General features: G+C 62.3%; 57 protein-coding genes, 1 tRNA gene and 1 pseudogene. 35 read left to right on the top strand and 24 right to left on the bottom strand.

All coding sequences use genetic code 11. The annotated features are described in order from the left end of the window. The coding region (locus tag AC097O_RS23485) for a response regulator (protein WP_479595351.1) at window positions 1–1,339 on the top strand (1,339 nt) is incomplete at its 5' end. Window positions 1,340–1,421: 82 nt separating this feature from the next. On the opposite strand, the gene AC097O_RS23480 is transcribed toward AC097O_RS23485, so the two are convergent. From AC097O_RS23480 to AC097O_RS23465, 4 genes are read right to left on the bottom strand one after another with little or no spacing between them, the layout of a single operon-like run. Further along, window positions 1,422–2,075: a DsbA family protein gene (locus AC097O_RS23480; protein ID WP_479595350.1), complete on the bottom strand. Its 654-nt coding sequence runs from the start codon at window positions 2,073–2,075 to the stop codon at window positions 1,422–1,424. Further along, a complete protein-coding gene (locus tag AC097O_RS23475; protein WP_479595349.1) occupies window positions 2,072–2,512 on the bottom strand; it encodes a disulfide bond formation protein B in 441 nt (146 codons plus the stop codon). Before AC097O_RS23475 ends, AC097O_RS23480 begins: the two co-directional genes overlap by 4 nt. After that, complete coding sequence (gene lspA / locus AC097O_RS23470; protein ID WP_479595348.1) at window positions 2,502–3,017, bottom strand: signal peptidase II; 516 nt, start codon at window positions 3,015–3,017, stop codon at window positions 2,502–2,504. The genes AC097O_RS23475 and lspA overlap by 11 nt, the downstream gene beginning before the upstream one ends. A gap of 9 nt (window positions 3,018–3,026) precedes the next feature. Beyond that, window positions 3,027–5,279, bottom strand: coding sequence for a heavy metal translocating P-type ATPase (locus AC097O_RS23465; RefSeq protein WP_479595347.1), 2,253 nt, complete (start codon window positions 5,277–5,279; stop codon window positions 3,027–3,029). A 79-nt stretch (window positions 5,280–5,358) separates the two neighbouring features. Between AC097O_RS23465 and cadR the strand changes: the two genes are divergently transcribed. Together cadR and AC097O_RS23455 are read left to right on the top strand one after the other, a co-directional pair. Further along, window positions 5,359–5,790 carry a Cd(II)/Pb(II)-responsive transcriptional regulator gene (cadR, locus tag AC097O_RS23460; protein WP_479595346.1) on the top strand — a complete coding sequence of 144 codons (432 nt, stop codon included), beginning with the start codon at window positions 5,359–5,361 and terminating at the stop codon, window positions 5,788–5,790. A 2-nt stretch (window positions 5,791–5,792) separates the two neighbouring features. Next, window positions 5,793–6,845, top strand: a complete 1,053-nt coding sequence (locus AC097O_RS23455; protein WP_479595345.1) for a DMT family transporter — start codon at window positions 5,793–5,795, stop codon at window positions 6,843–6,845. A gap of 125 nt (window positions 6,846–6,970) precedes the next feature. Here the strand turns inward: AC097O_RS23455 and AC097O_RS23450 are convergent, their stop codons facing one another. From AC097O_RS23450 to AC097O_RS23440, 3 genes are all read right to left on the bottom strand, one after another. Continuing rightward, the gene (locus AC097O_RS23450; RefSeq protein WP_479595344.1) at window positions 6,971–7,234 is read right to left on the bottom strand and encodes a hypothetical protein; all 264 of its coding nucleotides are present in this window, start codon (window positions 7,232–7,234) and stop codon (window positions 6,971–6,973) included. Window positions 7,235–7,344: 110 nt separating this feature from the next. Further along, window positions 7,345–8,838 (bottom strand): glycerol kinase GlpK, encoded by a 1,494-nt coding sequence (glpK, locus tag AC097O_RS23445; RefSeq protein WP_479595343.1) that lies wholly within the window; start codon window positions 8,836–8,838, stop codon window positions 7,345–7,347. 11 nt (window positions 8,839–8,849) lie between these two features. Further along, window positions 8,850–9,617 carry a DeoR family transcriptional regulator gene (locus AC097O_RS23440; RefSeq protein ID WP_315192366.1) on the bottom strand — a complete coding sequence of 256 codons (768 nt, stop codon included), beginning with the start codon at window positions 9,615–9,617 and terminating at the stop codon, window positions 8,850–8,852. A 146-nt stretch (window positions 9,618–9,763) separates the two neighbouring features. On the opposite strand from AC097O_RS23440, the gene AC097O_RS23435 reads away from it, so the two are divergent. The 26 genes from AC097O_RS23435 to AC097O_RS23310 all read left to right on the top strand — a co-directional run bounded on the left by AC097O_RS23435 (window position 9,764) and on the right by AC097O_RS23310 (window position 27,393). After that, complete coding sequence (locus AC097O_RS23435) at window positions 9,764–10,837, top strand: ABC transporter ATP-binding protein (RefSeq protein ID WP_479595342.1); 1,074 nt, start codon at window positions 9,764–9,766, stop codon at window positions 10,835–10,837. After that, window positions 10,837–11,907 (top strand): ABC transporter ATP-binding protein, encoded by a 1,071-nt coding sequence (locus AC097O_RS23430; protein ID WP_479595341.1) that lies wholly within the window; start codon window positions 10,837–10,839, stop codon window positions 11,905–11,907. The genes AC097O_RS23435 and AC097O_RS23430 overlap by 1 nt, the downstream gene beginning before the upstream one ends. Beyond that, window positions 11,904–12,797 (top strand): carbohydrate ABC transporter permease, encoded by an 894-nt coding sequence (locus AC097O_RS23425; protein ID WP_092757606.1) that lies wholly within the window; start codon window positions 11,904–11,906, stop codon window positions 12,795–12,797. Before AC097O_RS23430 ends, AC097O_RS23425 begins: the two co-directional genes overlap by 4 nt. Further along, entirely contained in the window at window positions 12,790–13,602 is an 813-nt protein-coding gene (locus AC097O_RS23420; protein ID WP_479595340.1) for a carbohydrate ABC transporter permease, read from the top strand. Before AC097O_RS23425 ends, AC097O_RS23420 begins: the two co-directional genes overlap by 8 nt. A 15-nt stretch (window positions 13,603–13,617) precedes the next feature. Next, window positions 13,618–13,926, top strand: a complete 309-nt coding sequence (locus AC097O_RS23415; protein ID WP_315192375.1) for a DUF2160 family membrane protein — start codon at window positions 13,618–13,620, stop codon at window positions 13,924–13,926. 99 nt (window positions 13,927–14,025) lie between these two features. Then, a complete protein-coding gene (locus tag AC097O_RS23410) occupies window positions 14,026–15,756 on the top strand; it encodes an ABC transporter substrate-binding protein (RefSeq protein ID WP_479595339.1) in 1,731 nt (576 codons plus the stop codon). A 132-nt stretch (window positions 15,757–15,888) separates the two neighbouring features. Next, complete coding sequence (locus AC097O_RS23405) at window positions 15,889–17,487, top strand: glycerol-3-phosphate dehydrogenase/oxidase (RefSeq protein WP_479595338.1); 1,599 nt, start codon at window positions 15,889–15,891, stop codon at window positions 17,485–17,487. Next, complete coding sequence (locus tag AC097O_RS23400) at window positions 17,484–18,305, top strand: HAD-IIB family hydrolase (RefSeq protein WP_479595337.1); 822 nt, start codon at window positions 17,484–17,486, stop codon at window positions 18,303–18,305. Before AC097O_RS23405 ends, AC097O_RS23400 begins: the two co-directional genes overlap by 4 nt. Before the next feature lie 204 nt (window positions 18,306–18,509). Then, entirely contained in the window at window positions 18,510–18,878 is a 369-nt protein-coding gene (rplN, locus tag AC097O_RS23395; protein ID WP_315192381.1) for a 50S ribosomal protein L14, read from the top strand. A 9-nt stretch (window positions 18,879–18,887) separates the two neighbouring features. Then, on the top strand, window positions 18,888–19,208 hold the full coding sequence (rplX, locus tag AC097O_RS23390; RefSeq protein ID WP_295959393.1) for a 50S ribosomal protein L24: 321 nt from the start codon (window positions 18,888–18,890) through the stop codon (window positions 19,206–19,208). Between the two features lie 2 nt (window positions 19,209–19,210). Then, the gene (gene rplE / locus AC097O_RS23385) at window positions 19,211–19,750 is read left to right on the top strand and encodes a 50S ribosomal protein L5 (protein ID WP_479595336.1); all 540 of its coding nucleotides are present in this window, start codon (window positions 19,211–19,213) and stop codon (window positions 19,748–19,750) included. An 8-nt stretch (window positions 19,751–19,758) separates the two neighbouring features. Next, the gene (gene rpsN, locus AC097O_RS23380; protein ID WP_295959399.1) at window positions 19,759–20,064 is read left to right on the top strand and encodes a 30S ribosomal protein S14; all 306 of its coding nucleotides are present in this window, start codon (window positions 19,759–19,761) and stop codon (window positions 20,062–20,064) included. A gap of 21 nt (window positions 20,065–20,085) precedes the next feature. Continuing rightward, complete coding sequence (gene rpsH / locus AC097O_RS23375; RefSeq protein WP_295959402.1) at window positions 20,086–20,481, top strand: 30S ribosomal protein S8; 396 nt, start codon at window positions 20,086–20,088, stop codon at window positions 20,479–20,481. A gap of 16 nt (window positions 20,482–20,497) precedes the next feature. Beyond that, window positions 20,498–21,031: a 50S ribosomal protein L6 gene (rplF, locus tag AC097O_RS23370; protein ID WP_315191933.1), complete on the top strand. Its 534-nt coding sequence runs from the start codon at window positions 20,498–20,500 to the stop codon at window positions 21,029–21,031. Between the two features lie 11 nt (window positions 21,032–21,042). Continuing rightward, window positions 21,043–21,408 carry a 50S ribosomal protein L18 gene (gene rplR, locus AC097O_RS23365; RefSeq protein ID WP_479595335.1) on the top strand — a complete coding sequence of 122 codons (366 nt, stop codon included), beginning with the start codon at window positions 21,043–21,045 and terminating at the stop codon, window positions 21,406–21,408. A 17-nt stretch (window positions 21,409–21,425) separates the two neighbouring features. Beyond that, entirely contained in the window at window positions 21,426–21,950 is a 525-nt protein-coding gene (rpsE, locus tag AC097O_RS23360; RefSeq protein WP_092757617.1) for a 30S ribosomal protein S5, read from the top strand. Between the two features lie 14 nt (window positions 21,951–21,964). Continuing rightward, window positions 21,965–22,147 (top strand): 50S ribosomal protein L30, encoded by a 183-nt coding sequence (gene rpmD / locus AC097O_RS23355; protein WP_092757618.1) that lies wholly within the window; start codon window positions 21,965–21,967, stop codon window positions 22,145–22,147. Window positions 22,148–22,156: 9 nt separating this feature from the next. Continuing rightward, window positions 22,157–22,588: a 50S ribosomal protein L15 gene (gene rplO, locus AC097O_RS23350; protein ID WP_315191937.1), complete on the top strand. Its 432-nt coding sequence runs from the start codon at window positions 22,157–22,159 to the stop codon at window positions 22,586–22,588. A 23-nt stretch (window positions 22,589–22,611) separates the two neighbouring features. Continuing rightward, the gene (secY, locus tag AC097O_RS23345; protein WP_315208895.1) at window positions 22,612–23,928 is read left to right on the top strand and encodes a preprotein translocase subunit SecY; all 1,317 of its coding nucleotides are present in this window, start codon (window positions 22,612–22,614) and stop codon (window positions 23,926–23,928) included. 86 nt (window positions 23,929–24,014) lie between these two features. Further along, window positions 24,015–24,128, top strand: a complete 114-nt coding sequence (rpmJ, locus tag AC097O_RS23340) for a 50S ribosomal protein L36 (RefSeq protein WP_028820150.1) — start codon at window positions 24,015–24,017, stop codon at window positions 24,126–24,128. A 23-nt stretch (window positions 24,129–24,151) separates the two neighbouring features. Further along, window positions 24,152–24,517 (top strand): 30S ribosomal protein S13, encoded by a 366-nt coding sequence (gene rpsM, locus AC097O_RS23335; protein WP_295959417.1) that lies wholly within the window; start codon window positions 24,152–24,154, stop codon window positions 24,515–24,517. An 18-nt stretch (window positions 24,518–24,535) separates the two neighbouring features. After that, window positions 24,536–24,940: a 30S ribosomal protein S11 gene (gene rpsK / locus AC097O_RS23330; RefSeq protein WP_092757621.1), complete on the top strand. Its 405-nt coding sequence runs from the start codon at window positions 24,536–24,538 to the stop codon at window positions 24,938–24,940. Between the two features lie 107 nt (window positions 24,941–25,047). Next, window positions 25,048–25,671 carry a 30S ribosomal protein S4 gene (gene rpsD / locus AC097O_RS23325; RefSeq protein ID WP_295959421.1) on the top strand — a complete coding sequence of 208 codons (624 nt, stop codon included), beginning with the start codon at window positions 25,048–25,050 and terminating at the stop codon, window positions 25,669–25,671. A gap of 108 nt (window positions 25,672–25,779) precedes the next feature. Further along, complete coding sequence (locus tag AC097O_RS23320; RefSeq protein ID WP_295959425.1) at window positions 25,780–26,772, top strand: DNA-directed RNA polymerase subunit alpha; 993 nt, start codon at window positions 25,780–25,782, stop codon at window positions 26,770–26,772. A 124-nt stretch (window positions 26,773–26,896) separates the two neighbouring features. Beyond that, entirely contained in the window at window positions 26,897–27,295 is a 399-nt protein-coding gene (gene rplQ / locus AC097O_RS23315) for a 50S ribosomal protein L17 (protein ID WP_315191949.1), read from the top strand. Window positions 27,296–27,316: 21 nt separating this feature from the next. Continuing rightward, a tRNA-Met gene (locus tag AC097O_RS23310) sits at window positions 27,317–27,393 on the top strand. Window positions 27,394–27,574: 181 nt separating this feature from the next. On the opposite strand, the gene AC097O_RS23305 is transcribed toward AC097O_RS23310, so the two are convergent. Further along, entirely contained in the window at window positions 27,575–28,252 is a 678-nt protein-coding gene (locus AC097O_RS23305) for a ProQ/FINO family protein (RefSeq protein ID WP_479595334.1), read from the bottom strand. 223 nt (window positions 28,253–28,475) lie between these two features. Here AC097O_RS23305 and AC097O_RS23300 point away from each other — a divergent pair, with 223 nt between their 5' ends. Then, the gene (locus tag AC097O_RS23300; protein ID WP_479595333.1) at window positions 28,476–28,637 is read left to right on the top strand and encodes a hypothetical protein; all 162 of its coding nucleotides are present in this window, start codon (window positions 28,476–28,478) and stop codon (window positions 28,635–28,637) included. Between the two features lie 7 nt (window positions 28,638–28,644). On the opposite strand, the gene AC097O_RS23295 is transcribed toward AC097O_RS23300, so the two are convergent. Continuing rightward, window positions 28,645–30,705: a molybdopterin-containing oxidoreductase family protein gene (locus AC097O_RS23295; RefSeq protein WP_479595332.1), complete on the bottom strand. Its 2,061-nt coding sequence runs from the start codon at window positions 30,703–30,705 to the stop codon at window positions 28,645–28,647. A 53-nt stretch (window positions 30,706–30,758) separates the two neighbouring features. Here AC097O_RS23295 and AC097O_RS23290 point away from each other — a divergent pair, with 53 nt between their 5' ends. Continuing rightward, window positions 30,759–31,949, top strand: coding sequence for a M20 aminoacylase family protein (locus tag AC097O_RS23290; RefSeq protein ID WP_479595331.1), 1,191 nt, complete (start codon window positions 30,759–30,761; stop codon window positions 31,947–31,949). A gap of 71 nt (window positions 31,950–32,020) precedes the next feature. On the opposite strand, the gene AC097O_RS23285 is transcribed toward AC097O_RS23290, so the two are convergent. The 6 genes and pseudogenes from AC097O_RS23285 to AC097O_RS23260 all read right to left on the bottom strand — a co-directional run bounded on the left by AC097O_RS23285 (window position 32,021) and on the right by AC097O_RS23260 (window position 37,246). Next, window positions 32,021–32,788, bottom strand: coding sequence for a type III pantothenate kinase (locus tag AC097O_RS23285; protein WP_479595330.1), 768 nt, complete (start codon window positions 32,786–32,788; stop codon window positions 32,021–32,023). Window positions 32,789–32,849: 61 nt separating this feature from the next. Beyond that, window positions 32,850–33,296 carry a rhodanese-like domain-containing protein gene (locus AC097O_RS23280; protein WP_479595352.1) on the bottom strand — a complete coding sequence of 149 codons (447 nt, stop codon included), beginning with the start codon at window positions 33,294–33,296 and terminating at the stop codon, window positions 32,850–32,852. Window positions 33,297–33,434: 138 nt separating this feature from the next. Further along, window positions 33,435–33,944: pseudogene (locus AC097O_RS23275) on the bottom strand (MBL fold metallo-hydrolase); the annotation flags it as partial. Between the two features lie 155 nt (window positions 33,945–34,099). After that, window positions 34,100–34,573: a DUF3237 domain-containing protein gene (locus AC097O_RS23270; protein ID WP_479595329.1), complete on the bottom strand. Its 474-nt coding sequence runs from the start codon at window positions 34,571–34,573 to the stop codon at window positions 34,100–34,102. Next, on the bottom strand, window positions 34,570–36,240 hold the full coding sequence (locus tag AC097O_RS23265) for a DUF6351 family protein (RefSeq protein WP_479595328.1): 1,671 nt from the start codon (window positions 36,238–36,240) through the stop codon (window positions 34,570–34,572). Before AC097O_RS23265 ends, AC097O_RS23270 begins: the two co-directional genes overlap by 4 nt. A 28-nt stretch (window positions 36,241–36,268) precedes the next feature. Then, entirely contained in the window at window positions 36,269–37,246 is a 978-nt protein-coding gene (locus tag AC097O_RS23260) for a Bug family tripartite tricarboxylate transporter substrate binding protein (RefSeq protein ID WP_479595327.1), read from the bottom strand. A gap of 103 nt (window positions 37,247–37,349) precedes the next feature. On the opposite strand from AC097O_RS23260, the gene AC097O_RS23255 reads away from it, so the two are divergent. Next, complete coding sequence (locus tag AC097O_RS23255) at window positions 37,350–38,162, top strand: helix-turn-helix transcriptional regulator (RefSeq protein ID WP_479595326.1); 813 nt, start codon at window positions 37,350–37,352, stop codon at window positions 38,160–38,162. 6 nt (window positions 38,163–38,168) lie between these two features. Here AC097O_RS23255 and AC097O_RS23250 read toward each other — a convergent pair whose 3' ends face one another. Together AC097O_RS23250 and AC097O_RS23245 are read right to left on the bottom strand one after the other, a co-directional pair. Then, complete coding sequence (locus tag AC097O_RS23250) at window positions 38,169–39,851, bottom strand: hypothetical protein (RefSeq protein ID WP_479595325.1); 1,683 nt, start codon at window positions 39,849–39,851, stop codon at window positions 38,169–38,171. Window positions 39,852–39,977: 126 nt separating this feature from the next. Next, on the bottom strand, window positions 39,978–40,583 hold the full coding sequence (locus AC097O_RS23245) for a TetR/AcrR family transcriptional regulator (RefSeq protein ID WP_479595324.1): 606 nt from the start codon (window positions 40,581–40,583) through the stop codon (window positions 39,978–39,980). Window positions 40,584–40,734: 151 nt separating this feature from the next. Between AC097O_RS23245 and AC097O_RS23240 the strand changes: the two genes are divergently transcribed. From AC097O_RS23240 to adeC, 3 genes are read left to right on the top strand one after another with little or no spacing between them, the layout of a single operon-like run. Further along, window positions 40,735–41,931 (top strand): efflux RND transporter periplasmic adaptor subunit, encoded by a 1,197-nt coding sequence (locus AC097O_RS23240; protein ID WP_479595323.1) that lies wholly within the window; start codon window positions 40,735–40,737, stop codon window positions 41,929–41,931. Between the two features lie 15 nt (window positions 41,932–41,946). Next, window positions 41,947–45,084 carry an efflux RND transporter permease subunit gene (locus AC097O_RS23235; protein WP_479595322.1) on the top strand — a complete coding sequence of 1,046 codons (3,138 nt, stop codon included), beginning with the start codon at window positions 41,947–41,949 and terminating at the stop codon, window positions 45,082–45,084. Between the two features lies 1 nt (window position 45,085). Continuing rightward, entirely contained in the window at window positions 45,086–46,498 is a 1,413-nt protein-coding gene (gene adeC / locus AC097O_RS23230) for an AdeC/AdeK/OprM family multidrug efflux complex outer membrane factor (RefSeq protein WP_479595321.1), read from the top strand. Between the two features lie 75 nt (window positions 46,499–46,573). Here adeC and AC097O_RS23225 read toward each other — a convergent pair whose 3' ends face one another. The 7 genes from AC097O_RS23225 to AC097O_RS23195 all read right to left on the bottom strand — a co-directional run. Further along, on the bottom strand, window positions 46,574–47,404 hold the full coding sequence (locus tag AC097O_RS23225; protein WP_479595320.1) for a M90 family metallopeptidase: 831 nt from the start codon (window positions 47,402–47,404) through the stop codon (window positions 46,574–46,576). A gap of 114 nt (window positions 47,405–47,518) precedes the next feature. Next, window positions 47,519–48,007 (bottom strand): N-acetyltransferase family protein, encoded by a 489-nt coding sequence (locus AC097O_RS23220; RefSeq protein WP_479595319.1) that lies wholly within the window; start codon window positions 48,005–48,007, stop codon window positions 47,519–47,521. 351 nt (window positions 48,008–48,358) lie between these two features. After that, complete coding sequence (locus AC097O_RS23215) at window positions 48,359–48,778, bottom strand: hypothetical protein (protein WP_479595318.1); 420 nt, start codon at window positions 48,776–48,778, stop codon at window positions 48,359–48,361. A gap of 102 nt (window positions 48,779–48,880) precedes the next feature. Then, window positions 48,881–49,354, bottom strand: coding sequence for a hypothetical protein (locus AC097O_RS23210; RefSeq protein WP_479595317.1), 474 nt, complete (start codon window positions 49,352–49,354; stop codon window positions 48,881–48,883). 445 nt (window positions 49,355–49,799) lie between these two features. Next, entirely contained in the window at window positions 49,800–50,600 is an 801-nt protein-coding gene (hutG, locus tag AC097O_RS23205) for an N-formylglutamate deformylase (RefSeq protein ID WP_479595316.1), read from the bottom strand. 2 nt (window positions 50,601–50,602) lie between these two features. After that, the gene (locus tag AC097O_RS23200; RefSeq protein ID WP_479595315.1) at window positions 50,603–51,979 is read right to left on the bottom strand and encodes a formimidoylglutamate deiminase; all 1,377 of its coding nucleotides are present in this window, start codon (window positions 51,977–51,979) and stop codon (window positions 50,603–50,605) included. Continuing rightward, window positions 51,976–52,226 (bottom strand): hypothetical protein (locus AC097O_RS23195; protein WP_479595314.1); only part of this gene is annotated, 251 nt, incomplete at its 5' end. The genes AC097O_RS23195 and AC097O_RS23200, both read right to left, overlap by 4 nt.

The raw sequence follows: 52,226 nt of genomic DNA, 5'->3' as shown, positions 1-52,226 counted from the left end.
CATGCTGGACTGGCAGATGCCGGGCATGGACGGACTGCAAACCGCGCACGCCATCACCGCGCTGGGGCTGCCATCCAGCCCCAAGCCGATATTGGTGACCGCGTATGGGCGTGAAGAGGTGGTGCAGGGCGCGCAGGCGGCGGGCATTGAAGACCTGCTGGTCAAGCCGGTGAATGCCTCGCTGCTGTTCAATGCCATGATTTCGGCCATGGGGCGCAAGCGCGGCGCGCGTGCCGACGATGCCCCCGACACCCAGGCCACCGCCCTCACCATGCGCACCTTGGCGCAGCGCAGCGGGGCCCGCATCCTGCTGGTGGAAGACAACGAATTCAACCAGCAAGTGGCCAGCGAGCTGCTGTATGAGGCCGACTTTGTGGTCGAGATTGCCGACAACGGCCAGCGTGCCGTCGACAGGGTGGCCCACAGCCACCAAACCGGGCAGCCCTACGACCTGGTGTTGATGGACATGCAGATGCCGGTGATGGACGGCGTGACGGCCACCCGCCTGCTGCGCCAGGACAGCCGCAACGCCACCCTGCCCATCGTCGCCATGACCGCCAACGCCATGGCCGCCGACCGCCAGCGCTGCCTGGACGCGGGCATGAACGACTTCGTCAGCAAGCCCATCGAGCCCGAAGAGCTGTGGCAGGCCCTGGCCCAGTGGATACAGCCGCGCAGCGGCCTGGGTGCGGTGCGGGTGCCACCGGTGGGGTCCGCGCCGGTGGTGCCGGTGATGGCCGGAGGCATGGCGGGCCTGCGCAGCATCCCCGGGCTGGATGTGGAACTGGGGCTGCACCGCATCCTCGGCAAGCAGGCGCTGTACCAGGAGTTTCTGGGAAAATTTGCCGCCGGACAGGCCGGTGCGGTGGCCGAAATTTTGGTCAGCCTGGACCAGGACGACTACGCCGCCGCCGAGCGCATGGCCCACACGCTCAAGGGCACAGCGGGCAACATCGGTGCTACGGCCTTGCAGGCCAGCGCCGACCAATTGGAGCGCGCCATCTACCGGCAAGAGCCGCTGCCCGCCATCCAGGCCCTGGCTGCCGGGACCACCCAGCTGCTGGACCCGCTGGTCGCGGCCATCACCCAGTTGCTGCCCGCGCCCGCCATGGATGCCATCGCCCACAGTGCCGAGCCGGTAGATCCCCAGCGTGCCAAGGCGCTGTGCGAGCAGCTTATCCGCCTGCTGGGCGAAGACGATGCCGACTCCATCGAGCTGCTGTACCAGCACGCCACCACCTTCCGGCAGGTGTTGCCCGAAGCCTTCGATGCCATCCAGGCCGCCGTCGCCGCCTATGACTTTGAATCCGCACTCGACCTGCTGCAACAGGTGCGCTAGCCAAATTTATATAAAAAGTGCCTCCAGCGCTTATTCAATAAGCGTGAGAAGCTACTTAAATAATAGCAACTAGATGCGGTTTTCAGCGGTAAGCAGCTTGGACTTCCTGGGCCACCAGGTCGCGCAGACCTTTTTCACCCATCACCAGCAAGGGCTTGCCGTTCACATAGAAGGTGGGGGTGCGTTCCACTTTCAGGGCGGCTACGTCGGCCATGTCTTGCGCCAGGATGGCGGCAATGGCGGGGTTTTGCATGTCGCGTTGGGCCTTTTCAACGTCCAGCCCAATGGGTTTCAAAAACTCCCAGACGCGCTCTATCTGCGGGTTGCCGTGTGCGGCCCATACCGGCTGGGAATTGAAAACCGCCTCCAGGCTTTGCCAGTAAAGGCCTTGAACTTTTGCCGCTTCCAGGATCTTGACCACCGTGTCTGAGCCCTGGTGGAACGCGGCATAGCGCAGCACCAGCCGCACTTTGCCCGGGTGCTCGGCCATCACGGATTTGACCAGCGGGTAGTAGGCCCGGCAGGCCTCGCAAGACGGGTCCAAAAACTCGACGATGGTGACTTTGGCATCGGCCGGGCCGATGCTGGGGGAGTGGAACTTCACCAGTGCGGCGGCATTCTGGGCGGCCACATCGGCCAGTGCTGCGCCCTGCTGTTTTTGGTAGAACCACATGCCCGCTACAAACAGCAGCGCCACCGCAATGGCGGCGCCGATCAAGGTACTGGTTTTCGTCATAAAGGTTTCTTTTTCTCACTTAAAAACAAGCCCATCCACAGGGCGGAAAATGCCAACAGCGACATCAAGGGAATCGTCACAAAGCCCCACAGCGCCAGCTTCACCTCGCCGCAGGACGGGCCTTTGCCGCAGGGCTGGATGCTTTTGGGGATCACACCCAGGTACAGCAGGCAGTGGTAGGCCGCCAGTGCCACGCCGACCAGGGCCAGGGGCTTGGCGTAGCGCACTACGCCCGGGTCTTGGGCGTGCAGGCCCACTGCCAGCACCACCACCAGGGCGTACATAGGGATGCGCTGGTACCAGCACAGCACGCAGGGCACGTAGTCCATCACCTCGCTTAAAAACAGGCTGCCTGCGCTGGACACCAGGGCCAGCAGCCAGCAGGCGAAAAGCCACTGCCATTGGCGTGGGGTGGTGGTGGCGGTGCTATGTGGCATGGTTTTTCTCTGTGCTGACGGGTGCGCGTGTCCCTTGTTGCCAGCCTGCGCGCAGCAGAAGCAGTGCCGCTACGCACACGCAGATGTCTGCCAGGTTGAACGCAGGCCAGTGCCAGTTGCGCCAATACAGATCCAGATAGTCCACCACCGCGCCGATGCGCACGCGGTCGGTGCCGTTGCCCAGCGCGCCCGCGAGAAGCAGGGCGTAGGCCAAGGCCTCCGCTTGCTGGGCCACGCCGCGCCACAGCACCACGGCCAGTACCGCGCTCACGGTGAAGGCAATGATGGTGAAGAAGTAGCGCTGCCAGCCGCCTGCGTCGGCCAGAAAGGAAAACGCCGCACCGGGGTTGAGCACGTACACCCAATTGAAACCCGCAAAGATCGGGATGCTTTCAAACAACTGCATGCTCTGGGTTACGCCGTATTTGATGGCTTGGTCGAGGACCCAAAAAAGCAGGGCCAAGGCTAGCCAGCGCCAGCGGTGGGGGGGCGATGTGCTTGTCATAGATGTCACTCAGCCGCGAAACCGCACCAGGCGCAGGCCGTTGGCCACCACCAGCAAACTGGCCCCCACATCGGCAAACACCGCCATCCACATGGTGCCCTGGCCCGTGAGCGTGAGCACCAAAAAGACGGCCTTGATGCCCAACGCCAACACGATGTTCTGTACCAGCAGGGTGTGGGTTTTGCGGGACAGGCGGATGAAGCGGGGCAACTTGCGCAGGTCGTCGTCCATCAGGGCTACGTCTGCCGTTTCAATAGCCGTGCCGGTGCCCGCCGCACCCATGGCGAAACCGATGTCGGAGCGGGCCAGGGCGGGGGCATCGTTGATGCCGTCGCCCACCATGCCGACCGCACCGTCTTTGCCTAGCTTGGCTTCAATCGCTTTGAGCTTGTCCTCTGGCAGCAAGTCACCACGGGCTTCGTCGATGCCGACTTGATCGGCAATGGCTTTGGCCGTATGGGCGTTGTCACCCGTCAGCATGATGGTTTTGATGCCGAGCGCATGGAGTTCGGTGATGGCTTGGCGGCTGGTGTCTTTTACGGTATCGGCTACGGCGAACAAGCCCATTACCTCGTCCGTGCCCTCTGCCTTTGCCAGCAGGATGACTGTTTTTCCCTGTTTCTCCAGCGTGGATAGCTGCGCTTCCAGCGCGTCCGAGCACAGGCCCAGCTCGTGTACCAGGCGGTGGTTACCCAGGTAGTAGAGCTTGCCGTCAACCATGCCTTTGGTGCCACGTCCGGGCAGGGCCTCGAAGCCTTCCACATTGCGCACAGGTACGGCATCCTTTTTGGCCGCTTCGGTGACCGCTTTGGACACCGGGTGGTCTGAGCGCGCGGCTAGGCTGGCGGCCAGGCTGCGGATGTTTGCGCTGTTGTCCGCGCTGTTGATGCCATTCAACACCAGGAAGTCGGTTTGCGCAGGCTTGCCGTGGGTAATGGTGCCGGTCTTGTCGAGCGCAATCCATAAGAGTTTGCGGCCCTCTTCCAGGTACACGCCGCCTTTGACCAGAATGCCTTGGCGCGCTGCTGCCGCCAGCCCGCTAACGATGGTGACCGGGGTGGAGATCACCAGGGCACAGGGGCAAGCGATCACCAGCAACACCAGTGCTTTGTAGATCCAGTCAAACCAGGTGCCGCCCATCAACAGGGGAGGCAATACGGCGATGCCGACGGCGATGGCGAACACCACCGGGGTGTAGATCTTGGCAAACTGGTCCACAAAGCGCTGCGTGGGAGCGCGTGCGCCCTGGGCTTCTTCCACCGCGTGGATGATGCGGGCCAGCGTGCTGTTGCCCGCTGTGGCCGTGACGGTGTATTCAAAAGAGCCTGATTCGTTGATGGTGGCAGCAAATACGGGGTCGCCTTCGGATTTTTCTACCGGCAGGCTTTCGCCGGTGATGGGGGCCTGGTTGATGGCCGATCGTCCGCTGGTGATGGTGCCGTCCAGCGCAATGCGCTCACCGGGTTTGATGCGCACCTTGGCACCGAGTGCGACCGTCTTGGCTGCAACGTCGCTCCAGGTGCCATCGGCTTGCTGCACGGTGGCGCGTTCCGGGGTGAGCTGCAACAGGCCCTGGATGGCGTTGCGGGCGCGGTCCAGGGATTTTGCTTCGATCAGCTCGGCCACGGTGAACAGCACCATCACCATGGCGGCCTCGGGCCATTGGCCAATCAGCAGTGCGCCGGTGACGGCAATGCTCATCAGCGCGTTGATGTTGAGCTGGCCATTGCGGATGGCGACCCAGCCCTTTTTGTAGGTGGTGAGCCCGCAGGCCAGCACGGCCACGATGGCCAGTACCGCTGCCAGCCACGTAGGCAAGCCCGCCCAATGCACCGCCTCGGATGCGACCGCCGCCGCACCCGCCAGCGCCAGCGGCCACCAGGGCTTGGCGGGCTCGGGTGCGGGCTGTGCTGCATCGGTCGAAGCGTCGGCGATCTCTGGCGTAAATCCCAAAGAGCGCACGGCTTCCAAAATGGGTTCCATCGCCTGTGGCGCGTGGGTCACGGTGAGCACGCGTTGCATCAGGTTGAATTCCATTCCCGCCACACCGGGCATATTGCCCAGCTTTTTGCGCAGCAGCCCTTCTTCGGTGGGGCAGTCCATCTGCAGGATGCGGATAGGGGTTTGCACGCTGCCATCACGGGCCTCGGTTTTACCTAGAGGGATTAACACGGGCTTTGTATGGTTGTCGCAACAGGCGGACTCTCCATGGTCGTGCCCATGGGTGTGCGAGTGTTCGTGGTGGTGGGCGTGGTCGGACATGGGGCTTTCTGGGTACGTGTTAGGCCCATTAAGCAACCTGAAGCTACTATAGAGTCAACCGTTACGTGGGAAAGACCTTATGAAAATCGGCGAATTGGCGCAGGTGGCCCAGTGCACCGTGGAGACGGTGCGCTACTACGAGAAGGAAGGGCTGCTGCCCGCACCCGCGCGCACGGCGGGTAACTTCCGGGTGTACGGCGCGGCGCACCTGGAGCGGCTGCGCCTGATCCGCAACTGCCGGGCGCTGGACATGAGCCATGCGGAAATCCACGCGCTGCTGGCGCTGGCCGATGGACCGGCGGACGACTGCAGCGCAGTCAACGCGGTGTTTGACCAGCACATCGCCCACGTGGACGAGCGCATCCGCGAGCTGGCGCAGCTGAAGCTGCAGTTGACCGCCCTGCGCGGGCGCTGCGGGTCGGAGCAGGCCGTGGATGCCTGCGGCATTTTGCAAGGCCTGGCGGCGATGGAAGTAGAGGCCTCGCCCGCACGCCACACCCATTTGGGCTGACCATGAACCCTCTACACCGTGCAGCCTTGCCCGCCCTGGGCGCCGCCATCTTGTTTGGGGCCAGCACGCCGCTGGCCAAGCAGTTGATCGGCGGCGGTCTGGACTCGCCGTTTTTGCTGGCGGGCTTGTTGTACCTGGGCAGTGGTGGCGGCTTGCTGGTGCTGCGGCTGCTGCGCGACCGGGGCTGGCAGCCCGCCAACCTGCCGCGCGCGGAATGGCCGTGGATGGCCGGAGCCATCGTGTTCGGCGGGGTGCTGGGGCCGCTGCTGTTGATGCTGGGGCTGGCGCACACCACGGCGGCCAGCGCCTCGCTGCTGTTGAACTTCGAGTCGGTGCTGACGGCGGTGCTGGCCTGGGTGGTGTTTCGCGAAAACGCCGACCGCCGCATTGTGCTGGGCATGCTGCTGATCGTAGCGGGCGGGGCCGTGCTGGCCTGGTCGGGCGGCAGCGCAGGAACGCTGGGCTGGGGGCCGTTGGCATTGCTGGGGGCCTGCCTGGCCTGGGCCATCGACAACAACCTGACCCGCAAGGTGTCTGCCTCGGACGCAGTGTGGGTGGCTGCCTGCAAGGGGCTGGTGGCCGGAGCCGTCAACACCGGGCTGGGTTGGGCGCTGGGTGCCGCCTGGCCCGGCGGCGCGGTGCTGGCCTCGGCCCTGGGGATTGGCTTTGTCGGCTACGGGCTGAGCTTGGTGCTGTTTGTGCTGGCCCTGCGCGGGCTGGGCGCGGCACGCACCGGGGCGTATTTTTCGGTGGCACCGTTTGTGGGGGCCGCCGTGGCGGTGCTGGTGTTGGGCGAGCCTACGACCGGGGCGTTCTGGGGGGCAGCGGCTTTGATGGCAGCGGGTGTGTGGCTGCATCTGACCGAGCACCACGCGCATGCGCACACCCATGTGGCTTTGTCGCACGCCCACCGTCACCGGCACGACGCGCACCACCAGCATGCACACGACTTTGCGTGGGACGGCGTGGAGCCGCATACCCATCCGCATCCGCATGCACCGCTACAGCACAGCCATGCGCACTTTCCCGACATCCACCACCGGCATGGGCACTGACTGCCCACCCTGGGCGGATTTATAAGAAAAGTGCCTCTACCGCTTATTCCATAAGCGCGAGAAGCTATAAATACAGTAGCAAAACAAAAAAGGAGGCGAACCTCCTTTTTTGCGGGGTGAACCCCTTACTTGCTGTTGGCCAGTTCGTGGCGGTCGGCGGCGGCGAACAGGTCGGCGGCAAAGCCACGGTCGGTGTCGGCGTAGGCTTCGGCCATTTTGCGGACTTGTTCGGCTTCTTCAAACACCGTCAGGGCGCGGGGCTCGGCGGTCTTGAACAGTGTGGCGGATACGGCGGCGACCAGCTTGGCGGCGGCGGTGAAAAGTTCTTGCAGGGCAGAACTGACGGGGGCATGGTTGGCGCGGGTCAGTTGCAGGGTATTGGTGGACATGGTGTTTACTCCTAGACATCGGGTTGACGTTGGAGTGAATTATAGGGTTAACCCTAGCTCTTGTCCTAGGGTTAACCCTCTAGTGCCTTTTGCCCTTCAGAACTAGCGGGTTATTCCAGCACCGTTTGCCGCACCGCGTGCTCCCAGCGGGCCATCAATTCTGTAGCACGTTGTGTGCCCAGCGTGGGCAGAAAACGCCGTTCGGCCCGCCACAGCGCCGCCAGCTCATCCGTGTTGCGGTACACGCCCACCGCCAGCCCGGCCAGGTAGGCGGCCCCCAGGGCGGTGGTTTCGGTGACCGCCGGGCGGATCACCGGAATGCCCAGCAGATCGGCCTGGAACTGCATCAGCAGGTCGTTCACGCAGGCCCCGCCGTCCACCCGCAGCTCGGCCACGGGCGTGCCCCCGGCCTGCACTGCGTCGCGGCCCATGGCCAGCAGCAGGGCGGCGCTTTGGAAGGCGATGCTTTCCAGCGCAGCGCGGGCAATGTGGGCCAGGGTGGTGCCGCGGCTCAAGCCGGTGATGCTGCCGCGCGCCTCGGGCTTCCAATAGGGGGCGCCCAGGCCGGTGAAGGCGGGCACAAACATCACGCCGCCGGAGTCGGGCACGCTTTGGGCCAGGCTTTGCACCTCGCCGCTGCTGGGGATGGCCTTGAGCCCGTCGCGCAGCCACTGCACCACCGCGCCGCCCACGAACACGCTGCCTTCGATGGCGAATTCGGGCTGCGACGACGGCTGGGCCGCGCTGGTGGTGAGCAGGCCGTTGTGCGAGGTCTGGAAGGTGCTGCCGGTGTGCATCAGCATGAAGCAGCCGGTGCCGTAGGTGTTCTTGGCCATGCCCGCCTTGAAGCAGGCCTGGCCGAACAGCGCGCTTTGCTGGTCGCCCGCCACGCCGCCAATGGGGATGGCGTGGCCCAGCAGGGCGGGGCTGACTTCGCCGTAAATGGCGCTGCTGGGTTTGACGGCGGGCATCAGGCTGGCGGGGATGTCCAGCGCGGCCAGCAGCTCGGCATCCCACTGGTTGGTGTGCACGTTGAACAGCATGGTGCGCGAGGCGTTGCTGACATCGGTGGCGTGCACCCGGCCCTCGGTGAGCTGCCACATCAGCCAGCTGTCGATGGTGCCAAACGCCAGCTCGCCGCGCTCGGCCTGGGCGCGGGCCTGGGGCACGTGGTCCAGCAGCCATTTGAGCTTGGTGCCCGAGAAGTAGGCATCCACCAGCAACCCGGTTTTGCGCTGGATCACATCGGCCATGCCGTCGGCGCGCAGTTGTACACAGGTGGGCTCGGCGCGCCGGTCTTGCCAGACGATGGCGTGGTGGATGGGTACACCGGTGGCGCGGTTCCACACCACCGTGGTTTCGCGCTGGTTGGTGATGCCGATGGCGCGGATGTCCTTGGCCGCCAGCCCGGCCTGGGCCAGCGCGGCGCGGGCGGTGGCGAGCTGGGTGCGCCAGATCTCGAAGGGGTCGTGCTCCACCCAGCCGGGCTGCGGAAAGATTTGCGGCAGTTCAAGCTGCGACTGGCTGACGATGTGGCCGTCGGCATGGAAGACGATGCTGCGCGAGCTGGAGGTGCCTTGGTCGAGGGCGAGGAGGTAGGTCATGGTGGATCGGTCTAGTCAAGAGCAATGTGGTTGCGCACCTGGGCATCGCGCAGCAGGGCGGGGAAGGGGTCGGGCACCGGGCCGTCGGTGAACAGGCGGTCGATCTGCGACAGCCGGGCCACTTCAACCATCGCCGGGCGGTTGAACTTGCTGCTGTCGGCCGCCAGCCAGACCTCGCGGGCATGGCTGATGATGGCCTGCGACACCTTGACTTCGCGGTAGTCGAAGTCGCGCAGCGTGCCGTCCATTTCTATGGCCGAAATGCCGATCAGCGCTATGTCCACCTTGAACTGGCGTATGAAATCGATAGCAGCCTCGCCCACCACGCCCCGGTCGCGGCCCCGCACCACGCCACCGGCAATGATCACTTCGCACTGCGGGTTGGCGCAGAGGATGGTGGCTACGTTGAGGTTGTTGGTGATGACGCGCAGGCCCTTGTGCTGCATCAGCGCCTTGGCGATGGCCTCGGTGGTGGTGCCGATATTGAGGATCAGCGAGCAGTCGTTGGGCACTTCGGCGGCCACCGCGCGGGCGATACGGGCCTTGCCTTCGGCGTGCAGGTTTTCGCGCTGCGGGTGGGCGATGTTCTCGATGGTGGAGCTGGGCACGCGCACGCCGCCGTGGAAGCGGGTGAGCAGCCCGTCGTCGGCCATGCGCTGCACGTCGCGGCGCACGGTTTGTAGCGTCACGCCCAGCTTGTCGGCGAGTTGGTCCACCGTGAGGGAGCCTTGGGCTTGCACGGCCTGCAGCAGCAGCAGTTGTCGGGGGTTGGGGTTCACAAGTTTCGTTTTGGATAGATGTCGTGGTGGCGACTTTAAAACGAAAGACAAAGAAGCTAGCAAGGGTTGTTACTGAGAAAAAACAAACGTAAACGAACAATAATTATCAAATTCGAAGATTTTGTAAATTTCAATAAGGGAACATGATGCAGTTGAGCTTAGAAGGCATCAGCAAAAAGGTGGGGGCGCAGACGTGGCTGTACGAGATGGGTATCGCGCCTCAGCCCGGCGCGGTCACTGTGCTGCTGGGGGCCACCCAGGCGGGCAAGACCAGCTTGATGCGCATCATGGCCGGCCTGGACGTGCCCACCCACGGCAAAGTCAAGGTGGATGGCGTGGACGTGACGGGCCAGCCGGTGCGCGAGCGCAATGTAGCCATGGTCTACCAGCAGTTCATCAATTACCCCTCGCTCAAGGTGCGCGACAACATCGCCTCGCCGCTCAAGCTGCGTGGCGAAAAAAATATGGACCAAAAGGTCACTGCGCTGGCCGAGAAGCTGCATATCGAGATGTTCCTGGACCGCTTTCCCGCAGAGCTGTCGGGCGGCCAGCAGCAGCGCGTGGCCCTGGCCCGCGCCCTGGCTAAGGCCGCACCGCTGATGTTGCTGGACGAGCCGCTGGTCAACCTGGATTACAAGCTGCGCGAAGAACTGAGGGATGAGCTGAGCTCGCTGTTTGCCGCCGGGGAATCCACCGTGGTGTATGCCACCACCGAGCCGGGCGAGGCCTTGCTGCTGGGGGGCTACACGGCGGTGATGGATGCGGGCGAACTGCTGCAGTACGGCCCGACCGCCGAGGTGTTCCACCAGCCCAAATCATTGCGTGTGGCGCGTGCTTTCAGCGACCCGCCGATGAACCTGGCGGCGGGCCACACGGCAGCGGGTGGCGTGCAGCTGCAGGCCGGGCCGCTGCTGGCGCTGGACTTACCGCCTACCGTGGCCGGGGGCTTGACGGTGGGCCTGCGTGCCAGTGCGCTGCGGGTGCAACAGCGCCCCGGCGACGTGGCCCTGGCTGGGCATGTGGAGCTGGCCGAAATATCCGGGTCCGACACTTTTGTCCACGTCTCCACGCCCATCGGTGAGCTGGTCGCCCAGCTCACGGGGGTGCATTATTTTGAACTGGGCACGGCCTTGAACCTGTACTTCCACGCCACGCAGGCCTATGTGTTTGATGCCCAGGGCGCTTTGCTGCTGGCCCCGGCACGCAAGGGAACCGTCTAATGGCCCGCATCGAACTCGATCTGGCGCACGCCTACCGCGCCAACCCCACGCAAGACAGCGACTATGCGTTGCTGCCGCTGAAGATGACCTTCAACGACGGCGGTGCGTACGCGCTGCTGGGCCCGTCGGGCTGCGGCAAGACCACCATGCTGAACATCATGTCGGGCCTGGTGGCACCCTCAACGGGCACGGTGCTTTTTGACGGCAAGGATGTGACCCGCGCCTCGCCGCAAGAGCGCAACATCGCCCAGGTCTTTCAGTTCCCGGTGATCTACGACACCATGACGGTGGCCGAGAACCTGGCTTTTCCGCTGCGCAACCGCAAGGTGCCGCAGGCGCAGATCGACAAACGCGTGGGCGAGATTGCCGAGATGCTGGAGATGAGCGGCCAGCTCAACCAGCGCGCAGCCAACCTGGCGGCCGATGCCAAGCAGAAGATTTCGCTGGGCCGCGGCCTGGTGCGGCCCGATGTATCGGCCGTGCTGTTTGACGAGCCGCTCACCGTGATCGACCCGCACCTGAAATGGCAGTTGCGCCGCAAGCTCAAGCAGATCCACCGCGAGCTCAAGCTCACCCTGATCTACGTGACCCACGACCAGGTGGAAGCGCTGACCTTTGCCGAACAGGTGGTGGTGATGACCCGGGGCCGTGCGGTGCAGGTGGGCTCGGCCGATGCGCTGTTCGAGCGGCCCAGCCATACCTTTGTGGGTAATTTCATCGGTTCGCCGGGCATGAACTTTTTGCCTGCACAGGCCACCGGCAGCCAATTGCAGGTGGCGGGTGCGCAATGGGCCTTGCCCCGTGCGTTGCCTACGGGTGCGCTGAAGCTGGGCGTGCGACCCGAATACGTGGCGTTGGCATCGCCCGCTACACCCGGTGCGCTGCTGTGCACGGTGGGCAAGATCCAGGACGTGGGCACCCATGTGATGCTGACCGCCATGGTGGATGGCCAGACCCTCAAAGCCCGGCTGAGCCCCGAAGTGCAACTGCCTGCCGTGGGTGAAAGCCTGTGGCTGCAGGTGCTGGGCGAGCACACCTGCTTTTACCAAAACGAGGAAATTGTGGCATGAGCACGACTACCAAACCAGTGAACCAGAAGGCCTGGTTCTTGATACTGCCAGTGCTGATTTGCGTGGCGTTTTCGGCCATCATTCCGCTGATGACGGTGGTGAACTACTCGGTGCAAGACATCATCTCGCCCGAGCGCCGCGTGTTTGTGGGCACCGAGTGGTTTGTGGCGGTGATGCGCGACGAAGAGCTGCATGCCGCGCTGCTGCGGCAAATCACCTTTTCGCTGGCCGTCCTGGCGGTGGAGCTGCCGCTGGGCATCTTGCTGGCCTTGTCCATGCCGGCCGATGGCTGGAAGGCTTCGGTGGTGCTGGTGATCGTGTCGCTGTCGCTGCTGATCCCCTGGAACGTGGTGGGCACCATCTGGCAGATTTTTGGCCGCTCGGATATTGGCTTGCTCGGGGCTGCGCTGCAAGGCATGGGTATCGAGTACAGCTACACCGGCAACGCCACCCACGCCTGGCTCACCGTGCTGCTGATGGACGTGTGGCACTGGACGCCGCTGGTGGCTTTGCTGGGTTATGCCGGTTTGCGCTCGATTCCCGATGCGTATTACCAGGCAGCGCGTATCGACGGTGCCAGCAAGCTGGCGGTGTTCCGCTACATCCAGCTGCCCAAGATGCGCGGCGTGCTGATGATTGGCGTGCTGTTGCGCTTCATGGACAGCTTCATGATCTACACCGAGCCGTTTGTGCTGACGGGTGGCGGGCCGGGCAATGCGACCACTTTCCTGTCGCAATTCTTGACGCAGAAAGCCGTGGGCCAGTTTGACCTGGGACCGGCGGCGGCCTTCTCGCTGATCTACTTTCTGATCATCTTGTTGCTCTGCTTTATTTTGTACAACTGGATGCAGCGCGTCGGCACCCAAGAAAAAGAAGGCGGTCATGAATAAGCCCAAATTCCAGAAGCGGACGATCTTTCTGTTCGCCTACATCATCTTCGCCTTGCTGCCCATCTACTGGATGGTCAATATGTCGTTCAAGACAAACAGCGAAATTTTGGCCAGCTTCTCGCTGATCCCACAGAACTTTACCTGGGACAACTACCGCACCATCCTGACCGATCCATCGTGGTACTCGGGCTACATCAACAGCCTGATTTACGTGAGCATCAACATGGTGATCACGCTCACCGTGGCGCTGCCTGCGGCGTATGCGTTTTCGCGCTACAGCTTCCTGGGCGACAAGCATGTGTTCTTCTGGCTACTGACCAACCGCATGACCCCGCCTGCGGTGTTTTTGCTGCCGTTCTTTCAGCTCTACACCACGGTGGGCTTGATGGACACGCACTTGGCGGTGGCGCTGGCGCATTTGCTCTTCAGCGTGCCGCTGGCGGTGTGGATTCTGGAAGGCTTCATGAGCGGAATCCCGCGCGAGATTGACGAGACGGCGTATATCGACGGCTATACCTTCCCGCGCTTTTTCATCACCATCTTCCTGCCGCTGATCAAGGCCGGTGTGGGCGTGGCGGCGTTCTTCTGCTTCATGTTTAGCTGGGTCGAACTGCTGCTGGCCCGTACGCTGACCAGCGTGAACGCCAAGCCCATCGTGGCCACCATGACGCGCACCGTGTCGGCATCCGGCATGGACTGGGCCACCCTGGCGGCAGCCGGTGTGCTGACCATCGTGCCAGGTGCCATCGTGATCTGGTTTGTGCGCAACTACATCGCAAAAGGTTTTGCGATGGGCCGAGTTTGAAGCGAAGGAATGTCTATGTTTGAGTGGATGGCGTGGACCTTGCCGGTCGCAGTTTTCTTTATTTGCATCGTGCTGATGCTGGCGGGCATGACCGTGTGGGAGATCAAGTCGCCCACGACGCTGCGGCGTGGCTTTTTGCCGATGGAAACCACCCGGGGTGACCGGCTCTTCATGGGCTTGCTCAGTGCGGCCTATGTGAATCTGATTTTTGTCGGCTTGAGCGGCAAATTTGCCGAGTGGTTCGGCCTGGATGGCGACCCCTCGATCTGGATCAGCTTTGTGCTGTCCATGGTGCTGCTGGCCGTGATCATGCGCAAGGGATAGACAGGTTTTATGCGTGTTCAAGGATTCGGCTTCCATTGCCCCCAGAGCCGAGCAAGCCTTTGTGATCTATGGGGGTGCATACCAATCAGGAGACGAGACATGAAGATGCGTTATTCCCACCTGGCCATCGCCGCCGTGTGCGCGCTGACCGGCCACGCTTTCGCCGACGAGGCGGCAGCCAAGAAATGGATCGACAGCGAGTTCCAGCCTTCGACCCTGAGCAAGGACCAGCAGGCCGCCGAACTGAAGTGGTTCATCGACGCGGCCAAGAAGCTGCAGGCCAAGGGCGTGAAGGAAATTTCGGTGGTGTCCGAGACCATCACCACCCACGAATACGAAAGCAAGACGCTGGCCAAGGCGTTTGAAGAGATCACTGGCATCAAGGTCAAGCACGACCTGATCCAGGAAGGCGATGTGGTCGAGAAGCTGCAGACCTCGATGCAATCGGGCAAGTCGATCTATGACGGCTGGATTACCGACTCGGACCTGATCGGTACCCACTACCGCTACGGCAAGATCATGAACCTGACCGACTACATGGCCGGCAAGGGCAAGGAGTGGACCAACCCCGGCCTGGACCTGAAAGACTTCATCGGCACCAGCTTCACCACCGGCCCCGATAAAAAGCTCTACCAGTTGCCCGACCAGCAGTTTGCCAATCTGTACTGGTTCCGTGCCGACCTGTTTGCCCGCCAGGACCTGAAAGACAAGTTCAAGGCCAAGTACGGCTACGAGCTGGGCGTGCCGCAGAACTGGAGCGCCTACGAAGACATCGCCGCCTTCTTCAGCGAAGACGTGAAAACCATCGACGGCAAGCCGGTCTATGGCCATATGGATTACGGCAAAAAAGACCCGTCGCTGGGCTGGCGCTTTACCGATGCCTGGCTGTCCATGGCCGGTACCGCCGACATTGGCAACCCCAACGGCTTGCCGGTGGACGAGTGGGGTATCCGCGTGGGTGCCGACAAGTGCACGCCGGTGGGCGCTTCGGTGTCGCGCGGTGGTGCCACCAATTCGCCTGCTGCCGTGTACGCCTTGACCAAGTACGTGGACTGGATGAAGAAGTACGCGCCCAAAGAGGCCAGCGGCATGACCTTTGGCGAATCCGGCCCCGTGCCTGCCCAGGGCCAGATCGCCCAGCAAATCTTCTGGTACACCGCGTTCACGGCCGACATGATCAAGCCCGGTCTGCCGGTGGTGAATGCCGATGGCACGCCCAAATGGCGCATGGCCCCCGGCCCGAACGGCCCGTACTGGAAGCAAGGCATGCAAAACGGCTACCAGGACGTGGGTTCCTGGACCTTCTTTGCCAACCACGATGCCGACAAGACCGCCGCTGCCTGGCTGTATGCGCAGTTTGTGACGGCCAAGACCACCTCGCTGAAAAAGACCGTGGTGGGCCTGACCCCCATCCGCGAGTCCGACATCCAGAGCAAGGCCATGACCGATATGGCCCCCAAGCTGGGTGGTCTGGTGGAGTTCTACCGCAGCCCCGCCCGCGTGGCCTGGTCGCCTACCGGCACCAACGTTCCCGACTACCCCAAGCTGGCCCAGCTGTGGTGGAAGAACGTAGCCCAGGCCGTCACGGGTGAAAAAACGCCACAGGGGGCGATGGACAACCTGGCCGAAGAGATGGACCAGGTCATGTCCCGGCTGGAGCGTGCAGGCATGGCGCATTGCGCTCCCAAGCTCAACCCCAAGGGTGACCCCAACAAGTACCTGAGCGACAAGGGTGCCCCCTGGAAGAAGCTGGCCAACGAGAAGCCCAAGGGCGAAACCATTGCTTACGAAACGCTGTTGAACGCGTGGAAAAATGGCAAGGTCCGTTAACGTGAGAGCGTTGACACAGATGCCATCTTCTTGATGCGTCTCGCCGCGTGGACTTTGTGTGCACGCGGCCTTTTTTTTGAGCCCGGCATGCTTCGCGCTTGGTGGGTTTGTTTGATTGGTGAAATTTAGGTTATGACACTCGCATCCCCACCCCTGGCTACCCTGCGTTCTGCGTTGATGGCGCAACTGACGGCCCCCGCCCGCTTCGATGTCGTGGTGATTGGCGGTGGTGCCACCGGCCTGGGCGTGGCACTGGATGCCGCAACACGCGGGTTCAGCGTGGCCCTGGTCGAGTCGCACGACTTTGCCAAGGGCACTTCGTCGCGCGCGACCAAACTGGTGCATGGCGGCGTGCGTTACCTGGCACAGGGCAATATCGCCCTGGTGCGCGAGGCCTTGCACGAGCGCACCACGCTGCTCAACAACGCGCCGCACCTGGCCCAGCCGCTGGCCTTTGTGATGCCGTCTTACAAACTGCTGGATACGCCGTTTTACGGCATCGGTTTGAAGATGTACGACGCGCTGGCGGGCAAGGCGGGCCTGGGCCCCACAGAATTTTTAGGCCGCAACAAAACCCTGCAGTACCTGCCCACCGTCCAGGCCCACGGCCTCAAGGGTGGGGTGAAGTACTGGGACGGCCAGTTTGACGATGCCCGGCTGGCCCTGGCGCTGGCCCGCACGGCAGCCGCCCATGGTGCGGTGGTGGCCAACTATTGCGCCGCCACTGGCTTGCTGCACGAAGACGGCAAAGTCGCGGGCGTGCACTGCGAAGACCGCGAAACCGGTGCCAAGATCACCTTGCGGGCGGGCTGTGTGGTGAATGCCACCGGCGTGTGGGTCGATGCCTTCCGCCAGCAGGACGGCGAAGCCACGGGCCGCGTCGCCAAGCCTATGGTGGCCCCTAGCCAGGGCGTGCACATCGTGGTGGACCGCGAATTTCTGCCCGGCGACCACGCCATGCTGGTACCCAAAACCGCCGATGGCCGCGTGCTGTTTGCCGTGCCCTGGCTGGGCAAGGTCATTCTGGGCACCACCGACACCCCGCGCGACGACCTGGCCCGCGAGCCGCGGCCCTTCAAAGAAGAGGTGGAGTTCATTCTGAGTGAATCCGCCCGCTACCTCAGCCGCGCACCCACACGTGCCGATGTGAAAAGCGTCTGGGTGGGTCTGCGTCCGCTGGTCAAGCCGCAAGACGACGATGGTGGCAACACCAAGGGCATCAGCCGCGAACACACGGTGCTGGTCAGCAAAAGCGGCCTGGTCACCGTGACCGGCGGCAAGTGGACCACCTACCGCGCCATGGCCGAGGACGTGCTGGACAAATGCTTTGCTGCAAACCTGCTACAGCCGCGCAAGCCCGGCACCACGTCCACCTTGCGCCTGATGGGGGCGGGTGGTGCGGTGGATGCGCCGCGCCCTAAGATCAGTGACGCGCCCGGCCTGCATGCCTACGGCACCGAGCAGCCCGTCGTCCAGTCCCTGCCCGGCGGCGACCGTTGGCTCGGTGGCGGAGTGTCGGAAGCCATGGTGCGTTTTGCGGCGCGCTTTGAGTACGCCCGTACCGTGGAAGATGTGTTGGCCCGCCGCAGCCGTTTGCTGTTCCTGGATGCACGGTTGGCCGCCTCTTTGGCTCCGGCTGTGGCTGACATCCTGTGGGAAGAAACCGGTGCCGATCCCCAAACCGATGACTTCCTTGCTTTGGCGCAACTCTATCTGACCCTGCCCGCGTGAAGCCCCTGGCGCAATGGCCGCTGGCAGCGCGGCGCGGACTGGTGGGCGTGCTCACCGACATCGACGACACCCTGACCACTGACGGAGCCATCACCGTTGATGCGCTGCAGGCCCTGGCAGATTTGAAGGCCGCAGGCTTGGTGGTGATTGCCATCACGGGTCGCCCCGTGGGATGGAGCGAACCGTTTGCGCTTACCTGGCCGGTGGACGCCATCGTGGCAGAGAACGGCGCGGTGGCGCTGCAAAAAAAAACAAGCCAAATTGGCCTTCCGCGCTTATTTGATAAGCACGAGCAGCTATTAAAACTGTATATCCAGGATGCCGGTACACGCCGCACAAACTTTGATCGCATGCAGCATATTGCGCAGCGGGTGCTGGCTGAAGTACCTGGCGCCATGTTGGCGCAAGACTCGGCCGGGCGCGAGACCGATATCGCCTTCGACCACAGCGAATTCATCCATCTGCCGCCCCACAATATCGCCCAGGTCGTGGCTATTCTGCAATCCGAGGGCATGCACGCCACAGTCAGCTCCATCCATATCAATGGCTGGTTTGGCGGGCATGATAAATGGGTGGGGGCGTGCTGGATCGTCCAGACCTTGCTGGGGCGCGACCTGGCCGCAGAACGCGAACACTGGGCCTACGTGGGTGACTCCACCAATGACCAGCGCATGTTCGAAGCCTTGCCGCACAGCATTGGTGTGGCAAATGTGCGACGTTTTGAGGCCCAAATGTCCTGCAAACCCACCTACATCACGCCCAAAGAGCGTGGCGCAGGCTTTGCCGAGGTGGTTGCAGCCGCATTGGCCGCCCGCTGACAGTGCCAGTGTGTGTTTTTTAAGGCAGGGTGTTGACGTGCCGTCAAATACTCTGCATAATCGTGGGCTTCGCTCCTAAAAAGCGATGCTTCTGCCCAAAGGAAGCGCTATGAGTGGTTTGTAGCGTGGACGACGGGCCCAAGACTGATCAGGCGAGTTAGCTTTCAAGCTGGTTCAACTGATGCAAGTTGGGAAAACATAGACATGATCCAAACTGAATCCCGGTTAGATGTTGCCGACAATACTGGCGCGAAATCCGTTCTCTGCATCAAGGTGCTGGGCGGGTCCAAGCGTCGCTATGCTAGCGTTGGCGACATCATCAAAGTGAGCATCAAAGAAGCCGCTCCACGTGGTCGCGTCAAAAAAGGCGAGATCTACAGTGCAGTGGTGGTGCGCACGGCCAAAGGCATCCGTCGTGCAGACGGTTCGCTGGTCAAATTCGACGGCAACGCAGCAGTGTTGCTCAACGCAAAGCTGGAGCCCATCGGCACCCGCATCTTTGGACCCGTGACGCGCGAATTGCGTACCGAAAAGTTCATGAAGATCGTGTCCCTGGCTCCTGAAGTTCTGTAAGGACGCACCATGAACAAAATTCGCAAAGGCGACCAAGTCGTTGTGCTCACCGGGCGCGACAAGGGTAAGCGCGGCACCGTGGCGCTGCGCAAAGATGACTCTTACCTGTTGGTCGATGGCATCAACATGGTGAAGAAGCACGCTAAACCCAACCCCATGAAGGGCGAGGCAGGCGGCATCATCGAAAAGAATATGCCCATTCACCAGTCCAACGTAGCCATCTTCAATGCGGCTACCGGCAAGGCTGATCGTGTTGGAATCAAGTTGCTGGCAGATGGCAAGCGCACCCGCGTTTACAAGTCTAGCGGCGAAGAAATCAAGGTTGCATGAGCATGGCACGTCTACAACAACTCTATCGCGACAAAGTTGCTCCCGAGCTGATGGCCAAGTTTGGCTACACCTCGCCGATGCAGGTTCCTCGTTTCACCAAGATCACCTTGAACATGGGTGTGAGCGAAGCGGTATCCGACAAAAAGGTCATGGATAACGCAGTTGCCGATCTGACCAAGATTGCCGGTCAGCGTCCCGTCGTGACCAAGGTCAAGAAGGCTATCGCCGGTTTCAAGATCCGCGAAGGCCAGGCCATTGGTTGCATGGTGACTTTGCGCGGCGTGCAGATGTTTGAGTTCCTGGACCGATTCGTTACCGTGGCTCTGCCCCGTGTACGTGACTTCCGCGGTATCTCTGGTCGCGCTTTCGATGGCCGTGGTAACTACAACATCGGCGTGAAAGAGCAGATCATTTTCCCTGAAATCGAGTACGACAAGGTCGATGCCTTGCGCGGTCTCAATATCAGCATCACGACAACGGCCAAGAATGACGAAGAGTGCAAGGCACTGCTCGCCGGGTTCCGTTTTCCGTTCAAGAACTGAGGTGACGTGTGGCTAAACAAGCTCTGATTCAGCGTGAACTCAAGCGTGACCAATTGGTTGCCAAGTACGCAGCAAAACACGCAGAGTTGAAAGCAATTTCGACCGATGCCAAGAAGACCGACGACGAGCGTGCTGCGGCCCGCTTGGCTTTGCAAAAGCTTCCACGCAATGCAAACCCGACGCGCCAACGTAACCGTTGCGCCATCACGGGTCGTCCTCGTGGAACATTCCGTCAGTTTGGCTTGGCTCGCGCAAAAATTCGCGAACTGGCTTTTGCTGGCGACATCCCCGGTATGGTCAAGGCCAGCTGGTAAGTAAGGCAGGAGAACCTAAACATGAGTATGAGTGATCCCATCGCCGACTTGCTGACACGCATCCGCAACGCGCAAATGGTGGCCAAAACGACTGTATCGATTCCTTCATCCAAAGTGAAGGTCGCGATTGCCCAAGTCTTGAAAGACGAAGGCTACATTGACGGCTTCCAGGTGAAAACCGAAGCTGGCAAAAGCGAACTCGAAATTACCTTGAAATACTACGCCGGTCGCCCTGTGATCGAACGTATTGAACGCGTTAGCCGTCCCGGCCTGCGTGTTTACAAAGGCCACGGCGCCATTCCACAAGTCATGAACGGCTTGGGTGTGGCAATTGTTACCACTCCGCAAGGCGTGATGACGGACCGCAAAGCCCGCGCAACCGGTATCGGTGGCGAAGTCTTGTGCTACGTCGCTTAAGCAGGAGAACTAGCAAATGTCTCGCGTAGGAAAAATGCCTGTTGCTATCCCCGCTGGTGTGGATGTGGCAATCAAGGACGACCAAATCAATGTCAAGGGCACCGGCGGTTCGCTGTCGCTGACCCAAAATGCGCTGGTTACCGTGACCAATGACGCTGGCAAACTCACGTTTGTCCCCGCCAACGAGTCCCGTGAAGCCAATGCCATGTCAGGCACCATGCGTCAGCTGGTGAACAACATGGTTGTCGGTGTGACCAAGGGTTTCGAGAAGAAGCTGAGCCTGGTTGGCGTGGGCTACAAAGCCGCCGCCCAAGGTGCCAAGCTGAATCTGGCCGTGGGTTACTCCCACCCCGTCAATATCGATATGCCTGCTGGCATCACTGTGGCCACCCCCACCCCGACAGAAATTCTGATCAAGGGTGCGGACCGTCAACGTGTGGGCCAAGTGGCTGCTGAGATTCGTGCGATCCGTCCTCCCGAGCCTTACAAGGGCAAGGGCATCCGTTATTCGGATGAGAAGATCACGATCAAAGAAACCAAGAAGAAATAAGGAGCCGCAACATGTTGACCAAAAAAGAACAGCGTCTCCGCCGTGCGCGTCAAACCCGCATCCGTATTGCAACCCAAGGCGTTGCACGCCTGACGGTGAACCGTACCAACTTGCACATCTACGCCAGCGTTATTTCTGGCGACGGTGCCAAGATTCTGGCCAGCGCATCGACCGCCGAAGCGGCTGTGCGCAAAGAGCTGGGCGGCACTGGCAAAGGTGGCAACACCACCGCAGCACAAGCCATTGGCAAGCTGATTGCTGAAAAAGCAAAAGCCGCCGGCGTTGAAAAAGTAGCGTTTGATCGCTCAGGTTTTGCGTACCACGGACGCGTCAAGGCGCTTGCCGATGCTGCCCGCGAAGCTGGCTTGCAGTTCTAAGCAGATCGGAATAAATCATGGCTAAAGTTCAAGGAAAAATGCAGGGTAAGGCTGAAGGGCCTGAAGACGGCCTGCGTGAAAAGATGATCGCGGTCAACCGCGTTACCAAGGTGGTCAAGGGTGGCCGTATTCTTGGTTTCGCAGCTTTGACCGTGGTGGGTGACGGCGAAGGTCGCGTTGGCATGGGCAAGGGCAAGTCGAAAGAAGTGCCTGCTGCCGTGCAAAAAGCGATGGAAGAAGCCCGCCGCAACATGGTCAAGGTCACGCTGAAAAACGGTTCCGTTTTCCACAAAGTGACTGGCCAACATGGCGCAGCTAACGTGATGATGGCTCCGGCACCCAAGGGTACCGGCATCATTGCAGGCGGCCCTATGCGCGCAGTGTTTGAAGTGATGGGTATCACTGACATCGTGGCCAAGAGCCACGGTTCGTCGAACCCTTACAACATGGTGCGTGCCACCTTGGATGCATTGCGTAATTCGACCACTCCTTCGGACATTGCTGCCAAGCGCGGCAAGAACGTCGAAGAAATCTTCGTCTGAGCAAGGTTATCCAAATGACAACGCAACAAACACTCAAAGTGACGCTGGTTCGCAGCCCGATTGGTACCAAAGAATCGCACCGTGCAACCGTTCGTGGCTTGGGTCTGCGCAAGATTCGCAGCGTAAGCGAACTGCAAGACACGCCCGAAGTCCGCGGCATGATCAACAAGATCAGTTATCTGGTCAAAATCATCTAAGGATTGACGATGGAACTCAATGGCATTAAGCCCGCAGCGGGTGCAAAGCACGCCAAGCGTCGCGTTGGTCGCGGCATTGGCTCTGGCCTGGGCAAGACCTCTGGCCGCGGCCACAAGGGTCAAAAGTCCCGTGCTGGTGGTTACCACAAGGTCGGCTTTGAAGGCGGTCAAATGCCTATGCAACGCCGTTTGCCTAAGCGTGGTTTCAAGTCGCATTTGCTGAAGTACAACGCTGAAGTCACTCTGGAAGCGCTGGAAAAGCTGGGCCTGTCTGAAGTAGACGGTTTGGCACTGAAGCAAGCAGGTCTGATCGCTGAGATGGCTAAAGTCATCAAGGTCATCAAGACCGGCGAACTGACCAAGGCGATCAAGTTCACTGGTATTGGTGCTACGGCAGCAGCCAAGGCGGCTATTGAAGCCGCCGGTGGCAGCCTGGCTTAAGTTTTTGTTGAAGGAAACGTTCGGTGGCAACTAGCGCTCAAATCGCAAAGACGGGTAAGTTCGGCGACTTGCGTCGTCGCTTGGTGTTTTTGCTGCTCGCGCTGGTTGTCTATCGTGTCGGTGCACATATTCCTGTGCCCGGCATCGATGCAACGCAACTGCAGCAGCTTTTCAAAGGCCAGCAAGGCGGCATATTGAGCTTATTCAATATGTTCTCTGGTGGTGCCTTGTCCCGGTTTACGGTTTTCGCTTTGGGCATCATGCCTTACATCTCCGCCTCCATCATCATGCAATTGATGGGCTACGTGGTGCCGATGTTTGAGCAGATGAAGAAAGAAGGCGAAGCTGGTCGTCGCAAGATTACCCAGTACACCCGTTATGGCACTTTGGGTCTGGCCCTGTTCCAGTCGCTGGTGATTGCTACGGGTCTGGAAAGCTCTCCGGGTCTGGTGTTGTCGCCAGGTTTTGGTTTCCGGATGACTGCTGTGGTGAGTTTGACTGCTGGAACCATGTTTCTGATGTGGTTGGGTGAGCAAATTACAGAACGTGGTTTGGGTAATGGAATTTCCATCCTGATCTTCGCGGGTATCGCAGCTGGTTTGCCTGGTTCTATTGGCGGTTTGCTAGAGTTGGTGCGCACAGGTGCGATGAGCATCATTGCCTCCATCTTTATTGTTGCAGTGGTTGCCTTGGTCACTTACTTTGTCGTGTTCGTTGAACGCGGTCAAAGAAAGATTTTGGTGAATTACGCACGGCGACAGGTAGGCAACAAGGTGTATGGCGGACAGTCTTCGCACTTGCCTTTGAAGCTCAATATGGCTGGTGTGATTCCTCCGATCTTTGCTTCATCAATTATTTTGTTGCCTGCAACAGTCGTGAATTGGTTCAGTGCTTCTGAGTCATTGCGCTGGTTGAAAGACGTCGCAGGTATGCTGAGTCCAGGACAGCCGGTGTATGTGCTGTTCTATGCCAGCGCCATTGTGTTCTTCTGCTTTTTCTACACGGCACTGGTATTCAACAGCCGCGAAACAGCAGACAACCTGAAGAAAAGCGGTGCGTTTATTCCTGGCATTCGCCCGGGTGAGCAAACTGCTCGCTATATCGACAAGATATTGCTGAGGTTGACTTTGGCGGGTGCGGTTTACATCACCTTTGTGTGTTTGGTTCCGGAAATATTGGTCTTGAAATACAACGTGCCATTTAATTTTGGTGGAACGTCACTGCTCATTATTGTGGTTGTGACTATGGATTTCATGGCCCAGGTTCAAAACTACATGATGTCTCAACAATACGAGTCATTGCTGAAAAAGGCTAACTTCAAGTCTTCTGCCAACGCTTAGTTGGCAAGTTAAAAGTTGGTCATGGGTTCTGGTGTTTTGTTCCAGAGAATTCAATCGCACGGTATTCAGAGTTTTAGGAGAATTAAATGAGAGTTTCAGCTTCGGTTAAGAAAATTTGCCGTAACTGCAAAGTCATCCGGCGCAAGGGCGTGGTTCGTGTGATCTGTACAGATCCACGCCACAAACAGCGTCAAGGTTGATAGAAAAGTTTTAGAGGACGCACATGGCACGTATCGCTGGTATTAACATTCCGCCGCAAAAGCATTCCGAAATCGGCTTAACCGCTATTTTCGGCATCGGTCGCACCCGCGCTCGCAAGATTTGCGAAGCTTGCGACATTGCATATTCCAAGAAGGTCAAAGACTTGACCGATGCTGATCTGGAAAAGATCCGCGACCAAATCGCTCTCTTCACCATTGAAGGCGATTTGCGTAGAGAAACCACGATGAACATCAAGCGATTGATGGACATCGGCTGCTACCGTGGTTTCCGCCACCGTCGTGGTCTGCCCATGCGTGGCCAGCGTACGCGTACCAACGCACGCACCCGCAAGGGACCGCGCAAGGCTGCGGCTTCATTGAAGAAATAAAGGGATTGAGAAATCACTATGGCTAAAGCTCAACAAAGCAACGCATCGCAGCGCGTACGTAAGAAAGTTCGCAAGAACGTGTCTGACGGTGTCGCACACGTGCACGCATCATTTAACAATACAATCATCACGATCACTGATCGTCAAGGCAATGCGTTGTCTTGGGCTTCTTCCGGTGGCCAGGGCTTCAAGGGTTCGCGTAAATCGACTCCATTTGCTGCCCAGGTTGCTTCCGAAGTGGCTGGTCGTGCCGCCATTGAACAAGGTATCAAGAATCTTGATGTCGAAATCAAAGGCCCGGGTCCTGGCCGCGAATCTTCGGTTCGCGCTCTGGGTGCACTCGGTATCCGCATTACCTCGATTGCAGATGTGACGCCCGTTCCACACAACGGTTGCCGCCCTCAAAAGCGCCGTCGCATCTAATCTCACCGGAATTCATTTCGGTCCGGTTTTCATAAGCCCACCGCCATCTGCATTGCGCAGATGGCTCCCACGTTTCTGCGTGGAAGATAATTTTTAAGGACGCTCAAGTGGCACGCTATCTCGGTCCCAAGGCCAAACTCTCCCGCCGTGAAGGCACTGATCTTTTCCTGAAGAGCGCTCGCCGCTCGATCAGCGACAAGGCCAAATTCGACTCCAAGCCAGGTCAGCACGGCCGCACTTCCGGTGCCCGTACTTCTGACTTCGGTTTGCAGCTGCGCGAAAAGCAAAAAGTAAAGCGCATGTACGGTGTGTTGGAACGTCAGTTCCGCCGCTATTTCGAAGAAGCCGATCGCCGCAAGGGCAACACCGGTGCCAATCTGCTGTTCCTGCTGGAATCGCGTTTGGACAACGTTGTCTACCGCATGGGCTTTGGTTCCACGCGCGCTGAAGCACGCCAGTTGGTGTCGCACAAGGCGATGACCGTGAACGGCCAGTGCGTGAATATCCCTTCGTACATGGTCAAGACCGGTGACGTAGTGGCTGTTCGTGACAAGTCGAAAAAGCAGAACCGTATTGTTGAAGCACTGCAATTGGCGCAACAAGTGGGCTTGCCAGCTTGGGTCGAGGTCAGCATCGAGAAGACCGAAGGTATTTTCAAGAAAGTACCTGACCGCGATGAATTCGCTTCTGATGTCAATGAATCCCTGATCGTTGAGTTGTATTCGCGTTAATTCCGCATTTGTCGTTTGATTTTGTTCCTAGGCTGCGGGGCACTGCGGTCTAGAACCAACACTTGCCTTACCGGTGTAACGAGCTGGGGGTACTGAGAGGAAGCATGCATGCAAACTAATTTGCTGAAACCCAAAGCCATCAACGTTGAACAACTGGGTCACAACCGTGCGAAAGTTGCGTTGGAGCCGTTTGAACGCGGTTACGGGCACACATTGGGTAATGCACTACGCCGTGTACTGTTGTCGTCCATGGTGGGTTATTCGGCAACCGAAGTGACCATTGCAGGCGTGCTGCATGAGTACTCTTCGATTGACGGTGTTCAAGAAGATGTTGTAAACATTTTGTTGAACCTCAAAGGCGTTGTTTTCAAGCTGCACAACCGTGATGAAGTCACCTTGAGCCTGCGCAAAGACGGCGACGGCGTTGTCACAGCGGCAGACATCCAGACTCCGCACGATGTTGAAATCATCAACCCAGACCACGTGATTGCGCATTTGTCGCAAGGCGGCAAGCTGGACATGCAAATCAAGGTCGAAAAGGGCCGTGGCTACGTTCCAGGCAGCATGCGCCGCTATGCGGACGAGCAAACCAAGTCGATCGGCCGTATTGTGCTGGACGCTTCGTTTTCGCCCGTCAAGCGCGTGAGCTACACCGTCGAAAGCGCTCGCGTTGAGCAGCGTACCGACCTGGACAAGCTGGTGGTGGAGATCGAAACCAATGGTGCGATCTCGGCAGAAGATGCCGTGCGCGCATCGGCTAAAATACTGGTTGAACAGCTCGCAGTATTTGCGCAGCTGGAAGGCAGCGAATTGGCCGGCGTGTTTGAACAACCCGCACCGCGTGGCAACACGCAGTTTGACCCGATTCTGTTGCGTCCTGTGGATGAGCTGGAATTGACGGTTCGCTCTGCGAACTGCCTGAAGGCTGAGAACATTTATTACATCGGTGATCTGATCCAGCGCACCGAAAATGAATTGCTCAAGACCCCTAATCTGGGTCGCAAATCGCTGAATGAAATCAAGGAAGTCCTCGCTTCGCGCGGTTTGACCTTGGGTATGAAGCTTGAAAGCTGGCCACCGGCTGGCTTGGACAAGCGTTAATTGGAAATTTGGCCAGTACAGCATTTTGGTGCTGCGCTGGGCTTTAAAAATGTCCTGCAAAGGACTCGTGCAACGCGCAGTACCTGATCCGGCTGTGCGTCAAAATAATTGAAAGGAATGCACCATGCGCCACGGACACGGACTTCGTAAACTTAACCGCACCAGCTCGCACCGCCTTGCTATGTTGCGCAACATGATGAACTCGCTGATCGAGCACGAGGCCATCAAGACCACTTTGCCCAAGGCCAAGGAATTGCGCCGCGTGATCGAGCCCATGATCACTTTGGCCAAAGAAGCAACGGTTGCTAACCGCCGTTTGGCTTTTGACCGTCTGCGTGACCGCGACAGCGTGACCAAGTTGTTCAACGACTTGGGCCCCCATTTCAAAGCCCGTCCAGGCGGCTATACCCGCATTTTGAAGATGGGTTTCCGCGTGGGTGACAATGCGCCTATGGCATTTGTTGAACTGGTTGACCGTGCTGATGTAAAAGAAGCTGTAGAAATATCTGCAGACCAAGCATAAGCTGCTATAATAGAAACATACCGCGCGATGGAGCAGCCTGGTAGCTCGTTGGGCTCATAACCCAAAGGTCGTAGGTTCAAATCCTACTCGCGCAACCAATCAGTAGTACTTCGGTGCTACGAATTAAAAAACCCACCTTGTGTGGGTTTTTTAATTTGTGCCATTCTCTAAAAAAGCCCCAGCAACGACTGGGGCTTTTTACTTGGTGCTTTGTGTAGGGGTTTCTTCGTCCGTCGCTGGGTTGCGTAGCGCTAGCTTGCCGCTACGGGCCACCGAGGCCTACTCGGCCTGTTTGCCGGTACGGTCCTGTTTGGCCTGTTCCAGCGAGTCTTCTGTGCTGGCCAGGTCCATGCCGTACATGTCGGCAAATTGCGCCAAGGTCTGGCCGCTGCTTTCAAAGGCTTTCAGCAGGGCTTCGCGCTTTGCTGCTGCGGCGCCATCTTCGGTGTAGGCGTGGTCCAGCAGGGCGTTCCAGGCTTCCAGTGGGGGCTTGACCTGCTCTGCATACGCGCCGCGGCTCAATCCAGAGGCTTCGAAGGCATTGCGCAAACGTCGGCGCAGCTTGGCCTGTGCCGCAGGGCTATTGCCTGCGCGGTCGCGGCGGGCGACTTCCATGATGGCCTGGTGCACATGCTCGGGCGCCAGGGGCTCTACAGGCAGGCCTTGCAGATCGTGGCGGTGCACGCCCGTGGCGACCTGCTCCAGGTAACGGGTGGACCGGGTATGTTGCCCCAGGGCTTCGCGCAAAGCCTTGGCTTCCAGCAGATCGGGGTGACTTGCCACCAGTTCGTGAAAGATGCCGAGTTTCAGTGGCAAAGCCTGTGCGCCAAACACCTTGGGGTATAGGTCGTACAGCGTGTGCAGCAAGGGGTGCACTTCGCGGCCTGGAGAGGCACGCTGCGGTCTGGGCTTGCGTGCTTGGGAGGGGCGGGCTTTCGGTGCGGGGGGAGTGGTCACGGTAATGGGGGTCTGCGGTAGGGAACAGGCGCAAAGAGTGCGCGAACAGGCTGTATTTTCATCGAAAACGAAAGTGCTTTAAGTTTGGAGCCTTGCGCCACCAACCGAGGTTTGTAGCTTGGCAGCAACGCCAAAGTCTCTGTGACGCGTAAGTGTCTGCATCCTGTACGGGTTTACGCGGTAGGGCTGCGACAATCGGCCCTCCAAAAATTTGAAAGTGCCCATGGCTAAGAAAGCTCCCGCGGTTGTCGCCACCCCTCCTGAAGCAGCGCGTACCAAACCTTTGCAGATCCCCGATACCGGGTTTAAAACCATCTGGCAAGTGGTGGGCGCACCGCCCGTAGCGGCGAAGACCAAGAGCGAGAAGTCGGCCAGTTCGGCTTAAATTCGGCCTAATCGATATCCGTAGCCGGGGGCGCGTCCAGCGCCACCTCCACCCGGCAGTCGTAAAAGGTGGGGGCCCGGCCCAGGTCGGTCAATTGCTGGCTGGTGAGCTGGTTCACATTGCTGCCATCCAGCCCCAGTTTGCGCCACCACACCCCCAACCCATTCACCACGCCCACCCGGGCCCGGGCTGATACCTTGGCCTTGCAGCGGTACGTGCCGCGCTGGTTGAAGACACGCACCACAGCACCGCTGGTGATGCCCCGTGGCAGGGCATCGTCGGCGTGGATTTCCAGCAGCGGCTCGCCTTCGATCTGGCGCAGGCTGGTGACGTTGACAAAGCTGGAGTTCAAGAAATTGCGCGCGGGCGGTGAAATCATCGCCAGCGGAAACTCTGTGGATGTCCCTGCCGCCTCGTAGTTGGGCAGATATTCCGGCAAGCCATCCAGGCCCTGTGCCGCCAATATCTCGCTGAAAAACTCGCACTTGCCCGATGGGGTGGGAAACTGCCCGTGGGCAAACGGCGCGTCGGGCAGCGGAATCGTCGCAAAGCCGTGCTCCAGCAATACGGCAAAGTCCACCTGGTCGCCATACGCGGTGCTGCACAGCGCCTCGTCGCTCTCGCCCAGGCACGGGTCGGTCAAACCCATGTGGGCGGCCAGCTCCCGGAAGATCTGGGTATTGGTTTTGGACTGGCCCAATGGCGCAATCGCAGGGCGGTTCAGCAGGGCATCGGTGTGGCCGTAGCCGCTGTGCACGTCCCAGTGCTCCAGCTGCGTGGTGGCGGGCAGGATGTAGTCGGCATAGTCGGCGGTATCGGTCTGGAAATGCTCCAGTACCACGGTGAACAGGTCCTCACGGGCAAAGCCCTGCACCACTTTGCCCGAATCAGGGGCCACGGCGACCGGGTTGCTGTTGTAGACCACCAGCGCCTCGATCGGTGCTGCGGAGTCCAGCAAGGCATCGCCAATGGTGCTCATGTTGATGGTGCGGGGCCTGCGTCCGGCCAGCAAATCGGGCCGCTGCAAGGCCGCGCGCTGCACCGGAAACTGGCCCGAGCTGCTCATCAGCACGCCGCCTGCGCGGTGCCTCCATGCGCCTATCAGCGCGGGCAGGCTGACCACGGCGCGGGTGGCATTGCCGCCGCCGCGGGTGCGCTGCATGCCGTAGTTCAGGCGGATGGCGGCGGGTTGGCCGTTCACAAAGCATTGGCCGTAGTCGCGCGCCAGCGCGGTGATCTGCTCCACCGGCACGCCACACACTTCGGCGGCGCGCTCGGGCGGCCACTGCAGGGCGCGTTTGCGCAGCGCGGGCCAGCCCACGGTGTGCTCGGCCAGGTAGGCGTGGTCCAGCCAGTCGTGGGTGATGAGCTGATGCATCAGCGCAAACGCCAGCGCGGCGTCGGTACCGGGGCGCAGGGCGATGTGTTCGTGGCACTTTTCGGCGGTTTCGCTCTTGCGCGGGTCGATGCACACCAGCCGTGCGCCGTCGCGTTTGGCCTGCTGCACGTAGCGCCAGAAATGCAGATTGCTGCCGATCGAGTTGCTGCCCCAGATCAGAATCAATTTCGACTCGGCAAAAAACTGTACCTGCATGCCCACTTTGCCGCCCAGCGTGTGGATCAGGCCTTCGGCGCCTGCCGACGCGCAGATCGTGCGGTCCAGCAGCGACGCGCCCAATGTGTGGAAAAAGCGTGCGGCGATACTTTCGCCCTGTACCAGCCCCATGGTGCCCGCATAGCTGTACGGCAGGATGGCCTCTGGGTTGCGGGCGGCAATGCTGCCTAGCTGTGCGGCAATGTCGCCCAGCGCCACGTCCCAGCCCACGGGCGTGTACTGGCCCGAGCCCTTGGGGCCGCTGCGCTTGAGCGGCTGCAGGATGCGTTCCGGGTGGTAGGTGCGCTCGGTGTAGCGCGAGACCTTGGTGCACAGCACGCCGTCGGTGTGCGGGTGGGCCGGATTGCCCTGCACCTTGATGGCGATGCCGTCTTGCACCGTGGTCAGCAGCGAACAGGTGTCGGGGCAGTCGTGCGGGCAGGCACCACGTACTGTGTGGGTGGGGTTATTCATCCGATGGGGGCCTTCTGACAGAATGGTCGGATGATAAATCCAGGAGCCGCGCCATGCCCGTGATCGACCAATTGCTGGAGCAAGCCCCCGGCATTGCCGCGCTGCGCCGCGAGCTACACGCCCACCCCGAGCTGAGCTTCCAGGAGGTGCTGACCGCCGACCTGGTGGCGCGCCAGCTCACCGAATGGGGCATTCCCATCCACCGCGGCCTGGCGGGCACCGGCGTGGTGGGCATTTTGCAAAACGGCAACTCCCCGCGTGCCATCGGCCTGCGCGCCGACATGGATGCGCTGCCGCTGCAAGAGTTCAACACCTTCGCCCACGCCAGCCAGCACCCCGGCAAGATGCACGCCTGCGGGCACGACGGCCACACCGCCATGCTGCTGGCGGCAGCGCAGTACCTGGCCGAACACCGCGACTTCGACGGCACGGTCTACCTGATCTTCCAGCCTGCCGAAGAGGGCGGCGGCGGGGCCCGTGAGATGGTGCAGGAAGGCCTGTTCACCCGCTTCCCCATGGACGCGGTGTTTGGCATGCACAACTGGCCGGGCATGGCGGTGGGCCAGTTTGCCCTCAGCCCCGGCCCGGTGATGGCCTCCAGCAGCGAATTCAAGATCACCATCCACGGCAAGGGCAGCCACGCCGCCATGCCCAATATGGGCATCGACCCCGTGCCCATCGCCGCCCAGATGGTGCTGGCCTTCCAGACCATCATCAGCCGCAACAAAAAGCCCATTGATGCCGGTGTGGTGTCGGTCACCATGGTGCACGGCGGCTCGGCCACCAACATCGTGCCCGACAGCGTGGAGCTGCAGGGCACGGTGCGCACCTTCACGCTGGAGGTGCTGGACCTGATCGAAGCCCGCATGCGCCAGATTGCCGACAGCCTGTGCGAAGCCTTCGGGGCCCGCTGTGACTTTGAATTTGCCCGCAACTACCCGCCCACCATCAACCACGCCGCCGAGGCCGCGTTCGCCCGCCAGGTGATGGCCGATATCGTCGGCCCTGCCAACGTGATCACCCAGGAGCCCACCATGGGCGCGGAAGACTTTGCCTACATGCTGCTGGCCAAGCCCGGGGCCTACTGCTTCATTGCCAACGGCGACGGCGACCACCGCGCCCTGGGACACGGCGCAGGCCCCTGCACGCTGCACAACCCCAGCTACGACTTCAATGACGACCTGATCCCGCTGGGCGCCACCTACTGGGTGCGGTTAGCCGAGGCTTGGCTTAAGCCGCTTTAAGCGATTGCTATTGAATTAAGAGCTGCTTGCGCCGATGGAGTAAGCGCTAGAGGCCTAAAAAGCTTGAAAAGCTAATTTACGAACCGGCCTGCCGCCATGGCCAGCAAGCCGTCAAAAATCAGGTTGTCCACCAGCTCGCACGGCACCGACATGCTGGGGGCCATCTTCCAGCCTGCGCCGCCGGTCATGTAGCAGGCGGGTTCGGCTTTGCAGTGCTGGCGCACGTGCTGCACCATGCGCTCCACGGCCCCGGCGATGGCGTAGGTGCCGCCGCTGGTCAGCGCGTCGCTGGTGTTGGTGGGAAACACGCGCACCTCGCCGGTGGGCACGTGCAGGCCTGCGGTGCCGGACTCCAGCGCCCGCAGCATGATGCCGTGGCCGGGCAGGATCAGCCCGCCCAGGAAGCGCCCATAGGTGTCCACCGCCTCCACCGTCACCGCCGTGCCCACCATCACCACCACCATGGGCCGCTCGGGGCCCTGGGCCAGCATGCGGTGGCGCGCGCCCACCATGGCGACCCAGCGGTCGGCACCCAGGCGGGTGGGGTGGTCGTAGCCGTTGGTCAAACCGGCCTCGGCGGCGCTGGACACCACCCACTGGGGGTGCACGTCCCACAGCTCCAGTTGCTCCAGCACACGGCGTTTGATGGCATCCCCGGCCACGATGCAGCCCAGTATGGAACTGGGCGCGGCCAAGTTGGCCCAGGGGCCGTCGGCCAGCTTGTCGATGTTTTCCAGAAACTCGGCACCGTGGGCCAGCAGCGTGGCCCCCGGGCGGGGTGTGTCGTATAGCGACCACTTGAGACGGGTGTTGCCAATGTCGATGGCGAGAAAACTCATCCTGCGTCTCCGGTATTTTTCACCGCATTATCTATGCGCCCATACAGGGGCACCTGTGTGGTTACCCCTGACGCCACGGCAGGTTGTGGAAGCGCCAGCCGCCTTTGCGGCCCCGGTGGGCTTCTGCGTCGGGGTCGCCTTCGAAGCCTTCGAGGATGTTGTAGGCCTGCAGCCCCAGCTCGGTGGCGCGCTTGGCGGCAGCCACGGAGCGCACACCGCTGCGGCACAGCAGCACGGCTTTTTTTCCGCCTGCCAGCGCGGCCTGCAGGCCGCTGTCGAAATCGGGGTTCAGGGCCATGCCGGGCCATTGCTTCCAGGCCAAGGGCACGGCCCCCGGCACCTCGCCGACCCAGGCGCGTTCGGCATCGGTGCGCACATCGACCAGCACCGCCTCGCCCGCCTGCCACCATTGGCAGGCCAACTGGGGCGATACGTCCCCGGCATAGCCTTCGGCGGGGTGGATAGGGGACAGGCCCGAGGCCAGATTGGCAGGCACGGCTTCGTCCATGCGTTGCGGGCGGGGCAGGTTCAGTGCGTCCATGGTGGCGATGAATTCCGGTAGGGTTTTGTGGGCGATGCGCGGATTGTGCGACTTCTCGGCCCCGATGCTGGACTGGGTTTTGCCGTGGTAATCATGCCCCGGCCAGACCCGCGTGGTGTCGGGCAGGGCAAACAGAATTTTTGTGATGCTGTGGTACAGCGCCTCGGCGCTGCCGGACTGGAAATCGGTGCGGCCACAGCCGCCGATGAGCAGGGTGTCGCCGGTGAAGACATGGTCGCGCCACACAAAGCACATGCTGCCCGCGGTGTGGCCGGGCGTGTGCAGGGCCTGCAGGGTCTCGCCGCCAAAGTGCAGCAGATCGCCGTGCTGCAACTGCACCGCCGCACCCTGGATGCCGCAGCCTGCGGGCACCGCCGTCTGGGCCCCGGCGTGCTCGGCCAGCAGGCCCGCGCTGGTGATGTGGTCGGCGTGGGCATGGGTTTCCAGCGTCCACAGCAGCGACAGGCCCTGGGTCTGCAGCAGCGCCAGATCGCGCTCCAGCAAGGTGTCCACCGGGTCGATGATGGCGGCGGTGCGGGTGCCCGGATCAACCAGCACATAGGTGTAGGTGTGGGTGGCGGGGTCGAAAAGCTGGATCGGGTGCGGCGTGTGCATGGGGCCTCCGTGGATGCTGCGGGGCCTATTGTGCGATGAACTTGCGGTGGTGGAGTAATGATTCGTTTGCTATTTTATTTATAGCTTCTAGTGCTGATTGAATAAGCGCCAGAGGCCAAAATGATGCCGATATCCACTGCCGCCCCGCCCCGGCTTCAACCCAGCGTGAAAAACCGCATCTCCACCGTCTGCGGGTAGCGTGCGCCACTGCCTACAAATAGCCGTTCGTTGATCCACTGCAGGGCCGGGGCGGCGGTTTCGAAGTGCGGCAGGCAGCGGAAGTAGATCTGCGCCGGGTCTACCGGCTCGCCGCGCACCAGCCGGGCCATCAACTCGGGCGGGCCGGTGCGGATGGCGCGGTTGTGTACGTAAACCAGGTCGCCGCCATCGGTTTCCAGGCAGTAGCGCGCGTCCAGCTCAGTGAGCGTGGCGTTGACCACCAGCTGCGCGTCGGCCCCGCCGGGCAGCACCCGCGCCGTCCAGCCATCGCCCCGGGCGCTGCCGCCCAGGATGGGGATCAGGCGGCGCTGGCCGTAAGCGGTGGCCCCCACCTCCTGCGGGGTGGCCACTTCTACCGACAGGTCGGCAAAGAAGGCCAGCGTGGGGGGGATGAGCGCACCGTGGTTCATGGGGCCACGCAGCGGAAGTTGGCGGCCTCTTCGATGTTGCCCGTGCCCTTGTACTGGGCGTATTGCGGGTAGGCGCACAGCGGGCGGCTGCGGTTCGGGTAGTAGCTGTTGCTGGCGGTGGCCACGGCGGGGATGGTCTCGGGGGCAATGCCTTTTTCCACCCAGTCCACCATGGTTTGCAGCGAGTCGTAGCTGTCGGTGGCCGGGCCGCCCGAGCAGTGGTTCATGCCGGGCACCAGGAAGGTCCGGGCAAAGCTCTGGGTGGCTGCCAGGCCGCCGTTGTTGGCGCTCAGGCGTGCGTAGTAGTCCAGCGTGTCGGTGGCCGAGAAGATAGGGTCCGACATGCCGTGGATCAGCAGCAGCTTGCCGCCGTGCTTCTTGTAGGCGCTCAGTGTGGCATCGGCATAGGTGTCGTAGATGGCCGAGAACCAGGCCATGCGGGCCGGGTCGGTGTCGAAATTGAAGCTCAAAGCGCTGAACGTCGGGTCTGGCGGGGTGAAGAACTCGTGCACCAGCGCATCGCGCATCAGGGTGTTGTAGCGCGAATCGGGAATGGCGGTGGTGGAGCTGCCCAGCGTCCAGGCGCGCCAGCCGGGGGCGGCCAGGCCGGGGTCCCAGGGCTGGCCCGCGTACAGGGCCACGCCCGCGGTGTTTTTAGGGCCGCCAAACACGTCTTTCAAGGCACCCACCTGGGCGCTGCTCAGGCAGCTGGAGGTTTTGGCCCCGGCGCACTGCAGCACGGCGGGGTCGAAAGTGCAGGCCTGTACCTTGTTGACCATGCCATCGGCCACGCCGTCGGCGGCATCGCAGGCGGTGGTAATGGCCTGGGCGGTGAGCGTCAGGTCGGCGTTGCTGAAGGCCTGCGACAGGATGGGCTGGCCCGTGCCGTCCAGCGGGGCGATGTCGGTCAGCTTGCGGTTGTTCCACATGGCTGCCACCGTGGCCCCGCTGGAGACGCGCATGGCCGGGGCCCCGGCGGTGATGCCGTCAAAGTAGTCGGGGAAGCGCTGCGAGAACACCATGCCCTGGCGGCCCCCGCCCGAGCAGCCCGAGAAGTACGACTTGTCGGGTTGGCGGCCATAGCGCTGGCGGATCAGCTCCTTGGCGCTGACGGCGGTTTTGTCGTGGGCGTTGTAGGCGTGGTCGATGCGGGCCTGCGGGTCCAGGCCAAACAGTGCGCTGGTGCCGGTATGGCCGCCGTCGGTGGACACCACGGCATAGCCCTGGCCCAGCGGCGACGGCGTGCCGATGGAGATGCTGGAGCTCAGGCTGGTGTCGCGCAGCGTGCCGTCGTTGCCGCCACCGCCCAGGTACAGAAAGCGGCCATTCCAGTTGTCGGGCAGGCTGAGCTGGAAGCCGATGGCGTAGTTTTTACCGTCCACGCCCACGCGCGGGTTGATGCTGCCCACCAGCGTGCAGTGGCCGGGCAAGAAGTCGCCGGTGGTGGCCGTGCCGGGGCGCTTGGTGCCTGCGGGCGTGTACTGGCCGGTGATGGTGGTGGCCGACAAGCCGGACTGGGCGGCCAGCTTGCTGCATGCCGCCGCCGAGGCCGTGGCATCCAGCGGCGCGGCGACGGGGCTGCCATCGCTGCCGCCGCAGGCGGTGACCAGGGTGGCCATGAGGCTGGCGAGCAAGACGGGCTGCTTGCGAGGTAGGTACGTGCGCATGGTGTCTCCTAAGGTGTTCTTTGGGTACTCAGTCGGCCTTGAAGCCGGTGGCCGCCACGGCCTTGCCCCACTTGGCGGTGTCGGCGGCGATGCTGCGGGTGAAGTCCTCGCGGCTGGTGCCGGTGGCGCGGAAACCGGCGGCTTCCAGCTTGCTTTTGCCATCCGCAGACTGCACGGCGCGGACGATGTCGGCGTTCAGCTTGGCCAGCACGTCGGCGGGCGTTTTGGCCGGGGCTACTACGCCAAACCAGGAGTTGAACTCCAGCTCGGGGTAGCCCTGTTCCTTGAAGGTGGGCACGTCGGGCAGGCCGGTGGTGCGCACGGCACCGGTGGTGGCCAGGGCCAGCAGCTTGCCCGCCTTGACGTTGGGTGCGGCCAGGCCGATGCTGGCAAACACGCCTTGCACGTCGCCGCCAAACAGGCCGGTGAGTGCGTCACCGGTGGATTTGTAGTGCACCGGCTCGGGCTGGAGCTTCAGCGCGTCGCCCAGCATGAAGACCCCGAAATGCCCCGGTGTACCCGCACCAAAGGTGGCCATGAACAGGCCTTTTTGCGTCTTGGCTGCTTCCACAAACTCTTTCACGTTGCGGGCCGCTACCTTTTGCGGATTCACCAGAAAGGCAAAGTCCACGCTGGCCACCTGGCTGACCGGGGCAAAGTCGCGCTGCACGTCGTAGGGCAGCTTGGTGTAGCTGCTGGGCGCTATGGCCAGCTGGCCGGTTTCGCCCAGCAGCAGGGCGTAGCCGTCGGGCGCGGCGCGGGCCACTTCGGTGGCGGCGATCAGGCCCCCGGCACCGGGTTTGTTGTCGACCACCACGCCCACGCCCCAGCCCTCGGCCAGCTTCTGGCTGACCAGGCGGGCCACGATGTCGGGCCCGGTGCCCGCCGCAAAGCCGACCACCAGGCGCACCGGTCTTTGGGGATAGCTGGTCTGGGCGCTGGCGGCGGTGCAGGCCAGGGCGGTGAGCAGGGTGGCGAGCACGCTGCGGCGGGAAGGGATGCGCATGGGGTTGTCTCCGGACTAGGTGTAATGCTGCATAGCGTAGGCCCCGGCCTGCCCGTATGCTGTCATCCCAGAAGACGACGTGTTAACCCTGAAAGACCGAAGAATGCGACAGTGGGCTGCCAACGCCGCCACCCCCGGCGAGCTGCTGAGTGTGCTGACCCAGGCGGTGCCGCGCCTGGGCGAAAACCATTTTGAGCAGGCGCTTTTGGACAGCCTGTACCCGCTGCTGCCCGCCGCCTCGTGCGCGGTGTACCGCACCGGGCCGCTGTGCCCACCGGTGATCTACATGTCGGCCAGCCACGGCGTGCCCGACACCACCCGCGACTGCTGGCGCGCCTACCTGTCGGGCCCGTATGTCGGCGACAACACCCTCTGCCAGCCTTCGGCCCTACCTGGCCACCAGGTCAGCCACATTACCGCCCAGGAGGTGCCGCCCGAGCACCGCGCCAAGGTGTACGAGGCGCATGGCATGGCCGAGCGGGTGTCGGTGGTGGAGCCGCAGGGGGATGGCGCGCTGTTTGCCATCAACTTCTACCGCCACCAGCACCAGCGGCCTTTCAGCGACGCGCAGATTGCCGACTTCACCCAACTCGCCCCGGCCTTGCTGGCGCTGGCCCATAAGCATCTGTTGCTGCGGCAACCGCTTCTGCCAGACGCTGCACCCGCGCCCGCGCGGGATGCGGGCTTTGCCGCCCAGGTGCAGCAGGTGCAGCGTCTGCATCCGGGGCTGACATTGCGCGAGTGCGAGGTGTGCGCCGGTATCCTGCAAGGGCTGACGCTGGACGGCATTGCCTGCCCGCTCGGCCTGGGCCTGCCCACGGTCAAAACCTACCGCCAGCGGGCCTTTGCGCGGCTGGGTATCCACTTTCGCAACGAGTTGTTTGCGCGGGTGCTGCAGGCCCAGAGTTTGGGTTAACGGGTTTTAGTCATCCTGGCGCGTCCACACGCCAGCCAGGGCCTTGCACTTTTGCCACAGCGAGGTGCGCTCGTCGGACAGCACGTCCAGAAAGTCCGACAGGCGCTTGGACTTGACCATGGTGTAGACCGTCAGCGCCGTGGTCAGCACAAAGACGACGGCAAAGATCAGCAGCCGCCGCTCCAGCGGGGCCTCGGCCTCGGCCAGCAGGTTCATGCCCAAAAAGCCGGTGGTCACGGTGCCGATCAGGCCGAAGATGGTCACCACCGTGAGGCGCACCACGGTATTGGCCTGGCGGCGCAGGCTGTCGGCCTCCAGGTACTGGTTCATCTCGGCGATGCGCTCTTTCACCTCGGCGTACAGCGGGTCTACCTCCAGGTGGTGCGAGCACATGTGGAACAGGGCCCGCACCTGCGCCTGCTCCGACACCTCGTGGAACCAGTAGCGGTGGGTAAAGCGCAAAAAGCTGGCAAAGCCGCTGCGGATGGAGCGCTTGAACTGGCGCACGCTGGCCGGGTCGGAGATATCCAGGTTCTTCAGCGTCTCGGCCAGCCGGTCTGAATACATCAGCAGCGCGGCCTTCTGGAAGTGGGCGATCAGAAACACCAAAAAATGCTGGTGCCGGAACTGCGCCAGCACGCCCCGGTCGCGGCAGCCGTAGAACTGGCTGCTGGCATCGCCCACCACCACCATGGCGTGGCCGTTGCACAGGTAGCGGGTGTTGGGGGCGGCACCACCTTCGGTCCAGAAACGGTCGTAGCAGTATTTGGCCTCGAAGTCGGCCAGGTGCTGGTCGCCGTAGGGCAGGGCGCAGCCGCCTGCGGGGTCGCGCGCACCCGAGCCGGTGACCAGGCCCAGGCGCACAAAGTCACTGCGGCTCAGGTCGCGGGGCCGGTCCATGGCCAGGTAGGCCATTTGCGGCATGCGGTAGTACTCGATCTGGCGAAAGCGCAGCGGGCCGGGGTGGTCCGAGTGGTCGGCCACCAGCGGGCGCATCATGAAATCCCAGTGGGCCGAGATGCGCGGCGCGCGCCGGGTGCTGACGTGGGCCAGAAAGGCATCGCGCTGGTTGGCATCGGACGCGGCCAGCACCTGGCCTTGCGCGTCCAGCCATTCGGCCTGGGCCAGGCAGTGCAGGGCCTGGCCGCGTGCGTCCCAGCCCGCGGGGTAAGCGCGGCCAAAGCGGTACATCAGTTCCTGCGCCGTCTCCAGCGGCAGGTGGTTGGCGGTGACCTCCACGTTCAGTAGCACCAGGTCCACGTCGAGAAAGAAGTACAGGTCTACGTGTACCGTCTCCAGCGTAATGGGCGCGTCGCCCGGGCGCGGCACCACCCGCACGGCGGCAATGTCGTGGCGGCGGAAGACGCGCATCGGCGAGCCCTGGGCCGCGTTCGAAGCGCCATGCCTGGGTAGGCCCTCGCCGTACAAAAAGCGCTGCACATAGGGCAAAAACGACACAAATTCGTTGTAATGCCGCTCGTGGAAGCGGCTGCTGTCGCCGGTGAACTCGTCCACCACCTCGCGCCAGGGGGAGGCCTCGCCCCCATCGGCCATATCGGCCAGCACCTGCCAGGGCTTGGCGTGCGTGCCCTCGCTGCCGCGCACCGGCATCAGCCGCAGCGGCCAGAGCAAGACCTGGCGGAAGTGTTCGACCACGGGGGGCGCGGCGGCGTGGGTTGCGGTGTTCATCGTGGGCACTTTGTGGCAGGCAATGGCCGAAGTGTAGAGGAGCGCCGCAAGCTTGACCATGCTATTTTTTAGATAGCTGCTTGCGCCTATTCAATAAGCGCTAGCGGCCTAAAACGCATAAGAAAATCAGGGTCGGTACCCGCCCATGAACACCTGCACCGCCCGCTCGGCCATGCCGGTGATCTGCTCTGGGCTGAGTTCGGGGCTCTCGCGGTAGAAGTAGCGGTGGTCGATCTCGGAGTGCATCAGCGCGCCAAAGTGCCGTGCCGCCACCAGTGGGTCGGCCTGGCGCAGCAGGCCCCGGTCCATGGCCGACTGGAAATACGCGGCCACGGCCTGCTCGCCCTGCTGCTGGCCCGCCTCAAAAAACAAGCGCCCCACCTCGGAATGCCCGGCTTCGGCCAGCACCAGGCGGTAGGACGACATGGCCGTGGTAGAGGCCAGAAACACCAGCAGGCGCTCGCCAAAGCGCTGCAGCAGGCGGGGCAGGTCGTCGTCTTGCGAGGTGACCAGCTCCTCCAGCGCCGGGTCGATGTGCTCGGCCCCGAACTGGCGCGCCAGCGTCAGGAAGATGGCTTCCTTGGACGGAAAGTAGCCGTACAGCGTGGCCTTGGAGCCGCCCACGCGGGCCGAAATGGCCGCCATCGAGGCGCGCTCGTAGCCCATTTCGCGGAACACCTCGGCGGCAATCTGCAGGATCGCGTCGCGCTTGGCATCGGTGCGGACTTTCATGGGGTGCTTCTTTTAAGTGTACTCATCTGTACATTTTTGCTTGACAGGCGGCAATTGTCAAATTTAAAATGAACCGTACAGTACAGTTATGAACGGTGTTTTGACCTATCGCAAGCCATCGGCAGATGCCTTGTTCCCCAGGAGTTTTTCCATGCACATCCCTTATTTTTCGTACCGGCCCACGGCATCCTGGATGGCAGTGTCGGCTTTGGCCGTGGTGCTGGCATTGGCCGCCTGCGGCCAGGCAGCCTCCACCTCCGCACCGGCGGCAGCCCCGGCGGCTCCGCAGGTCAGCTACATCGTGGTGCAACCCCAGCGCGTGGCGCTGACCAGCGAGCTGCCCGGGCGCACCGCGCCGGTGGAAGTGGCCGATGTGCGGCCCCAGATCACGGGCCTGGTGCAGACGCGCAAGTTTGTAGAGGGCAGCGAGGTAAAGGCCGGTACGCTGCTGTACCAGGTAGACCCGGCCAGCTACCGCGCTGCCGTTGACAGCGCCCAGGCCGCGCTGGCCAAGGCACAGGCCACGCTGGTGTCTACCCAGCTGCAGGCCAGCCGCTACAAGGAACTGGTGGCCATCAAGGCGGTGAGCCAGCAAGAGGCCGACAACGCCGCCGCCACGCAGCTGCAGGGCGAGGCCGATGTGGCTTCGGCCAAGGCGGCGTTGCAAACCGCCAAGATCAACCTGGACTACACCCGCGTCAACGCGCCCATCAGCGGGCGCATCGGCAAGTCCGCGGTGACGGTGGGGGCGCTGGTGACGGCCAACCAGACCACCGCGCTGGCCACGGTGCAAAAGCTCAACCCCATCTACGTGGACATCACCCAGTCCAGCAGCGCCCTGCTGGCGTTGAAGCGCGCGCTGGCCCAGGGCACGCTGGGCAGCGGCACGGCCAAGGTCACGCTGCGGCTGGAAGACGGCAGCACCTATCCGCTGGACGGCAAGCTCAAGTTCACCGACGTGACGGTGGACCAGAGCACCGGTGCCGTCACCCTGCGCGCCGAGTTTCCCAACCCCCATGCCGAGCTGCTGCCCGGCATGTATGTGCGCGCCGTGCTGGCCCAGGCTGTGGCCGAGCAGGCCCTGCTGGTGCCACAGCCCGCCGTGAGCCGCGACAGCACCGGCAAGCCCGTGGCCTTTGTGGTGGCCGCCGACGGCAAGCTGGAGCAGCGCACGCTGGTGACCGAACGCGCCATTGGCGACCAGTGGCTGGTGACCAGCGGCCTGCAGGCGGGCGACAAGCTGGTGGTCGAAGGCCAGGACAAAGCCCGGCCCGGCGCGGCGGTAGATGCCCAACCCCTGGCGGCCAAGCCTGCTGCTGCGGCCAGTGCGGCTGTGGCCAAGAACTAATTCCGGAGACTATCCATGGCCCGTTTTTTCATCGACCGCCCGATCTTCGCCTGGGTACTGGCCATCATCGTGATGCTGGCCGGCATCTTGTCGATCACCAGCCTGCCCATCGCGCAGTACCCCACCATTGCCCCACCGTCGGTGGGCATCAGCGCCAGCTACCCCGGCGCATCCGCCAAGACGCTGGAGGACACCGTCACCCAGATCATTGAGCAAAAAATGAAGGGCCTGGACGGCCTGGACTACATCTCGTCTACCAGCGATGCGTCTGGCAGCGTGAACATCACGTTGACGTTCGAGAACGGCACCAACCCCGACACTGCCCAGGTGCAGGTGCAAAACAAGCTGGCCCTGGCCACGCCGCTGCTGCCGCAAGAGGTGCAGCAGCAGGGCGTGCAGGTCACCAAGTCGTCCGCCAGCTTTTTGAGCGTGATCGCCTTTGTGTCGGAAGACGGCAAGATGGACGGTGCGGACCTGGCCGACTATGTGGCCGCCAACGTGCAAGACCAGATCAGCCGCGTGCAGGGCGTGGGCGACACCACGCTGTTTGGTGCGCAGTACGCCATGCGCGTCTGGCTGGACCCGAGCAAGCTGAATAACTTCAAGCTCACCCCCACTGATGTGAGTACCGCCATCAGCGCGCAAAACGCCCAGGTGTCGGCGGGCCAGCTGGGGGGACTGCCATCGGCGGCCGGGCAGCAGCTCAACGCCACCATCACCTCGCAAACCCGGCTGCAAACCGCCGAAGAGTTTGAAAACATCATCCTGCGCACCCAGACCGACGGCTCCAACGTGCGCCTGCGCGACGTGGCCCGCATCGAGCTGGGCAGCGAAAACTACGGCAGCGTGGCCCACTTCAACGGCAAGCCCGCCACCGGTCTGGCCATCAAGCTGGCCACCGGCGCGAATGCGCTCGACACCGTGCGCGGCGTGGATGCCAAGCTGGACGAGCTGGGCAAGTTCTTCCCCACCGGCATGAAGGCCTACAAGCCCTACGACACCACACCGTTTGTGCGCATCTCCATCGAAGAAGTGGTGAAGACGCTGATTGAGGCCGTGGTGCTGGTGTTTTTTGTGATGTATTTGTTTTTGCAGAATTTCCGCGCCACGCTGATCCCCACGATTGCGGTGCCGGTGGTGCTGCTGGGCACCTTTGGCGTGCTGTCGGCGTTTGGTTATTCCATCAACACCCTGACCATGCTGGCCATGGTGCTGGCTATCGGCCTGCTGGTGGACGATGCGATTGTGGTGGTGGAAAACGTGGAGCGGGTGATGACTGAAGACGGCTCCACGCCGCTGGAGGCCACGCGCAAATCCATGGGCCAGATCACCGGCGCGCTGGTGGGCGTGGCCCTGGTGCTGGCGGCGGTGTTTGTGCCGATGGCGTTTTTTGGCGGCTCTACCGGCGTGATCTACCGCCAGTTCACCGTCACCATCGTGGCGGCCATGACGCTGTCGGTGCTGGTGGCGATGATCCTCACGCCCGCCTTGTGCGCCACCCTGCTCAAGCCCGTGGCCAAGGGCCATGCGTTGACCAACACCGGCTTTTTTGGCTGGTTCAACCGCGTGTTTGACCGCGGCAGCCACCGCTACCAGGGCGTGGTGCGCCACATGCTGGGGCGTGGCAAGGTCTACATGCTGGGCTATGCGGTGGTGGTGGCTTTTGTGGGCTATAGCTTCACCAAGATCCCGGCCAGCTTTTTGCCCGACGAAGACCAGGGCAGCCTGTTCACCCTGATCCAGTTGCCGCCCGGTGCCACCCAAGAGCGCACGCTGAAGGTGATCGACACGGTAGAAAAGCATTTTCTGCAAGACCAGAAGGACGCGGTCGAATCCGTCTTCTCGGTGGCCGGTTTCAGCTTTGCCGGTAGCGGGCAAAACGCGGGCCTGGCCTTCGTCAAGCTTAAGTCCTGGGACGAGCGCACCGCCGCCGCGCTAAAGGTCAGCGCTGTGGCCGCCAAAGCCTCGGCCGCGTTTGCCAGCATCCGCGACGGCTCGGTGTTTGCCGTGGTGCCGCCCGCCGTGTCCGAGCTGGGCAATGCCACCGGTTTCGATTTGATGCTGCAAGACCGTGGCAACGTGGGCCATGCGGCCCTGATGCAGGCGCGCAACCAGTTGCTGGGCGCGTTGGCGCAAGAAAAAGGCCTGGTCGGCGTGCGCCCCAACGGGCTGGAAGACACGGCCGAGTTCAAGCTGGAAATCGACGCGCAAAAAGCCGGGGCCTTGGGCCTGAGCATGTCCGACATCAACGCCACCTTTTCTGCCGCCTGGGGTAGCAGCTATGTGAACGACTTCATCGACCAGGGCCGGGTGAAAAAGGTCTTCTTGCAGGCCGATGCGCAGTTCCGCATGCTGCCCAGCGACATCGACCGCTGGTTCGTGCGCAACAGCAGCGGAGCCATGGTGCCGTTCAGCGCGTTTGCCACTGCCAGCTGGACCTCTGGCTCACCCCGTTTGGAGCGCTACAACAGCGTGCCCTCGGTCGAAATTCTGGGCCAGGGCCTGCCCGGCGTGCTGTCCAGCGGCGAGGCCATGGACCTGGTGGAACAACACGCCGCCGAGCTGCCTGCGGGCATAGGCTACGAGTGGACCGGCTTGTCCAAGCAAGAGCGCGCCTCCAGCGGGCAAAGCACCATGCTGTATGCCGTGTCCATCCTGGTGGTGTTCCTGTGCCTGGCAGCGCTGTACGAGAGCTGGGCCATCCCGCTGTCGGTGATTCTGGTGGTGCCGCTGGGTGTGCTGGGCACGCTGCTGGCCGCCATGCTGAGCTTCAAAATGAACGACGTGTACTTCCAGGTGGGTCTGCTCACCACCGTGGGCCTGGCCTCGAAGAACGCGATTCTGATCGTGGAGTTTGCCAAGGACCTGGTGGCCCAGGGCATGGACGAGGTGCAGGCCGCGCTCACCGCCGCCCGCATGCGCCTGCGCCCGATTCTGATGACCTCGCTGGCCTTTGTGCTGGGTGTGCTGCCGCTGGTGCTCAGCTCGGGTGCCGGGGCCGGTGCGCAGAACGCGCTGGGCACGGCGGTGGTGGGCGGCATGCTGTCGGGCACCGTGTTGGCCATCTTTTTCGTGCCGCTGTTTTATGTGGTGGTGATGCGTTTGTTCAAGCGCAAGCCCACTGCCGCACCTGTTTTGTTGGAAGGTCACTGAAATGCCATTTTTTAAATTGACCAGCCTCGCACTCGCCGCCGTTTTGGCGGGCTGCAGCAGCCTAGCACCCACCTACGAACGCCCTGCCGCCCCCGTGCCTGCGGTATTCCCCACCGCCTCGGCCAGCGGCCAGGCCGCCGCCGATATCGATTGGCGCGACTTCTTTGCCGATGCCAAGCTGCGCGGCCTGATCGACCTGGCCCTGGCCAACAACCGCGACCTGCGCGTAGCGGTGCTCAATATTGCCCAGGCCCGCGCCCAGTACCGGGTGCAGGATGCCGCGATCTGGCCCACGCTGAACGCCAGCGGCAGTGGCAGCGCCAGCCGCACCCCGGCCAGCCTGTCGGGTACCGGCCAGGCCGTGGTGGGCCACCAATACAGCGCCAACATCGGCACCAGCGCCTACGAGCTGGACCTGTTTGGCCGCGTGCGCAGCCTGAACGCCCAGGCCCTGGAGTCGTACCTGGCCACCGCCGAGGCCCGCCGCAGCACCCAGATCAGCCTGGTGGCCGAAGTCGCCAGCGCCTACCTCACCTGGTCGGCCGATCTGGCCCGCCTGGCCCTGGCCCGCCAAACCCTGCAAAGCCAGAGCGACACCTATGGCCTCACCCAGCGCCGGTTCGAGCTGGGCACCGACTCGGCCTTGACCCTGCGCCAGCAGCAAACCAGCGTGGAGTCTGCCCGCGTCGATGTGGCCAGCTACACCGCCCAGGTGGCGCTGGACCAGAACGCCTTGGCCCTGCTGCTGGGCACCGCCGTGCCTGCGAACCTGGCCCCCACCGGCCTGGCCACCCGCGTCAGCGCGCTGCCCGACCTACCTGCAGGCCTGCCGTCCGACCTGCTGCAGCGCCGCCCCGACATCCTGCAGGCCGAGCACACGCTGCAAGCCGCCAGCTACAACATCGGTGCGGCCCGCGCCGCCTTCTACCCGCGCATCAGCCTCACCGCGTCGGCGGGCAGCAGCAGCAACGACCTGGTCGGCCTGTTCAAAGCCGGTGCCGGGGCCTGGAGTTTTGTGCCGCAAATCACTCTGCCGCTGTTCGATGGGGGTGCCAACCAGGCCAACCTGGACATCGCCACCGTCACCCGCGACATCCACGTGGCCCAGTACGAAAAAGCCATCCAGACCGCCTTCCGCGAAGTCGCCGATGCCCTGGCCCAGCGCAGCAACCTGGGCGACCAACTCAGCGCCCAGCAAGCCCTGGTGGATGCCACGGCGGACAGCTTCCAACTGTCCAACGCCCGCTACCAGCGCGGCGTAGACAGCTACCTCGACGTGATGGTGACCCAGCGCAGTCTGTATGCCGCGCAGCAGGGTTTGATCGGCACCCAGCTGTCTCGCTTGGCCAACGAGGTCACGCTGTACAAGGTGCTGGGTGGGGGCTGGAGCGGGGAGGCCTTAGCGGCGAAGTGATGCGTGCTATTTAAATGAGAGCTGCTTGCGCCGATGGAATGGGCGTGAGGGGCTGATTTTGTTTAAAAGCTGTTGTCACCAACCCGCCGGGTCCACCCGGTAGTAGCCGCTCAGCTCCTGGTACAGCGCTGGGTCGTAGTCCTTCAATTCCACTGGTTGCTCGAAGAACACTTCGGACACCACGGCGAAGAACTCGGCCGGGTCTTGCGCGCCGTAGTGGTTCAGCAGGCCGGGTTCGCCCACGTGGGCCTCGCGCCGCAGTTTGGCGTAGGCGGCGTGGAACACCTGGGACCAGCGGGCCGGATCGGCGTTACGGCTTCTGTGCGGCGCACCGTTGGCATGGCCTTTTTCCTGGTCCAGCTGGTGGGCAAATTCGTGGATCACCACGTTGCGCCCATCGCCGGGCGTGGTAGCTCCCTCCAGCGCGTCGTGCCACGACAAAACCACCTGCCCCTGTGCCCAGGACTCGCCCAGTAGCGTCTGCCGCTCCTCGCGCTGCACCACGCCGTCGGTGTGCGTGCGCTGCACCGCAAATGCCCCCGGGTAGACCAGGATTTGCCGCAGATGCGGGTACAGCCCGGTGGGCCGGTTCAGCACCAGCAGGCAGGCCTGGGCGGCAATTACCACCCGCATTTCGTCGGTCACCACCAGGCCCGCACAGCCCAGAAACGCCTTCTCGGCAATGAAGACCTGCATCTGCTGTTTCAGCTGCAGTTGCAGGTCCGCAGGCATGCGCCGCACCAGCGGCACGCGGCAGCGCAAGATCGTGCGCCACGCGGCGGGGAAGGGCTGCTGCCGAATCTTGCGCCTGCGTCGGGCCACCCACCATTGGGGGGTGAACCAGCCCAGGATGCAGATGGTGGCGAGGAGCAGGAGGGCTAGGAAGGTGGCGGTGGGGGTGTCCATATCTCTGCTCTAGCTGGCACCCAAGTGGGGTATTGCAAGCAGTGCGGTGGAGAGGAATTGCGTATGTAGCGCGCCCGACTGCCGTAATGGTTGGTAAAGCGGCCCATCGATAGCCTATTCGTTACTTTGCTCCCGCTGCATTTCAATCGCGAGAACAGGTTTTCCGTCATATTCAGCCATGAATTCGGAGCTGACGGTAAAACCAAAGCTTTCGTAGATTTTCTTGGCGGGAGTGTTTGAGGCCGCCAAACTTAATGTGGCAGTCCCTCGGATTCTGGAGAGGAGAAACCCAAGCATGCTTTTGCCGATGCTTCTGCCCTGGAATGCAGGTAAAACAAAGAGTGCTCTTATTTCATGGTGGTGAACTGCGCAGTAACCCAAAATTGCGGCTTCTTCATATACAAATACTTCGCATTCTTCGAATTTTTGAAGCCGAATCGTATCGCGATCCAGCGGCACCAGCTTGAAGTTTCTGGATTCAAAACGAAGCTCTTCAAGCTTTGTCAGCGCATATATTTTTAATATCTCTGAGAAGTCGGATTTTTGGTATTTTCGGATCGGCATAGTGGCTTCCGTAATATGCACCGTGGACGGTGTGATCATATTCAATACAAGGTGGCGCTTCTCCGTCGGAGACCCCTATTGGCGGTTTAGCGTGCAATATTTCAATGCATTCTGAACATCCGGTACCCCAATGGCGACCCGCAATGTCCGTTGCGTGGTGCTCGTCTTTTGGGTGTTTAACCGCCCAGCGGGGTCAGAACACGCATGCGGTTGGGAGCCGTGCTGGTCACCTACTTTTCGGCGCGCATGGATGGTCTAACCCCACTGGGCTACCGTCCGTGGTGGCTCAGCGGTGGTTTACCCCAAGCCCAAGCGCCGCCTCCACCATTTTTCGCAGATACGGCTGGATGCTTGCGGTCACCTCGGGCAGGTACTCTCTGCGCCAGAGCCTTATTTGTTATGGATTTGGGCGCGGTGTTGTAGAGCCACCCACAGCGTGGCGGGCAGGAGCAGCGCCGCAGCGGCGACTTCGGACAGGATGCTCAGGTTCGCCCCCAGCGAGTGGAACTGGATGGGGGCCAGTGCATAGTGGCCCAGCCCGTCAAACCCGAGTGCGGCGTACACCGCCACCGCGCCCAATCCCAGCGCAAAAAATCGCTGGCGCAACAACACCAGACCCGCTGCCCCCACCGCTGTGATGGCGGCCCACGCGCCGTACACCTGGGCGGTTGTCAGCCAGGTGGGCAGATTCGGGTAGGTGCAGATGAAGGTCGCGTTGTGGCTGAAATGGCCCAGGCTGGCGCAGAAGTACACCGCCATCAAGGCAAGAAATCGTTTGGAAAGAGGGTGGTGGGAGAGTGAGGCTTGCATTTGGAATCCAAGTCGGCGGTTTTCACCTGCCCACGGGCGGCGCGATTTGCCTGGGTGGGCTGCCGCAGAGCCACTGCGGCACGGTGCTGTCAGGTTAGGAAATCAGGGGGCTTTGGTCGCGGTGACTGCGGGCGCAGCCACAGGAGGGACGGGCTGGCCGTCTTTTTCGTCGCGCCGGTCGAATGCCAGTGTTTTGCCGAAAACCAATTGAATCCAGGCCGGGTAGGAGTACGCCGTGCCTCGGTTGTGGTCGACGATCATGCCAATGCCACCACCCAAAAGAATGTTTCCAAACATGCCGCCATTCACGCGCGATGTGGCTTTGGCGACGGCATCTGGGTTGGCAGGATGGAGGCATGTGATGTCGAGATCGGCGTTGGAGCGTCGAACATTGGCGATTTCACCGGATTTGACGGTGGTGGATGCTTTGTCATTGGTGAGGGTGCACTCCGCGCCTTTGACCAGTTCGCCTGCCTCGGTTTTGGTTTCAATTTTGACGGGGCTGGTGGTGTCGTTCATGACGGATGCGCAGCCGGAGAGCATGAGAACTGCTGCAGAGAGGTAGAGAGACTTCACGGGAAATGTTCCTGGTTGGTGTTTTGAGGGATTCGCCGATGACAAAGGCGTATAAGCCTTGTGCCTAGAAAAAAGCCTTTACATACCGCTGGTGGCGGTTTGCAAAGGCATGGGTCATCGAGCCCCAAAATTATGCATCCAGTTGTATACGATTTTTCACAAGTTTTTGTGATGTATGACCTAAACTGGCGGTTTGAATGGTGCGCTGGATGGTGTGCATTTGTATTCCGCTCCCCGATTGGCGATTTAGCGCGCCGTATTCCCTGACATCCTGAACATCCGTCGTCCCGGTGCCGCCCCGCCATGCCTGTTGCGCGGTGCTCGTTTTTGGGGCGCTTAACCGCCCAGCGGGGTCAGAACACGCATGCGGTTGAGGGGCGTTCTGAAACAGGCTTTTCGGCGCGCATGGATGGTCTGACCCCACTGGGCTACCGTCCGTGGTGGCTCAGTGGCTGTTTACCCCAAACTCCAGCGCCGCCTCCACCATCCGCCGCAGATGGGGCTGGATGCCTGCGGCCACCTCGGGCAGGTAGTCGAAGGGCATGGTTTCCTGCATGTAGCTGCTCTGGGTCATTTCCAGCTGGATGGCGTGGATGTGCTGCGCGGGCTGGCCGTAGTGGCGGGTGATGTAGCCGCCCTGGAAGCGGCCATTGAGCACGGCGGTGTAGCCGGGGGCGCTCTGGGCGATGGCCAGCAGCGCGGCAGACATCGCGGGGTCGCAACTCGTGCCGTTGCCGCTGCCTAAATTCAAATCCGGCAGTTTGCCTTCGAAAAAGCGCGGCACCACCGAGCGGATGGAGTGTGCGTCCCACAAAACCGCTTTACCGTGGACGGCTTGGATGCGGGCCAGTTCGGCTTGCAGTTGTTGGTGATACGGCTGCCACAGGGTATCGCGGCGCAGGGCGATCTCGGCGGTGGTGGGCACGTCGGCGGGGTCTTGGTACAGCGGCTGGTTGTCGAAATCGTCTACGGGGCACAGGCCGGTGACGCTCTGGCCGGGGTAGAGGCTGGCCCCGCTGGGGTCGCGGTTCAGGTCGATCACGTAGCGGGAGTGGGTGGCGATGAGCACCGACGCGCCGAGCTCCTGGGCGAAGCCGTACAGGCGCTCCAGGTGCCAGTCGGTGTCGTGCACCTGCCGGGCGGTGGGGGTCAGCCGCGCGGCCAGCGCGGGCGGCAGGTAGGTGCCTACGTGGGGCATGGAGATCAGCAGCGGCTGGGTGCCTGGGATGAATGTGAAGGCTTGCATGGTTACCCTTGCGTGAGTTGGGTGCGGGCTTGGATGAAGGCCGCGGCGGCTGCGTCGTGCAGCGGGTGGCGGCCTTGGTGGGTGCGCTGCTGGCCGCCGACCCAGACGGCATCGAGCGCCGAGGTGCGGTGGCTGGCGAAGACGTGGGCCGAGAGCATCTCGGGGGCATTCAATCCGGCCAGGGCCAGGTGCTGCGCGTCGAGCACACAGAAGTCGGCACGCTGGCCTACCGCCAGGCCGTTTGCGGTTCTGCCCGAGGCCTGCGCGCCGCCTGCCACGGTTTGCAGCAGGGTGGCGGTGGCGACCTGGCTGTGGTCGGCACTGGCGAGCACGTTGCGCTGGCGAAACTGCAGGCGCTGGCCGTATTCGAGCAGCATCAGCTCCTCGGCGGCGTTGACGCAGGCGTGGCTGTCGGAGCCGATGCCCCAGGCACCGCCCGCACCACGCCAGCGCGGCATGTCGAACAGGCCGTCGCCCAGATTCGCCTCGGTGCTGGGGCAGATGCCCGCTACCGCGCCGCTGGCCGCCGCGCGCTGGTATTCGGCATCCACCATGTGGGTGGCGTGGATGAGGCACCAGCGCGCATCGACCGGCGCGTGGTCTAGCAGCCACTCCACTGGGCGCTGGCCACTCCAGGCCAGGCAGGCATCGACCTCGGCGGTTTGCTCTGCTATGTGGATGTGTACCGGGGCGGATGCGTCCATGGCGTGCAGCCCGGCCACGGCCTCGCGCAGGCTGTGGGGCGGCACGGCGCGCAGGGAATGCGGGGCCAGGCCCAGCCGTGCGCCTTGTGCATCGCACAAAGGTTTGAGCGTTTCCAACAGGCGCAGCATGGAGTCGGTGGAGCGGATAAAGCGGCGCTGGCCGTTGGTGGGCGGCGTGCCGCCGAAGCCGCTGGTTTGGTACAGCACGGGCAGCAGGGTGATGGCGATGCCTGCCGTTTTGGCGGCGCGCAAAAGCGCTTTGGACAGCTCGGCATCATCGGCGTAAGGCGTGCCGTCGGCGCTGTGGTGCAGGTAGTGGAATTCGCATACCGATGTGTAGCCCGCTTCCAGCATTTCGATGTAGAGCCAGGTGGCGATGGCCTCGACCTGCTCGGGGGAGAGGCGGGCGGCGAATTGGTACATCAGCGTGCGCCAGCTCCAGAAGCTGTCTTGGGCGGCGCCCCGGAATTCGGTGAGTCCGGCCATGGCGCGCTGGAAGGCGTGGGAGTGGAGGTTGGGGAGGCCTGGGGTTAGGGGGCCTGCGGCTTGGGGGGCGTTGCCGGGGGTGGCGTTGGGGGTGACTGCTGTGAGGTCACCGCTTGTGCTCCATTGGAGGAGGACGTTTTTTTCCCAGCCTGTGGGGAGGAGGGCGTTTTGGGCGTGGAGGCTTGTCATGGATGTGCCTTGTCTATGGGCATGGTCGGCCGGGTGATGCGCCCGGCGGCGCAGTAACTTTTCTTTTGCGCAAAAGAAAAGTCACCAAAAGAAAGGCGCCCCAACTGTCTGCGCCCTGCGCTGGCGCTACGGGAACCTGCGGTGCTCGTGGAATGCGGGGTCTGGCTAAACTCGCTGCGCTCAAACAACGCCAGCCCTGATCCGCATTCCACTGCGCTCCTCGGCGCATACAGATGGGGACCCCAGG

It is taken from the genome of Rhodoferax sp. LS1P39, from assembly GCF_056521425.1.
Note: the sequence above shows the minus strand (reverse complement) of the source record. Positions and strands in the feature narration are given on the sequence as shown.

Coding starts and splice junctions, on each gene's coding strand:
- AC097O_RS23455 (WP_479595345.1), top strand. CDS start 5,793: ATGAACCCTCTACACCGTGCAGCCTTGCCCGCCCTGGGCGCCGCCATC.
- AC097O_RS23200 (WP_479595315.1), bottom strand. CDS start 51,979: ATGACAAGCCTCCACGCCCAAAACGCCCTCCTCCCCACAGGCTGGGAA.
- rplX (WP_295959393.1), top strand. CDS start 18,888: ATGAACAAAATTCGCAAAGGCGACCAAGTCGTTGTGCTCACCGGGCGC.
- rpsH (WP_295959402.1), top strand. CDS start 20,086: ATGAGTATGAGTGATCCCATCGCCGACTTGCTGACACGCATCCGCAAC.
- AC097O_RS23240 (WP_479595323.1), top strand. CDS start 40,735: ATGCACATCCCTTATTTTTCGTACCGGCCCACGGCATCCTGGATGGCA.
- AC097O_RS23290 (WP_479595331.1), top strand. CDS start 30,759: ATGCCCGTGATCGACCAATTGCTGGAGCAAGCCCCCGGCATTGCCGCG.
- rplQ (WP_315191949.1), top strand. CDS start 26,897: ATGCGCCACGGACACGGACTTCGTAAACTTAACCGCACCAGCTCGCAC.
- AC097O_RS23250 (WP_479595325.1), bottom strand. CDS start 39,851: ATGAACACCGCAACCCACGCCGCCGCGCCCCCCGTGGTCGAACACTTC.
- rplE (WP_479595336.1), top strand. CDS start 19,211: ATGGCACGTCTACAACAACTCTATCGCGACAAAGTTGCTCCCGAGCTG.
- rpmJ (WP_028820150.1), top strand. CDS start 24,015: ATGAGAGTTTCAGCTTCGGTTAAGAAAATTTGCCGTAACTGCAAAGTC.
- rpsM (WP_295959417.1), top strand. CDS start 24,152: ATGGCACGTATCGCTGGTATTAACATTCCGCCGCAAAAGCATTCCGAA.
- AC097O_RS23405 (WP_479595338.1), top strand. CDS start 15,889: ATGACACTCGCATCCCCACCCCTGGCTACCCTGCGTTCTGCGTTGATG.
- rplR (WP_479595335.1), top strand. CDS start 21,043: ATGTTGACCAAAAAAGAACAGCGTCTCCGCCGTGCGCGTCAAACCCGC.
- AC097O_RS23300 (WP_479595333.1), top strand. CDS start 28,476: ATGGCTAAGAAAGCTCCCGCGGTTGTCGCCACCCCTCCTGAAGCAGCG.
- adeC (WP_479595321.1), top strand. CDS start 45,086: ATGCCATTTTTTAAATTGACCAGCCTCGCACTCGCCGCCGTTTTGGCG.
- AC097O_RS23280 (WP_479595352.1), bottom strand. CDS start 33,296: ATGGACGAAGCCGTGCCTGCCAATCTGGCCTCGGGCCTGTCCCCTATC.
- AC097O_RS23235 (WP_479595322.1), top strand. CDS start 41,947: ATGGCCCGTTTTTTCATCGACCGCCCGATCTTCGCCTGGGTACTGGCC.
- AC097O_RS23420 (WP_479595340.1), top strand. CDS start 12,790: ATGAATAAGCCCAAATTCCAGAAGCGGACGATCTTTCTGTTCGCCTAC.
- glpK (WP_479595343.1), bottom strand. CDS start 8,838: ATGACCTACCTCCTCGCCCTCGACCAAGGCACCTCCAGCTCGCGCAGC.
- AC097O_RS23435 (WP_479595342.1), top strand. CDS start 9,764: ATGCAGTTGAGCTTAGAAGGCATCAGCAAAAAGGTGGGGGCGCAGACG.
- cadR (WP_479595346.1), top strand. CDS start 5,359: ATGAAAATCGGCGAATTGGCGCAGGTGGCCCAGTGCACCGTGGAGACG.
- AC097O_RS23260 (WP_479595327.1), bottom strand. CDS start 37,246: ATGCGCATCCCTTCCCGCCGCAGCGTGCTCGCCACCCTGCTCACCGCC.
- AC097O_RS23430 (WP_479595341.1), top strand. CDS start 10,837: ATGGCCCGCATCGAACTCGATCTGGCGCACGCCTACCGCGCCAACCCC.
- AC097O_RS23320 (WP_295959425.1), top strand. CDS start 25,780: ATGCAAACTAATTTGCTGAAACCCAAAGCCATCAACGTTGAACAACTG.
- hutG (WP_479595316.1), bottom strand. CDS start 50,600: ATGCAAGCCTTCACATTCATCCCAGGCACCCAGCCGCTGCTGATCTCC.
- rpmD (WP_092757618.1), top strand. CDS start 21,965: ATGACAACGCAACAAACACTCAAAGTGACGCTGGTTCGCAGCCCGATT.
- rplN (WP_315192381.1), top strand. CDS start 18,510: ATGATCCAAACTGAATCCCGGTTAGATGTTGCCGACAATACTGGCGCG.
- AC097O_RS23415 (WP_315192375.1), top strand. CDS start 13,618: ATGTTTGAGTGGATGGCGTGGACCTTGCCGGTCGCAGTTTTCTTTATT.
- AC097O_RS23475 (WP_479595349.1), bottom strand. CDS start 2,512: ATGCCACATAGCACCGCCACCACCACCCCACGCCAATGGCAGTGGCTT.
- rpsE (WP_092757617.1), top strand. CDS start 21,426: ATGGCTAAAGTTCAAGGAAAAATGCAGGGTAAGGCTGAAGGGCCTGAA.
- AC097O_RS23285 (WP_479595330.1), bottom strand. CDS start 32,788: ATGAGTTTTCTCGCCATCGACATTGGCAACACCCGTCTCAAGTGGTCG.
- AC097O_RS23480 (WP_479595350.1), bottom strand. CDS start 2,075: ATGACGAAAACCAGTACCTTGATCGGCGCCGCCATTGCGGTGGCGCTG.
- rplF (WP_315191933.1), top strand. CDS start 20,498: ATGTCTCGCGTAGGAAAAATGCCTGTTGCTATCCCCGCTGGTGTGGAT.
- lspA (WP_479595348.1), bottom strand. CDS start 3,017: ATGACAAGCACATCGCCCCCCCACCGCTGGCGCTGGCTAGCCTTGGCC.
- AC097O_RS23220 (WP_479595319.1), bottom strand. CDS start 48,007: ATGATCACACCGTCCACGGTGCATATTACGGAAGCCACTATGCCGATC.
- AC097O_RS23245 (WP_479595324.1), bottom strand. CDS start 40,583: ATGAAAGTCCGCACCGATGCCAAGCGCGACGCGATCCTGCAGATTGCC.
- AC097O_RS23215 (WP_479595318.1), bottom strand. CDS start 48,778: ATGCAAGCCTCACTCTCCCACCACCCTCTTTCCAAACGATTTCTTGCC.
- AC097O_RS23465 (WP_479595347.1), bottom strand. CDS start 5,279: ATGTCCGACCACGCCCACCACCACGAACACTCGCACACCCATGGGCAC.
- rpsK (WP_092757621.1), top strand. CDS start 24,536: ATGGCTAAAGCTCAACAAAGCAACGCATCGCAGCGCGTACGTAAGAAA.
- AC097O_RS23295 (WP_479595332.1), bottom strand. CDS start 30,705: ATGAATAACCCCACCCACACAGTACGTGGTGCCTGCCCGCACGACTGC.
- AC097O_RS23225 (WP_479595320.1), bottom strand. CDS start 47,404: ATGGACACCCCCACCGCCACCTTCCTAGCCCTCCTGCTCCTCGCCACC.
- AC097O_RS23255 (WP_479595326.1), top strand. CDS start 37,350: ATGCGACAGTGGGCTGCCAACGCCGCCACCCCCGGCGAGCTGCTGAGT.
- AC097O_RS23410 (WP_479595339.1), top strand. CDS start 14,026: ATGAAGATGCGTTATTCCCACCTGGCCATCGCCGCCGTGTGCGCGCTG.
- AC097O_RS23450 (WP_479595344.1), bottom strand. CDS start 7,234: ATGTCCACCAATACCCTGCAACTGACCCGCGCCAACCATGCCCCCGTC.
- AC097O_RS23270 (WP_479595329.1), bottom strand. CDS start 34,573: ATGAACCACGGTGCGCTCATCCCCCCCACGCTGGCCTTCTTTGCCGAC.
- AC097O_RS23425 (WP_092757606.1), top strand. CDS start 11,904: ATGAGCACGACTACCAAACCAGTGAACCAGAAGGCCTGGTTCTTGATA.
- rplO (WP_315191937.1), top strand. CDS start 22,157: ATGGAACTCAATGGCATTAAGCCCGCAGCGGGTGCAAAGCACGCCAAG.
- AC097O_RS23265 (WP_479595328.1), bottom strand. CDS start 36,240: ATGCGCACGTACCTACCTCGCAAGCAGCCCGTCTTGCTCGCCAGCCTC.